Annotated in this window: 60 protein-coding genes (2 of these 60 running past the window's edge); 27 read left to right on the top strand and 33 right to left on the bottom strand. The window is 32.1% G+C overall.

Translation table 11 applies throughout. The features are described 5' to 3' along the window. Nucleotides 1-654: the 5' portion of a 23S rRNA (guanosine(2251)-2'-O)-methyltransferase RlmB gene (gene rlmB / locus HQN85_RS03280; RefSeq protein ID WP_173268915.1), read on the bottom strand. 114 nt of this gene lie to the left of the window's left edge; 654 of the gene's 768 nt are visible here — the first part of the coding sequence; the start codon lies at nt 652-654; its stop codon lies off the left edge, out of view. Between the two features lie 167 nt (nt 655-821). Here rlmB and dnaB point away from each other — a divergent pair, with 167 nt between their 5' ends. Beyond that, complete coding sequence (dnaB, locus tag HQN85_RS03275) at nt 822-2,387, top strand: replicative DNA helicase (protein WP_173268914.1); 1,566 nt, start codon at nt 822-824, stop codon at nt 2,385-2,387. On the opposite strand, the gene chrA is transcribed toward dnaB, so the two are convergent. Then, nucleotides 2,384-3,583: a chromate efflux transporter gene (gene chrA / locus HQN85_RS03270; protein ID WP_216847213.1), complete on the bottom strand. Its 1,200-nt coding sequence runs from the start codon at nt 3,581-3,583 to the stop codon at nt 2,384-2,386. The genes dnaB and chrA overlap by 4 nt on opposite strands. Nucleotides 3,584-3,595: 12 nt before the next feature. Beyond that, the gene (locus HQN85_RS03265; protein ID WP_173268913.1) at nt 3,596-3,931 is read right to left on the bottom strand and encodes a tetratricopeptide repeat protein; all 336 of its coding nucleotides are present in this window, start codon (nt 3,929-3,931) and stop codon (nt 3,596-3,598) included. A gap of 119 nt (nt 3,932-4,050) precedes the next feature. Between HQN85_RS03265 and HQN85_RS03260 the strand changes: the two genes are divergently transcribed. The 5 genes from HQN85_RS03260 to HQN85_RS03240 all read left to right on the top strand — a co-directional run bounded on the left by HQN85_RS03260 (nt 4,051) and on the right by HQN85_RS03240 (nt 9,087). After that, nucleotides 4,051-4,788 (top strand): electron transfer flavoprotein subunit beta/FixA family protein, encoded by a 738-nt coding sequence (locus HQN85_RS03260; protein ID WP_173268912.1) that lies wholly within the window; start codon nt 4,051-4,053, stop codon nt 4,786-4,788. Nucleotides 4,789-4,856: 68 nt separating this feature from the next. Beyond that, a complete protein-coding gene (locus tag HQN85_RS03255; RefSeq protein WP_173268911.1) occupies nt 4,857-5,825 on the top strand; it encodes an electron transfer flavoprotein subunit alpha/FixB family protein in 969 nt (322 codons plus the stop codon). Between the two features lie 54 nt (nt 5,826-5,879). Continuing rightward, nucleotides 5,880-6,494, top strand: coding sequence for a bifunctional nuclease family protein (locus tag HQN85_RS03250; RefSeq protein ID WP_173268910.1), 615 nt, complete (start codon nt 5,880-5,882; stop codon nt 6,492-6,494). 149 nt (nt 6,495-6,643) lie between these two features. Beyond that, on the top strand, nt 6,644-7,975 hold the full coding sequence (locus HQN85_RS03245; RefSeq protein ID WP_173268909.1) for a nucleoside permease: 1,332 nt from the start codon (nt 6,644-6,646) through the stop codon (nt 7,973-7,975). A gap of 17 nt (nt 7,976-7,992) precedes the next feature. Next, nucleotides 7,993-9,087, top strand: a complete 1,095-nt coding sequence (locus HQN85_RS03240; protein ID WP_173268908.1) for a DUF3667 domain-containing protein — start codon at nt 7,993-7,995, stop codon at nt 9,085-9,087. Between the two features lie 67 nt (nt 9,088-9,154). Here the strand turns inward: HQN85_RS03240 and HQN85_RS03235 are convergent, their stop codons facing one another. From HQN85_RS03235 to HQN85_RS03190, 10 genes are all read right to left on the bottom strand, one after another. Beyond that, a complete protein-coding gene (locus HQN85_RS03235; RefSeq protein ID WP_173268907.1) occupies nt 9,155-10,441 on the bottom strand; it encodes a citrate synthase in 1,287 nt (428 codons plus the stop codon). Between the two features lie 128 nt (nt 10,442-10,569). Beyond that, nucleotides 10,570-11,106, bottom strand: a complete 537-nt coding sequence (locus tag HQN85_RS03230; protein WP_246249598.1) for a DUF3347 domain-containing protein — start codon at nt 11,104-11,106, stop codon at nt 10,570-10,572. Between the two features lie 155 nt (nt 11,107-11,261). Next, nucleotides 11,262-11,798 (bottom strand): outer membrane beta-barrel protein, encoded by a 537-nt coding sequence (locus HQN85_RS03225; RefSeq protein WP_173268906.1) that lies wholly within the window; start codon nt 11,796-11,798, stop codon nt 11,262-11,264. Between the two features lie 157 nt (nt 11,799-11,955). Further along, complete coding sequence (locus tag HQN85_RS03220) at nt 11,956-12,462, bottom strand: outer membrane beta-barrel protein (RefSeq protein ID WP_173268905.1); 507 nt, start codon at nt 12,460-12,462, stop codon at nt 11,956-11,958. Between the two features lie 366 nt (nt 12,463-12,828). Continuing rightward, on the bottom strand, nt 12,829-13,956 hold the full coding sequence (locus tag HQN85_RS03215; RefSeq protein WP_173268904.1) for a DNA adenine methylase: 1,128 nt from the start codon (nt 13,954-13,956) through the stop codon (nt 12,829-12,831). Between the two features lie 65 nt (nt 13,957-14,021). Next, nucleotides 14,022-14,954: a tRNA (adenosine(37)-N6)-dimethylallyltransferase MiaA gene (gene miaA, locus HQN85_RS03210; protein WP_173268903.1), complete on the bottom strand. Its 933-nt coding sequence runs from the start codon at nt 14,952-14,954 to the stop codon at nt 14,022-14,024. A gap of 2 nt (nt 14,955-14,956) precedes the next feature. Further along, nucleotides 14,957-15,799, bottom strand: a complete 843-nt coding sequence (locus HQN85_RS03205; RefSeq protein WP_173268902.1) for a hypothetical protein — start codon at nt 15,797-15,799, stop codon at nt 14,957-14,959. Beyond that, nucleotides 15,790-16,167 carry a DUF1801 domain-containing protein gene (locus HQN85_RS03200; RefSeq protein WP_173268901.1) on the bottom strand — a complete coding sequence of 126 codons (378 nt, stop codon included), beginning with the start codon at nt 16,165-16,167 and terminating at the stop codon, nt 15,790-15,792. Before HQN85_RS03200 ends, HQN85_RS03205 begins: the two co-directional genes overlap by 10 nt. A 61-nt stretch (nt 16,168-16,228) precedes the next feature. After that, nucleotides 16,229-17,314, bottom strand: coding sequence for an MBL fold metallo-hydrolase (locus HQN85_RS03195; protein WP_173268900.1), 1,086 nt, complete (start codon nt 17,312-17,314; stop codon nt 16,229-16,231). Nucleotides 17,315-17,692: 378 nt separating this feature from the next. Continuing rightward, entirely contained in the window at nt 17,693-18,160 is a 468-nt protein-coding gene (locus HQN85_RS03190; RefSeq protein WP_173268899.1) for a YMGG-like glycine zipper-containing protein, read from the bottom strand. A gap of 355 nt (nt 18,161-18,515) precedes the next feature. On the opposite strand from HQN85_RS03190, the gene HQN85_RS03185 reads away from it, so the two are divergent. Continuing rightward, on the top strand, nt 18,516-18,701 hold the full coding sequence (locus HQN85_RS03185; RefSeq protein ID WP_173268898.1) for a hypothetical protein: 186 nt from the start codon (nt 18,516-18,518) through the stop codon (nt 18,699-18,701). Between the two features lie 116 nt (nt 18,702-18,817). Continuing rightward, nucleotides 18,818-20,203, top strand: a complete 1,386-nt coding sequence (locus HQN85_RS03180; protein ID WP_173268897.1) for an MBL fold metallo-hydrolase RNA specificity domain-containing protein — start codon at nt 18,818-18,820, stop codon at nt 20,201-20,203. A gap of 1 nt (nt 20,204) precedes the next feature. Here the strand turns inward: HQN85_RS03180 and HQN85_RS03175 are convergent, their stop codons facing one another. The 5 genes from HQN85_RS03175 to HQN85_RS03155 form a co-directional block, all read right to left on the bottom strand. Continuing rightward, nucleotides 20,205-20,543 (bottom strand): hypothetical protein, encoded by a 339-nt coding sequence (locus tag HQN85_RS03175; protein ID WP_173268896.1) that lies wholly within the window; start codon nt 20,541-20,543, stop codon nt 20,205-20,207. A 71-nt stretch (nt 20,544-20,614) separates the two neighbouring features. Continuing rightward, a complete protein-coding gene (locus HQN85_RS03170) occupies nt 20,615-20,998 on the bottom strand; it encodes a DUF3037 domain-containing protein (protein WP_173268895.1) in 384 nt (127 codons plus the stop codon). Then, nucleotides 20,976-21,779 carry a HipA family kinase gene (locus tag HQN85_RS03165; protein ID WP_173268894.1) on the bottom strand — a complete coding sequence of 268 codons (804 nt, stop codon included), beginning with the start codon at nt 21,777-21,779 and terminating at the stop codon, nt 20,976-20,978. Before HQN85_RS03165 ends, HQN85_RS03170 begins: the two co-directional genes overlap by 23 nt. A gap of 99 nt (nt 21,780-21,878) precedes the next feature. After that, a complete protein-coding gene (locus tag HQN85_RS03160) occupies nt 21,879-22,562 on the bottom strand; it encodes a DUF4397 domain-containing protein (protein WP_173268893.1) in 684 nt (227 codons plus the stop codon). A gap of 77 nt (nt 22,563-22,639) precedes the next feature. Next, nucleotides 22,640-23,806 (bottom strand): aldose epimerase family protein, encoded by a 1,167-nt coding sequence (locus HQN85_RS03155; protein WP_173268892.1) that lies wholly within the window; start codon nt 23,804-23,806, stop codon nt 22,640-22,642. A 360-nt stretch (nt 23,807-24,166) separates the two neighbouring features. On the opposite strand from HQN85_RS03155, the gene HQN85_RS03150 reads away from it, so the two are divergent. Genes HQN85_RS03150 through HQN85_RS03120 form a run of 7 tightly spaced genes read left to right on the top strand, consistent with a single transcriptional unit; the run spans nt 24,167 to nt 34,671 of the window. Beyond that, nucleotides 24,167-24,973, top strand: a complete 807-nt coding sequence (locus HQN85_RS03150; RefSeq protein WP_173268891.1) for a PorV/PorQ family protein — start codon at nt 24,167-24,169, stop codon at nt 24,971-24,973. Between the two features lie 16 nt (nt 24,974-24,989). Next, nucleotides 24,990-26,999 (top strand): helix-hairpin-helix domain-containing protein, encoded by a 2,010-nt coding sequence (locus HQN85_RS03145; RefSeq protein ID WP_246249596.1) that lies wholly within the window; start codon nt 24,990-24,992, stop codon nt 26,997-26,999. Beyond that, nucleotides 26,996-29,092, top strand: a complete 2,097-nt coding sequence (locus tag HQN85_RS03140; RefSeq protein WP_216847212.1) for a ComEC/Rec2 family competence protein — start codon at nt 26,996-26,998, stop codon at nt 29,090-29,092. The genes HQN85_RS03145 and HQN85_RS03140 overlap by 4 nt, the downstream gene beginning before the upstream one ends. 1 nt (nt 29,093) lies before the next feature. After that, a complete protein-coding gene (locus HQN85_RS03135; RefSeq protein WP_173268888.1) occupies nt 29,094-29,873 on the top strand; it encodes an enoyl-CoA hydratase/isomerase family protein in 780 nt (259 codons plus the stop codon). A gap of 18 nt (nt 29,874-29,891) precedes the next feature. Beyond that, nucleotides 29,892-30,572 carry a hypothetical protein gene (locus tag HQN85_RS03130; RefSeq protein ID WP_173268887.1) on the top strand — a complete coding sequence of 227 codons (681 nt, stop codon included), beginning with the start codon at nt 29,892-29,894 and terminating at the stop codon, nt 30,570-30,572. Between the two features lie 60 nt (nt 30,573-30,632). Beyond that, complete coding sequence (locus HQN85_RS03125) at nt 30,633-32,498, top strand: LTA synthase family protein (RefSeq protein WP_173268886.1); 1,866 nt, start codon at nt 30,633-30,635, stop codon at nt 32,496-32,498. Between the two features lies 1 nt (nt 32,499). Further along, a complete protein-coding gene (locus tag HQN85_RS03120) occupies nt 32,500-34,671 on the top strand; it encodes a S9 family peptidase (protein ID WP_173268885.1) in 2,172 nt (723 codons plus the stop codon). Between the two features lie 298 nt (nt 34,672-34,969). Here HQN85_RS03120 and HQN85_RS03115 read toward each other — a convergent pair whose 3' ends face one another. Both HQN85_RS03115 and HQN85_RS03110 read right to left on the bottom strand, forming a co-directional pair. Then, nucleotides 34,970-35,668 carry a DUF3307 domain-containing protein gene (locus HQN85_RS03115; protein WP_173268884.1) on the bottom strand — a complete coding sequence of 233 codons (699 nt, stop codon included), beginning with the start codon at nt 35,666-35,668 and terminating at the stop codon, nt 34,970-34,972. Further along, complete coding sequence (locus HQN85_RS03110) at nt 35,668-36,279, bottom strand: SatD family protein (protein ID WP_173268883.1); 612 nt, start codon at nt 36,277-36,279, stop codon at nt 35,668-35,670. The genes HQN85_RS03115 and HQN85_RS03110 overlap by 1 nt, the downstream gene beginning before the upstream one ends. Nucleotides 36,280-36,408: 129 nt before the next feature. On the opposite strand from HQN85_RS03110, the gene HQN85_RS03105 reads away from it, so the two are divergent. Genes HQN85_RS03105 through pdeM form a run of 4 tightly spaced genes read left to right on the top strand, consistent with a single transcriptional unit; the run spans nt 36,409 to nt 42,201 of the window. Beyond that, the gene (locus HQN85_RS03105; RefSeq protein ID WP_173268882.1) at nt 36,409-37,443 is read left to right on the top strand and encodes a ligase-associated DNA damage response exonuclease; all 1,035 of its coding nucleotides are present in this window, start codon (nt 36,409-36,411) and stop codon (nt 37,441-37,443) included. Continuing rightward, nucleotides 37,440-39,032, top strand: a complete 1,593-nt coding sequence (locus HQN85_RS03100) for an ATP-dependent DNA ligase (RefSeq protein ID WP_173268881.1) — start codon at nt 37,440-37,442, stop codon at nt 39,030-39,032. Before HQN85_RS03105 ends, HQN85_RS03100 begins: the two co-directional genes overlap by 4 nt. Next, nucleotides 39,029-41,506, top strand: coding sequence for a ligase-associated DNA damage response DEXH box helicase (locus HQN85_RS03095; RefSeq protein ID WP_173268880.1), 2,478 nt, complete (start codon nt 39,029-39,031; stop codon nt 41,504-41,506). The genes HQN85_RS03100 and HQN85_RS03095 overlap by 4 nt, the downstream gene beginning before the upstream one ends. Nucleotides 41,507-41,562: 56 nt before the next feature. Further along, on the top strand, nt 41,563-42,201 hold the full coding sequence (gene pdeM / locus HQN85_RS03090; RefSeq protein WP_173268879.1) for a ligase-associated DNA damage response endonuclease PdeM: 639 nt from the start codon (nt 41,563-41,565) through the stop codon (nt 42,199-42,201). Here pdeM and trxA read toward each other — a convergent pair. Genes trxA through HQN85_RS03060 form a run of 6 tightly spaced genes read right to left on the bottom strand, consistent with a single transcriptional unit; the run spans nt 42,198 to nt 46,671 of the window. Next, the gene (gene trxA, locus HQN85_RS03085) at nt 42,198-42,494 is read right to left on the bottom strand and encodes a thioredoxin (protein ID WP_173268878.1); all 297 of its coding nucleotides are present in this window, start codon (nt 42,492-42,494) and stop codon (nt 42,198-42,200) included. The two genes, pdeM and trxA, sit on opposite strands and share 4 nt — an antisense overlap. A 53-nt stretch (nt 42,495-42,547) precedes the next feature. Further along, a complete protein-coding gene (locus tag HQN85_RS03080) occupies nt 42,548-43,168 on the bottom strand; it encodes a hypothetical protein (protein WP_173268877.1) in 621 nt (206 codons plus the stop codon). 1 nt (nt 43,169) lies between these two features. Further along, entirely contained in the window at nt 43,170-44,438 is a 1,269-nt protein-coding gene (gene bioA / locus HQN85_RS03075) for an adenosylmethionine--8-amino-7-oxononanoate transaminase (protein ID WP_173268876.1), read from the bottom strand. Continuing rightward, a complete protein-coding gene (locus HQN85_RS03070; protein WP_173268875.1) occupies nt 44,435-45,313 on the bottom strand; it encodes a CPBP family intramembrane glutamic endopeptidase in 879 nt (292 codons plus the stop codon). Before HQN85_RS03070 ends, bioA begins: the two co-directional genes overlap by 4 nt. Then, nucleotides 45,314-45,751: an NUDIX domain-containing protein gene (locus HQN85_RS03065; RefSeq protein WP_173268874.1), complete on the bottom strand. Its 438-nt coding sequence runs from the start codon at nt 45,749-45,751 to the stop codon at nt 45,314-45,316. Continuing rightward, entirely contained in the window at nt 45,748-46,671 is a 924-nt protein-coding gene (locus HQN85_RS03060) for a cation diffusion facilitator family transporter (RefSeq protein ID WP_246249636.1), read from the bottom strand. Before HQN85_RS03060 ends, HQN85_RS03065 begins: the two co-directional genes overlap by 4 nt. Before the next feature lie 169 nt (nt 46,672-46,840). Between HQN85_RS03060 and HQN85_RS03055 the strand changes: the two genes are divergently transcribed. After that, entirely contained in the window at nt 46,841-48,037 is a 1,197-nt protein-coding gene (locus HQN85_RS03055) for a pyridoxal phosphate-dependent aminotransferase (RefSeq protein ID WP_173268872.1), read from the top strand. A 70-nt stretch (nt 48,038-48,107) separates the two neighbouring features. Here the strand turns inward: HQN85_RS03055 and HQN85_RS03050 are convergent, their stop codons facing one another. Then, nucleotides 48,108-49,355 carry an ABC transporter permease gene (locus tag HQN85_RS03050; RefSeq protein ID WP_173268871.1) on the bottom strand — a complete coding sequence of 416 codons (1,248 nt, stop codon included), beginning with the start codon at nt 49,353-49,355 and terminating at the stop codon, nt 48,108-48,110. A gap of 160 nt (nt 49,356-49,515) precedes the next feature. On the opposite strand from HQN85_RS03050, the gene queA reads away from it, so the two are divergent. Both queA and HQN85_RS03040 read left to right on the top strand, forming a co-directional pair. Continuing rightward, nucleotides 49,516-50,565 (top strand): tRNA preQ1(34) S-adenosylmethionine ribosyltransferase-isomerase QueA, encoded by a 1,050-nt coding sequence (queA, locus tag HQN85_RS03045; RefSeq protein ID WP_173268870.1) that lies wholly within the window; start codon nt 49,516-49,518, stop codon nt 50,563-50,565. A gap of 70 nt (nt 50,566-50,635) precedes the next feature. Next, nucleotides 50,636-51,304 (top strand): 2-C-methyl-D-erythritol 4-phosphate cytidylyltransferase, encoded by a 669-nt coding sequence (locus HQN85_RS03040; protein ID WP_173268869.1) that lies wholly within the window; start codon nt 50,636-50,638, stop codon nt 51,302-51,304. A 52-nt stretch (nt 51,305-51,356) separates the two neighbouring features. Here HQN85_RS03040 and HQN85_RS03035 read toward each other — a convergent pair whose 3' ends face one another. The 6 genes from HQN85_RS03035 to HQN85_RS03010 all read right to left on the bottom strand — a co-directional run bounded on the left by HQN85_RS03035 (nt 51,357) and on the right by HQN85_RS03010 (nt 54,293). Then, a complete protein-coding gene (locus tag HQN85_RS03035; protein WP_173268868.1) occupies nt 51,357-51,509 on the bottom strand; it encodes a lmo0937 family membrane protein in 153 nt (50 codons plus the stop codon). Nucleotides 51,510-51,636: 127 nt separating this feature from the next. Next, nucleotides 51,637-51,858, bottom strand: a complete 222-nt coding sequence (locus HQN85_RS03030; RefSeq protein WP_008240955.1) for a DUF2795 domain-containing protein — start codon at nt 51,856-51,858, stop codon at nt 51,637-51,639. Between the two features lie 85 nt (nt 51,859-51,943). Next, on the bottom strand, nt 51,944-52,492 hold the full coding sequence (locus tag HQN85_RS03025) for a cob(I)yrinic acid a,c-diamide adenosyltransferase (protein WP_173268867.1): 549 nt from the start codon (nt 52,490-52,492) through the stop codon (nt 51,944-51,946). Nucleotides 52,493-52,545: 53 nt separating this feature from the next. Next, nucleotides 52,546-53,304: an ABC transporter ATP-binding protein gene (locus HQN85_RS03020; RefSeq protein ID WP_173268866.1), complete on the bottom strand. Its 759-nt coding sequence runs from the start codon at nt 53,302-53,304 to the stop codon at nt 52,546-52,548. A gap of 66 nt (nt 53,305-53,370) precedes the next feature. Continuing rightward, complete coding sequence (gene gatC / locus HQN85_RS03015) at nt 53,371-53,730, bottom strand: Asp-tRNA(Asn)/Glu-tRNA(Gln) amidotransferase subunit GatC (RefSeq protein WP_173268865.1); 360 nt, start codon at nt 53,728-53,730, stop codon at nt 53,371-53,373. Further along, nucleotides 53,727-54,293, bottom strand: coding sequence for a lysophospholipid acyltransferase family protein (locus HQN85_RS03010; RefSeq protein WP_317170020.1), 567 nt, complete (start codon nt 54,291-54,293; stop codon nt 53,727-53,729). The genes gatC and HQN85_RS03010 overlap by 4 nt, the downstream gene beginning before the upstream one ends. A 224-nt stretch (nt 54,294-54,517) precedes the next feature. Between HQN85_RS03010 and trpS the strand changes: the two genes are divergently transcribed. From trpS to HQN85_RS02985, 5 genes are all read left to right on the top strand, one after another. Continuing rightward, nucleotides 54,518-55,519 carry a tryptophan--tRNA ligase gene (trpS, locus tag HQN85_RS03005; protein WP_173268863.1) on the top strand — a complete coding sequence of 334 codons (1,002 nt, stop codon included), beginning with the start codon at nt 54,518-54,520 and terminating at the stop codon, nt 55,517-55,519. Nucleotides 55,520-55,604: 85 nt separating this feature from the next. After that, nucleotides 55,605-56,219 (top strand): deoxynucleoside kinase, encoded by a 615-nt coding sequence (locus HQN85_RS03000; protein ID WP_173268862.1) that lies wholly within the window; start codon nt 55,605-55,607, stop codon nt 56,217-56,219. Nucleotides 56,220-56,228: 9 nt separating this feature from the next. Further along, on the top strand, nt 56,229-56,426 hold the full coding sequence (locus tag HQN85_RS02995) for a DUF5808 domain-containing protein (protein WP_173268861.1): 198 nt from the start codon (nt 56,229-56,231) through the stop codon (nt 56,424-56,426). Between the two features lie 5 nt (nt 56,427-56,431). Next, nucleotides 56,432-57,157: a 3-deoxy-manno-octulosonate cytidylyltransferase gene (gene kdsB / locus HQN85_RS02990; RefSeq protein ID WP_173268860.1), complete on the top strand. Its 726-nt coding sequence runs from the start codon at nt 56,432-56,434 to the stop codon at nt 57,155-57,157. 35 nt (nt 57,158-57,192) lie between these two features. Further along, nucleotides 57,193-57,671 carry the 5' portion of a hypothetical protein gene (locus HQN85_RS02985; RefSeq protein ID WP_173268859.1) on the top strand. The gene runs 52 nt beyond the window's last position, so only the first 479 of its 531 coding nucleotides appear in the window; it begins with the start codon at nt 57,193-57,195; the stop codon falls past the right edge of the window.

The raw sequence follows: 57,671 nt of genomic DNA, 5'->3' as shown, positions 1-57,671 counted from the left end.
TAATAAATCGTTCGATATGCCTTCGTCTTCAGAACCCATCACAATTGCAGTTGGCATCGTATAATCAGGCGCATAAATTAAATCGTTGGTTTTTTCGGTGCAAGCCACAATTTGCAAGCCACTATCTTGTAAAAACAAGCAAATTTTACGCAAATTATCGTGTCTACAAATAGGAATACTAAATAAAGCTCCAGCAGATGTTTTTATGGCATCTGCATTAATTTGAGCAGCATTTTTTAAGGGAACAACTATTGCATGAACACCAACACATGCTGCAGTACGAGCAATTGCACCCATATTACGAACATCTGTTACGCTATCTAATATTAAAATTAATGGCGTTTCTCCTTTTTCAAAAACTGAAGGAATGATATCTTCAATATTTTGGTAGGTTATTGGAGAAATTACAGCAATTACACCTTGATGGTTTTTTTGCGACATTCTATTTAATTTCTCTACAGGAACAGAACTTAGAGGGATTAAAGTACCGTGAAGCAAAGTTTTTAGTTCTGTAAATAAATCTCCAGTTAAACCACGTTGCAAATAAATTGTTTCAATATCCCTACCCGCTTTAATCGCTTCAATTACCGCTCTTATACCAAAAACAAATTCGTTATTTTCTTTTACACGTTGTGGTCTTCTAAAATTATCCATAATTAAAATCTGCTACAAAAGTAATTATTCTTATTCTGCTTATTAACATTTAATTGTTTAGAAATAAATAAAAGATGTTAAAACAATTAAAAAATGCAACAACTTAATTCACAGCGTGTTTAAAAAGATTTAGAAATTCAATCTTTCTTTTGTATATTTTTGTTGATATGATTACCGATAACGAACCACAAGGGCAAGGAAAATTTTCAACTTCAGCAAGAAAAAGTAGATTAGCTACTTCTATGAATACAATGGGCAAAATACCGCCTCAAGCAATAGATTTAGAAGAAGCTGTTTTAGGTGCTTTGATGTTAGAAAAGGATGCTTTATCTACCGTTATCGATATTTTAAAACCTGAAGTTTTTTATCAAGAGGCACACAAAAAAATATTTGAGGCAATTCAACAACTGTTTCAAAAATCTAAGCCTGTAGATATTTTAACAGTTACTTCAGAAATGCGCCAGCAAGGTACATTAGAAATAGTTGGCGGTGCATATTACATCACTAATTTAACTAATCGTGTAGCTTCTGCAGCAAATATTGAGTACCATGCTCGTATTATTTCTCAGAAATATATTCAACGTGAGCTGATTAGAATTTCTACCGAGATTATTACTAATGCTTACGAAGATACTACTGATATTTTCGATCTGTTAGATCACGCTGAAAAGAATTTATTTGATATCGCCCAAAATAATTTGCGTAGAGATACACAAAAAATGGACGAGATCATTAAGCAATCTTTAGCTACGCTTGAAGAATTACGTACTAAAACAGACGGCTTAACTGGTGTTCCATCAGGTTTTACAGATTTAGATAGAATTACAGGTGGTTGGCAAAAATCTGATTTGGTAATTATTGCAGCAAGACCAGCAATGGGTAAAACTGCTTTTGTACTTAGTTGTGCTCGTAATGCAGCAGTAGATTTTAAAAAACCAGTGGTGGTTTTCTCCTTAGAGATGTCATCGGTTCAGCTAGTTAATCGTCTGATATCTGGCGAAACAGAAATTGAGCAGGAGAAAATTAGAAAAGGAAATTTAGCAGAATGGGAATGGCAACAATTACACAGTAAAATTGGAACATTAACCGAAGCACCTCTTCTTATTGATGATACTCCAGCTTTAAATATATTTGAATTCAGAGCTAAATGTCGTCGTTTAAAATCGCAATACGATATACAAATGGTTATTGTCGATTACTTGCAGTTAATGCATGGTAAAGGCGAAGGTCAAGGAGGCGGTGGTAACCGTGAGCAAGAAATTGGTAGTATTTCAAGAGCGTTAAAATCTGTTGCAAAAGAATTAGAAGTACCAGTTTTAGCCCTATCTCAATTAAGTAGGGCTGTAGAAAACAGACCAGGTCAAAATGGTAAGCGGCCTTTGCTATCAGATTTACGTGAATCTGGTTCAATTGAGCAAGATGCCGATATGGTGTTGTTCTTATATCGTCCTGAATATTATGGGATAACAGAAGATGAAAATGGTCGCTCTCAAGCTGGTATTGGTGAAGTAATTATTGCAAAACACCGTAATGGGGAAACTGGAATTGTTCCGCTTCGCTTTATTGGAAAATACGTGAAATTTGCTGACTTGGAAGAAAGCTTTATGCCACAAAATAGCTTCTCTTCTGAAAGTCAAATCATGCCGTCTCAAAATTTCGAAAAATCTTCTGGAAATGTAATTATCAGACCATCTAAAATGGATGATTTCTCTGATGAAGATGCACCTTTTTAAATCAAAAAGCCTAAAAGTATTCCTACCAAAATAATAAACGGCGGACTAATTTTTGTGAAATTCAAGATTAAAAAGGTTGATATTAAGATAGATATAGGCAATAAATCAAATCCTATTGGTTTTATAAGTAATAAAAAAGCTGCAATAATAAAACCTACACTTACTGCATTTATTCCTGCTAAAGAATATTTAATTCGCGTAATTTTTTTCAAATCATCCCAAAAAGGAACAATAAATAATACTAAAATTAATCCTGGTAAATTAATCCCTAAAACAGCTAAAGCACTGCCCAAAATTTGTCCTGAGATGCCATATCCACCTTGTTTCATACTTAACGCACCAAGGTAACTTGTAAAAGAAAATGTTGGCCCTGGCAAGACTTGTTGCACTGCAAAACCTGAAATAAAATCGGATTGCAACAAATAATGCTTCATTTCTACAAACTCTGTAAACATTAATGGCACTAAAACTTGTCCTCCTCCGAATACAAAAATGCCGTTGCGATAAAAATTTTCGAATAATCTAATGGGTAAACTGAAAGGAGATGTCCTATTAATAATTGCGCCTAACATTGCCATAAAAAGCAGTACACCAATAAAATAAGATAATTTTCTAGGATTGATGTTTGCAAATAATCTCACTCTTATTTGAGCTTCATCTGTTGGTGTTCCAATTGCTGATGAAACCATCCCTCCTATTAAAATTGCAAGCGGGAATACATACGCATTTCTTAAAACTAACGTAGCTATCACAGCTCCAAAAGCTAAAAATATAGCTACCTCATTTACTAAGACTTTTCTACCCAAATTATACGCTCCATAAGCAACTATACCTAATGCGATTGGATGTATAAATTTCAAAATCTCAACAAACTGTTGTTTTTGATCTAGCATAGCATAGCTGATAGCTGCTAATGTCATGATCGCTGCTGATGGTATAATCCAAATTAAGAAGGTAAAAATTGCCAGTTTTAACCCACCAACTTTATAGCCAATGCCAACTAATGTTTGTGTTGAAGCTGGTCCAGGTAATACCTGTGCTAAAGCATTTAATTCCAATAATTCTTCTTCGGAAATGAAGTGAGTATTTTTAACGAAATACCTTAGCAAAAGAGAAATATGTGCTTGTGCACCTCCAAAAGCGGTAAATGTAAAAAAGATTACATTTCTAATAAATAAGAGCTGTCTTTTTGCCAAGGGATTTTTTAATTAGTCATCTTCATAATCTAAACCTGCTGCAGAATTGTAAGCACCTTGTAATTCCGAAAGCGCATGCATATCTCGCTTTGTTCTAGCAGCTGCAATTCCTTTTTGATAAATATCAATTGCTTTATCTTTTTGATTATGTTTTTCGTACAATTTACCTAAATGATAATAAGTTCCTATATAAGTCGGATGTTGATCAACAAGTTTTAAATAATACGCAAATGCATTTTCTGTGTCATTTAATGAGTTGTATTCTGTAGCTAAAGCATATAAAATAAAGGGATCATTAGGTTCGTTCTCCAAAAATTCTAATAACTTGCTTAATCGTGTGTTTTGCATTTTAAATCCCTGCTTTTTTAATTAGATTTGCACAAAGACAATTTAAAGAAACTATGGTTAGTTAATAACTTAAATATTAGCAATTATAGGTTCATTACCTTTAAAAACAAATGTAACGTATGAAAATATTAGTTTGTATCAGTAATGTGCCCGACACAACTACAAAAATAACTTTTACTAACGATAATACACAATTCAATACTGCAGGTGTGCAATTTATTGTAAACCCATATGATGAGATCGCTTTATCTAGGGCTATAGAGTTATGTGAAGGAGGAAAAGGAACTGTTACGGTTATTAATGTAGGCGAAAGCGCTACTGAACCAACCATTAGAAAAGCATTGGCTATTGGCGCTGATGATGCAGTTAGAGTAAATGCCGCACCAAGAGATGCTTATTTTACAGCTTTTCAGATTGCAGAATATGCAAAAGCAAACGATTTTAATATGATTTTATGTGGAAGAGAATCAATTGATTACAATGGTTCTCAGGTTGCTGCAATGATTGGTGAGTTTTTAGATATTCCATCTATTTCTATTATTAAAAAATTAGATTTTGATGGTACAACAGCAACTGTTGAAAGAGAAATTGAAGGTGGTAAAGAAGTTGTTTCTGTAACTGGTAAATTTGTAGCTAGTTGCGCAGAAGGTACAGCAGAAGCAAAAATTCCTAACATGAGAGGCATTATGTCTGCTAGAACAAAACCTTTAACAGTAGTAGAAGCTGTGGCTATTGAAGAATTAGGTAAGGTAACAAAATTTGAAACTCCTGCTCCACGTGGCGCTGTTAAATTAGTACCAGCAGAAAATGCAGAAGAATTAATCACTTTATTACATACCGAAGCAAAAGTTATCTAGTCTTCAGATAAAAGTTTATCAAATAATTAAAATTGAAATCTTCCCATAAGGGATTAGAAATAAAATATATGTCAGTATTAGTATATGTAGAACAAGCCGATGGAAAATTTAAGAAATCTGTTTTTGAAGCAGTTTCTTATGCAAAAGCCATCGCCGATAATCAAAATACAAACCTAACCGCGATTTCTATCGGTAATGTTTCCGAAACTGAATTGAAAGAATTAGGTAAATATGGCGCATCTAAAGTATTAAATGTTGCAGCTGATCAATTAAAAAACTTTGTAAATCAAGCTTATGCTTCTGTAATTGCTGAGGCAGCAAAAAAAGAAGATGCAAACTTAGTTGTATTATCAAACTCTTTCTCTGGAAAAGGATTAGCACCACGTATTGCAGTAAAACTTAAAGCGGGTTTAGTAGATGGAGCTGTAGAATTACCAAATTTTGATGGTGGATTTGCTGTTAAAAAAACTGCTTTCTCTGGTAAAGCTTTTGCTATTACTACTTTAACCTCTGATAACAAAGTAATCGCTTTAAACCCGAATGCTTTTGGCGTAAAAGAAAACTCTGCTGAAGCAACAATTGAGAATTTTACTCCAGAAATTAAATCAACAGATTTAACCGCAATTGTTAAGGAAATTGTAAGAGCAACAAATAAAATCTCTTTACCAGATGCCGAATTAGTAGTTTCTGCCGGTAGAGGTTTAAAAGGACCAGAAAACTGGGGAATGATTGAAGAATTAGCTGATCTTTTAGGTGCAGCTACTGCATGTTCAAAACCAGTTTCTGATGCAGATTGGAGACCACATTCAGAACACGTTGGTCAAACAGGAATTGCAATTAGCCCTAACTTATATATAGCTATTGGTATTTCTGGTGCCATTCAGCATTTGGCTGGCGTAAGTTCTTCAAAAGTAATCGTAGTTATAAATAAAGATCCTGAGGCTCCTTTCTTTAAAGTTGCAGATTATGGTATTGTTGGCGATGCCTTTGAAATTGTTCCAAAAATTATTGCCGCTTTAAAAGCACATAAAGGATAGTTTTACAAAACACTATTATGCCTATAAGGTTTAACCTTATAGGCTTATCAAACTATGAAAAAAGTAAAACTTGATATAGTAGGTTTATCTTATAGCCAAACTCAATCTGGAGCTTATGCGCTTGTTTTAGGCGAAGTAAATGGCCGCAGACGCTTACCAATTATTATTGGAGCATTTGAAGCTCAAGCTATTGCGATAGAAATTGAAAAGATGACCCCTACTCGTCCTTTAACGCATGACCTTTTTAAAACATTTGCGCAAACCTACAATATTGAAATTATAGAAATCATTATTTACAACTTAGTTGATGGCGTCTTCTTTGCCAAACTAATTTGTACCGATGGTAAAACTACACAAGAAATTGATGCTCGCACTTCTGATGCCATTGCTTTAGCTGTTAGATTTAATGCAACAATTTATACCTACGAATTTATTTTATCTTCTGCCGGAATTGTAATTGAAGGAAATGATTTCCTATTCTTAGAAAACATTGATTCCATTGCAAAAGAACATAGTTCTGAAGATATGCAAACCTCCATCCCAGTTTCTGGGTATCAATCTTTATCTGATGAAGAGTTACAGCAAAAGTTAGAAGAAGCATTGGCTGAAGAAGCATATGAAAAAGCAGCTCGTATTAGAGATGAACTCAATAAAAGAAATTCTACCTAAACAATTTTAAAATTTTTTAATACACAGACTTTTATATTGTAAATCAATTATTAACAATGTATTTGTCCACAATTTTATTATCCATATCGATATTGTTTTAAAATAATTATAACTTACAACTACTTTTAAACTAAACAAATAAACATTTTATGAATATTAAGTTACGCTTAACTATAGTTAGTTTTATGCAGTTTTTTGTGTGGGGCGCTTGGTTAACTACTTTAGGAAGTTATGGTTTTGGAATAAAACATTGGTCTGGAGCAGAATTCGGAGCTGTTTTTACCACTTTAGGAATTGCTTCTATTTTTATGCCAGCCCTTATGGGTGTAATAGCTGATAAATGGATTAGTTTGCAGAAATTATATGGGATGCTACATATATCTTACGGTGTAGTTTTATTTTTTCTAGCAAAAACAAATGATCCAACAAGTTTTTTCTGGGTTTTGTTGGTAGGAATGTGCTTTTACATGCCCACTTTATCTCTTTCTAATTCATTGTCATATACTATTTTAAAAAATAACAAATATGATGTAATTAAGGTTTTCCCACCAATTCGTGTATGGGGAACTGTAGGTTTTATTGTAGCGATGTGGTTTACCAATCTCTTTAGCGATGAATTATCCCCTTGGGCATTTGGAAAGCATTTGGGAGAAACTATTGCAGGTTTTACAGGAAATATTTTGAATGCAAATCAGTTTTATTTTGCTTCAATTGGAGCAATTTGTTTAGGAATATATTCTTTTTTCTTACCAGATTGCCCTCCACAGAAAACAGTTGAAGCCGGTTCTTCTCTTGGTAAACGTTTAGGATTAGATGCATTTAAACTGTTTGCTAATAGAAATATTGCATTGTTTTTTATCTTTTCAATGATGCTTGGTGCAGCATTACAGCTTACTAATATGTATGGTGATACATTTTTGAAAGATTTTCAGAATGTTGCGGGTCAAGCTGATTCAATAGTGGTTAAATATTCAACAATTATAATTTCAATTTCTCAAATCTCTGAAACCTTATTTATTTTAGCAATACCTTTCTTTTTGAAAAGATTTGGTATTAAGAACGTAATGCTGATTAGCATGTTTGCTTGGGTTTTAAGATTTGGTCTATTCTCTATCGGTGCACCTGCAGGAATTGGCTTAGCAAGCATTGTATTATCTAATATCATTTACGGAATGGCCTTCGACTTTTTTAACATATCGGGATCTTTATATATTGAAACCTCTACCGATTCTAAAATCAGGTCTTCAGCGCAAGGTTTATTCATGATGATGACCAATGGTTTTGGTGCAATGTTAGGCAGCTCTTTAAGCGGATACTTAATAGGTAAATATTTTACTTTTTCTAATGGATTTAAGAACTGGGGAGATATTTGGTTAACGTTCTCTATCTATGCGTTAATTATAGCAGTTCTTTTTATGTTATTCTTTAAACATAAACATACAAAAGCAGAAGAAAAAGCAATCGAAGCAATTAGTCACTAACTTCCTTTTTAGGCAAAATGTCATCAGTCAAACATAGAAAAGAAAAAGATTGCCTTAATTGTGGGCGAATAGTAGAAGAAAATTTTTGTACCCATTGTGGACAAGAAAATATAGTTACCAAAGAAGATGCCTTTCATATGGTAACTCATGCGGTTGCTGATTATTTTCATTTTGAGCACAAATTTTTTGGCACAATTGGCCCGTTATTATTAAAACCAGGTAAACTAACTAAAGAGTATGTTGCAGGTAAAAGAATGTCTTCAATTCATCCTATCCGCTTATACATTTTTATAAGTATTGTTTTTTTCTTGGTTATTCTTAGTGGTAATAAAGCTGAAAAAGAGGTAGAAAAAGAACACAAAACAAGTAAAGTTCTTTCTCAAAAACAACAAGATAGCTTGCAAGCCGAGAAAATTAAAGGTATAGAAGAAGCAATGAAGTATGTACCATTGAAAAGTACAGTAAGAGATAGCATTATAAAAGCAGCAAAAGAAGACATTAAAAAAGATAGTAGTAATACTGATACAGATATTAATTTATTTAGTGGAAAGAAAAAGAAGAAGAATTGGGGAGGAAATTGGAAAATAAAAGATACTACCGTTGCCGATTACGAAAAACATCAATCAGCTTTACCAAAAGAGAAAAGAGATGGCTTTATTAAGCATTACATTAGCAAAAGAAGTATTGAGCTCAATAAATACCCGAATCCAGGCGAAAAATTTAAAGAAGATTTACTGCATAACATCCCAAAAATGATGTTCTTGTTGTTACCCTTGTTTGCACTTATTCTCAAATTGGTTTATATCAATAAGAACAAGTATTATTACGAACATCTCATATATTCATTCCATTTGCATTCAGCCATATTTTTAAGTGTACTAGTATCCCTACTTTTAAAATGGTTATTTGGTTTTGTTTATGATATTAGTGGATGGCTGGGTTCTTTCTGTACGATTTACATTATATGGTATATCTATCGCTCACTTAGAACATTTTATGGCAGTACAAGATGGATTACAGTACTTAAAATGTTTTTCTTAAGTTTTGCCTATACTTTTGTATTTACAATTTGTTTCTTAATCATTATTGCATTTAGCTTTGTAATGATTTAAAAGTTTGAGCAATAAAAAAAGCCGATACTAAAATAGCATCGGCTTTTTTTATTGAAATATATTTTTTTTATCTTTTATCAATTTCTACAAAGTCCATGTTTACATCTCCTACATATACTTGACGAGGACGACCTATTGGTTCATTGTTCTCATGCATTTCTTTCCATTGTGCAATCCATCCTGGTAGGCGACCCAATGCAAATAAAACGGTAAACATATCGGTCGGAAAACCTAACGCTCTATAGATAATACCTGAATAGAAATCTACATTTGGATATAATTTACGATCGATAAAGTAAGGATCGCTTAGCGCTGCTTCTTCTAGTTTTTTAGCAATTTCTAATACTGGATCATTAATACCTAATTTTTCTAAAATATCATCGCAAGCCTTTTTAATAATTTTAGCTCTTGGGTCAAAGTTTTTATACACACGGTGACCAAATCCCATCATACGGAATGGGTCGTTTTTATCTTTTGCTTTGTTAATCCATTTTTCAGTATCGCCACCATCTTCTTTAATTAGCTCTAACATTTCAATTACAGCTTGGTTGGCACCACCATGAAGTGGTCCCCACAGTGCAGAAATACCAGCAGAAACTGAAGCATATAAATTACAATCTGATGAACCAACCATTCTTACGGTAGATGCTGAACAGTTTTGTTCATGATCTGCATGTAGAATTAACAAAGTATTCATTGCACTTACTACAACTGGGTCTATTTCTATCTCTTCCGTACGTTGCCCAAAAATCATATTCATGAAATTGGTCACATAATCATATTTGTTTTTTGGATAGATAAGTGGATGTCCTAGAGACTTTTTATAAATGAATGATACAATTGTTGGAAATTTAGCTAACAATTTGATCATTGTTAAATTCATTTCTTCTTTTGAAGAATTTGCATTTAATGATTCTGGGTAAAAAGTAGACAATGAACAAACCAATGAAGCTAATTGTGCCATTGGATGAGATTTAGAAGGATACCCATCTAAAAATTTCTTCATATCCTCATGAATTAGCGTATGTCTACTAATTTCATTTTGGAATTTCGCTAACTCCTCTTCTTTTGGCAATACACCATATATTAATAAATAAGCAACTTCTAAAAAAGTTGATTTTTCTGCCAATTGTTCAATTGGATAGCCGCGATACTTTAAAATACCTAGTTCTCCATCTAAAAAAGTTATAGCACTTTTTGTAGATCCTGTGTTTTTATAACCTAAATCTAGTGTAATATGACCTGTAAGATCTCTTAATTTTGAAATATCGATGGCTTTCTCACCTTCTGTTCCTGTAATAACTGGAAACTCATACGTTTTACCGCCTATCTTAATTTCTGCAATATCTGACATATATTTTATAGTTTATATAATAACAAAAATAGTTAATCTGTTTTTAAAATCTGACTTTTTAACCTAACAATGCTGTTAAATTGATGTTAATTTTTGGCAAAAAACACATCAATCTTTATAGAAAAAAATTATTTCGCTTTAATTTCCTCAATAACAGCTCCACATTCCATCATCTCACTTCCATAATATGGATTTTGAATTTTTTTCTCTGAAGCTAACCAATCACCACCATCTCCTTTATTAGCCATTGGACAATGTTGAATAAATATAGTCCCTGAATTTAGTTCTGCATGTTTAAATAATGCAATTACATCAGAACTTAATGCTGTAAATTCTTTACGTTGTGTTACAATATCTTTAGCAGCTTCAATTTTATGTGCTGTAACTGCTGTGTTTTCGCAACCACTATAGGTAACAAGTTCTGCTGCTAACGCTTTTGAAGCATTTTGTGCATCTGTAGTTTTAGAAGCAACTAATGCATTTTTTAATAAAATATAACTACTGTAAATGCTTTGTAGTTTTGCATCTTTAAAGCTAATCGTTGTTGTTGCAGCCACTTCAGTTTTATGTTCAGTACTATCTTTAGTTTCTTTAGATTTATTCGCAGTATTACAGGCCATTACAATCGATAATGCTATAACTCCAAAATATTGTTTTGTTTTCATTTGTGCTTAGTTCTTTTATCTGCTAATTTTTAATAATTAACCAGATAATTTGATAGATTTTGTTTTTTGCTCAAAATAGCATTTATAATTTTAAAATAACAAAAAAAGCCCTCGAAAATTCGAAGGCTTTTAATAAAATTAGATTTTAATTATAATTAAAAATTATATCCTAAACGTAGAGCAAATTGGCCATTTACAGGTTGGTAAGTTGTAGAAGTTCCATCTTGTTGGTAACCTTGATATTTTACACCCAAATCGAAACCGCTGTTCCATTCATAACCAAGACCTCCACCAAAAATAAATGAAGTTTTAGAACCATCTTGTATACCAAAACCTGCTCCAACCTCAGCCATTAAGTACATTCTTTCAATTGGAAATACTTTAACACCGCCTATAGCGGGAATGAAATCATAATCAGCAAGTGCAGGAATATTATCTTTTGCAAATAACCTAGTATAACCACCAGAAGCTGTTAGCGACACACTTTTTGATAAATCATATTGCAATCTAACATCAGCTCCTAAACCATAACTAAATGGAGAATTCTCTGTTGTAACGCCTCCACTTACACCTACGCCAATTTTAAAAGCCATTCCATTAGACATATTCATTGTTTGCGCTTTGGCATTAACACTTAGTAAAGTTGTACATACGACTGTAGCCATCGTAAAAAGTTTGGTAATTGTTTTCATAGTCTTTGATACTTAAGTTAAGAGTTGATTTTATTTGTAATTATTTACGTATCAAATCTGATCTTGGATTTCAAAAACTTTATTATTTTAGAATCTAACTCATAAAAAAAGCCCTTGATAAATTACCAAGGGCTTTACAAATAAAATTATATTTTAATTATAATTTAAAACCGTAAGCTAAACGTAAGCCAACATAACCAGTATTACCACCGTTTGCTGTAATTCCTTCATATTTAGCTGCTAAGTCTAAACCATTACTCCATGCATAACCAATTGCAGGAGAATATACGAAGTTTGTTCCACTTACATCTCCAACACCGAATGCTGCACCAGCTTCAGCTAAACCATATGCTCCAGCTCCTGTATTGCTAAAAAAGATTTTAAGACCAGCTTTAACTGGGATATAGCTATAGCTAATATCACCATAAGCTTCTTTGTATTGAATGCTAGTATAACCTGCTGTAACTGGTACTGATAACTGTTTATCAATATCAAATTGATAACGCAAATCTCCACCGATGGCTAGGCTTTGACCAGTACTTGTTCCTGCACCAACATTTAATCCAATTCCAAATTTAGGTGCTGATTGTGCATTTGCATTAACTGAGAAAAATAAAGCTACTGCAGCTACTGCAGAAGCTAAGAGTTTTGTAGAGTTTTTCATTTTAAAAATACTTTAGTAAGTTTAATTTGTGATTAGGCTTTATTGCCTAATTACTCTAATTTAAACAAATTGTATGCCATACACCAAAGAAGAAAAACTATTATTTAATAACATATTAACATTTTGATAAAATGATATGCTTAAAAATCATATAGTTAACTAAAAAATACAAAGAGTTTATTTTGCCACATTTTAAGTTTATTTAGGCTAAAATGATAATTAACAACTACCCTTTGTGTTCAGCATACACTACATCGAACTGTTCCACTTTATATATAAAATGTCTATTACTTTTATAACGAGCTTAATATTATTAATTGATGATAAGTGGAATTAGCATCTTTAATAGTAGTTTAAAACTGTCAATTAATAATTGGTAATGATCAAATGTTTTACTTCTCTATTATTTCTACCACGTACGTTGTAGGTATAGCTCTTATCAAAAGTTAGAATTTTAACTTTAGGATGAGTATAAATTCTTCTGATAAATTCTGTTTCCTTAATCACGACCATCCATTTTGCTGGACTTAGAATTAAAAATGTCGCTAAGCGTTGCTGATCATTTTGAGTAAAGGCACTTTGATCATATTCTGAAAATTCACTATCATATGGTGGATCTAAAAAAATAAAATCTGTAGATTTTAATTCTAACTGATTTAAAAATGCTTCGAAATCAAGATTAAATATTGAAGTATTCTTAAATAACGCGGTAACATCTGAATTAAATATATTTTCTGCCTTTTGGCGGAAGTTTTTTCTATTATAAGCAATACCTCCATATGGGATGTTAAATTCGCCTTTAGAATTAAATCTAAACATAGATCCATAACAAAACTCTCTTATAAAATACCAATTGGCTGCTGCTTTTGCAGGTTTAAGTTTTAAAGTTTGATTGTATTGTTTATTTAAAAGCGCTCTAAAAAAAAGATATGCCCCACTCCTAACTCCTGTTTCAAAATGAGATTGAAGCTCTTCGTCATTAAAATTCCGTCCTTCTTTTTCACAAATTCTTTTTATACGTCTTGCTTTATCGGCTATGCTGGCTAATATTGTTTTCTTAAATAAATCACTGTCAACAACAAAATCTTGATTATTAAGCACAAAATCTTTTTTTAATGCATCTGTTAGTCGTTCAGCTAAAAAACCCTCTAATTGAGCAGCTGGTGCAGTACCCTCTATATAAAAAGCAAAAAGCACACAACATCTTTCCCACATTTTATTAGTAAGATCGCCTAGCTCATCCCAAGCCCTTACATAATTAAAAAGCTCTGTTTTAAATTCCTTATGGCCAATTTGTTTATAAAAATTAATCAGGTCAGCACTTTTATCATTTATAAATGATTCTACTTTAGGCTGCAATGCAAAAAAAACACCTCCGCCACCAAAAAAAGGTTCAATATATCTATCAAACTCGGGAATATAATCGGCAAACAAAGCAAATTCAATATACTTTCCACCTGTCCATTTAATAATTGGCCGTAATTTATTGTTCATCCGCGTTAATATCCTTATTGACTTTGAGTTCTTAAAACTCTATTTATTTATGGACGAATATGCAATTATTTTAAATCAATTTTTTGTTCTATATAACCAATTGCGCTTTTTTTTAACTGAACTAAATTTTCATCAGCATTTAACCATTTTATTTTAACACCATCTTTCTCCATTTTTCTAAAAAACGTCATTTGTCGCTTAGCAAATTGGCAAATTGCTATCCCTAATCTTTCTTTAAGTGTAATAAAATCAATTTCATCAGCTAAATAAGATGCAATGAATTTATATTCTAATCCATAAAAAATTAACATTTCTTTACTAATTCCACTTTTCAATAAGGCTTCAACTTCTTCTATTAATCCAAAATTTAATCTTTTATTTAACCGGTCAATAATTCTTTCACGTCTTGTCTCAACCTCACTTTGTAAACCAATAATTACTGGGTTAATTGTGGGTCTAGCAATTTCAACTAATTCATTATGTGTAAGGTAGTCGGCAATTTCAATTGCCCTTATTAAGCGTTTTGCAGACGAATAATCTGCATGTAATCTTAATGTTTCCGAATAAGAATTTAATCTATCTTGTAATTGTTCCTTAGTAAAATCTTGAATTTCATTTCTTAAATTCTGATTTACAGGAATGGTTGTTAATTCGTGGTTTTGTAAAATGCTGTGTATATACATTCCAGTTCCTCCACAAAGAATTGGCAATTTTTTTCTTTGTGATATATCATTAAACGCTGCATAAAAATCTTCTTTAAAAGCATTTACATGATATTTAGTTCCTGCATTTTGTATGTTTATTAAATGATATGGAATATTTTTTCCATTTATTCGATACTCATTCAAATCTTTTCCAGTACCAATATCCATATCTTTGAATACCTGGCGACTATCTGCACTGATGATTTCTCCATTTAATTCATGGGCTAATGTCACAGCTAATTTAGTTTTACCTGATGCCGTTGGGCCTAAAATAATCAGCAAGTCTTCAGACATTTTTAGAGTAGTAAGTGATATTTTAAATTCCCTGTATTAAAAAGTTTAACAAAACCATTTAATGCTAAAAAATCGTCCAAATTTAAATCATTTTGTTCTTTGAAAGCTAATAAAATAGTTTTTGGTAAGCGATGAGGAAAATATCGAATTAAGGTTTCACGGTTTACATATAAAAATGCCGGCCCAGTAATTTCACTTAAAGTAAAACCTAATTTGTTGTAACCCTTGCCTAGTGACCAATCTTTATCAGCGTAGGTCATTAAGTCGTTTAACTCAATTTGTTTTGTGAAATGCTTTATTAGTTTACTCAATCCACCTACAATTGTTAAACCCCCTTTAGATGCAAAACGCACTAATTCAGCAGATTGATAGTTTTCACCTTTACTTTTCATTGGCCTTCCCTCACTAAAACTAGCTAAACCAATTATTTCATTATCAGCTAATAACCCAAAGCTGTATTTAGCTTTTACATAACCTTGTACATGATTTTCAGTTAAAAAATTTAGGGTTTGCTTCTGATTTACTTCTTCAATTTTAGCTTTACGCCCATGAAAACTTTTATTAAAACCTAAAAACGAGTGAATTCGGTTTAATACTTGGGCTCTTTTGGCTATCCAAATATCCTCCCAAAGCTGAATTAATTGTACATTTTCTTTTTGATAATGGTTCTGCAAAGTGATTAGCTCTTCAGGATTAAAACTATTGCCAAGTGGAACTAAGTGAATAAATATATTTTTACTGCACTCAACAATAAAATATGGATCTACCTGAGCAATTTGTGTTTGGTGATTAAAATTTTGTACGGTTAAGAAAAAATCTTCTTGCCAAAAAGAATTTAAACCCACCCTTTTTGCTTATAAATTGTAAATCCTTTAGCCAGCATATCGGTTATTTGTTCTAGCAAAATATCATCCAGCTCTTTGATATGAAAACACGACTTCCCTTCTAATAATTCTAATAAATTTGCATTGGAAATTCCCTTTATCTCTTCCTCAGCATATTCAGACATAAAATAAAAGGCGACATAATCTTCAAGGATTTCGACACCTGCAAAATAAACTTCAGCTCTGTTTTTCCCATCTATCTCTACGTTTTTTTCACTCCAAAGTTCATAAGCCGTATCACTATTTGTATGAGCTGTAAATCCGTTGGCGGCATATGGTTGTAAGGATGCTCTGATGGTCTGAAAAATTTCTACAAAATCGGTTTTCATGGTTTCTGCTTTATCTTTTAAGAACAACACTAATTTAATACCAATTGTTCATTTAAACAATTTATAAATTTATCCACCATTGTGATGTAGTTTGATTTCCCTCCAAGGAAAATGTCTCTCCTATTTTGGGTGTTAAAACTGGAACATGTAGTTCTGCAGCTTTTTTTGTTAATCTCTTTATAGGCTCATCCCAGTCGTGTAAGGCTAATTTAAATTTACCCCAATGCACCGGGAGCAAGTTTTTAGCTTTTAAATCAATACTGGCTTGCGCAACTTCTTCAGGAAACATATGAATTAATGGCCACATTTTATTGTACTGTCCACATTCTAAAATTGCTAAATCAAATGGTCCGTATTTTTCTCCAATACTTTTAAAATGTTCATCGTAACCAGAATCTCCACCTAGATAAATATTATTATTTTTTGTTTTAAGGATGAATGAAGACCAAACAGTTTGATTTCTTTTAAATCTTCTTCCAGAAAAGTGTCTAGCAGGAGCTGCAGTGAAACTGAGATTTGCCAAGGGAGATATTTCCTCTCCCCATGCCAATTCAGTAATTTTTTCTGCAGAAATACCCCAACGTTCTAAATGTGCCCCTACACCTAAAGAAGTCACAAATTGAGTTGTTTTATCGTTCAGTTTTAAAATGGAATTATAATCCAAATGATCGTAATGATCGTGAGTAATGAGAATGATATCTAAAGCCGGTAAATCTTCAAGCTCAAGAAAATCTGTACCTCCAAAATTTTTCGTTCCTATAAATTGAAATGGCGACGTTCTTTTACTAAAAACAGGATCCACCAATATATTTAACCCATCAACTTGAATTAAATAAGAAGAATGCCCAAACCATGTGAGTTTTAGTTTTTCTGAACGATCAAAGTTTGGGATTTCGTACGGTATAGGATGTTTTGGGATGCTGTTTACATTTCCTTTTATCATTTCTCTTATAACCATCAAATAAGATACATTTTCTGGAAGAGCAGGTGTTGGAGATTGATTTTCAATTGCTCCATTTTTGTAATTAGCCAAATTACTAATCTTTTTCAGGCGCTCTCCTTTAGGTAATCGACCAAAAACTGGCAAGTTTAAAATATAAACTGCAAAAAAAACAATAAATAGAAGTGCAATGATAAAAATGTACATTTTATTGATATTATAAATTATACAATGATATGTACAATTTTAATACTGTCCAATTAACTAAGTTAAATCGCAAAACACTATTAATTAATTCTTATCAACTGAATATTACCTTTAATAAAAGCATGATTAATGAAACGATCTTGGTTCGGGGTTTGGTCGGAGTTTCGTCGGGGTTTGGTCGGACTTGTGACAATCGTATCCGAACTAACTGCGACTAATCTCCGAATTATAACTGAGCCAATAGTTAAAATCAGTAATAGATAAATTTATTGCTTGTTCATCTTCTTCTATACAGAATGTCGAGTTAAAAGGCAAAAAAAAGGTCCAAACAGTTATAACTGTTTGGACCTTTTTAAAATAACTCTTTATATTTATATATTAATTTTTAGGTTGTACTCTACCGCTTTTTCTATCTTGAGCCCTACCAATTGCATAACCAGCACCAGCGCCAGCTAAACCACCAATAATCGCACCTCTACCATCTTTTTTATCAATTAAAATACCACCTAATGCACCCACTCCAGCACCAATTGCTGTGCCTTTTGCAGCATCACTCCAGCCTTTTTTCTTTGCTGCTGTAGTTGTACCAGCTGATGTTGTTGTAGATGAACCACTTGATGAATAGGTAGATGAAGAACTACGTCTTGCTGCAGCTAATTCTGCTTGATGTTTCTCTTCTATTAACTGTTGTTGTTTTACAACTTCAGCACGTTTAAAGCTATCTAATTTTAAGCTGTCTCTAACAGCTACCATTGCTTGTTGTTTTGCCAATGCTTCTTCTTTGGCTTTGTTGCTACATGAAGCTAATACTGTAGCTAATGCAACTATTGCGAATATCTTTTTCATGTTCAATTTAATTTAGTGTTAATTATGTTTCTTATAATGTAAAAATGATGCCAAGATTTAATTTCTGAAGAAATAATTTCTAAAAACTCCATTTACATAGTATCATAACAACTTACTCGCGTTTTAGTTTTTCGTTAAAAATGCCTATATTTGCAATAACGGAATATCAATATACTTTTCTCGATACAATACCTACTGAGCCATTAAGGTTCAGCATTCCAATCTTTAGCAGACTAACCGTTGTCATGCAGGATAAAATATACGTAGCGATCTAGTCCATTTTAACAAAACGCGTTAAAAAGATCAATAAAAGGTAAATTCAGAGAATAGTCGGTTTTAAATTAATACAATATATATGGCAAAGTCTCAGGCTACTTTCATGAAAAAACAATTAGAAAAAAATAGACAAAAGAAAAAAGAAGACAAGTTAGAACGCAAGTTAGAACGTCAACAAAACTCAACAGGTGGCGATTTAGATAGTATGATGGCTTATGTAAATGAGTTTGGAGAAATCGTTTCTACTCCTCCTGAAAAGAAATAAACATCGACACAACTCTCGCTAAAACTGCGGGAGTTTCTAAACAATTTCTCCAAAAGATATTATTCTTTGGGTTAAAAAATGATATCTTGCCTTCTAGCTAAAAGAAGTACGATTACATGAAATTAACTATTTGGGGAGCTGCACAACAGGTAACTGGCAGCATGCATTTATTGCAAACAGAAAATTACTCCATACTTATAGATTGTGGCCTAGATTACGAAAAAGGCACTTATCAAGAAGAAAATCAATATTTTCCATTTGATCCAGCAATGATTGATGTGGTAATATTAACTCACGCCCATATTGATCATTCTGGTAATTTACCTACGCTTTTATGTATGGGATTTGAAGGACAAATTCTATGTACATCGCCTACAGCAGATTTAGCCGAATTGCTTTTATTGGATTCGGTAAATATATTTCTTGGGAAACAAAAAAGAAAATTAAGAAGTAAACGTGGATTTTCTGGACCTCAACCATTATACCTGCAAAAGCATGTAATGGAAACTGTAAGCCGCTTTGTTACAATTGGTTTTAATAAACCTTTTAAAATTAATGGTGCTATTGAATTAACTTTCATTCCGGTTGGACATTTATTGGGTGCAGCCGCTATTATTTTAAATATTGTAGAAAATGGAATAACAAAGAAAATAGGCTTTACTGGTGATATAGGCAGGAAAAATTATCCAGTATTAATAGATCCACAGCCTTTACCACAAGTTGATTATTTAGTATGCGAATCTACTTATGGTGGTAGATTGCATACAACGGATAGCACTTTACAAGAAAAATTGATAGAAACCATTAATGAAACCTGTATTAAAAGTCCAGGTAGATTAATTATTCCAGCTTTTAGTATTGGAAGAACACAATCTTTAGTATTTACATTAAATCAAATTTTCAGTAAAGGCTTGCTCCCACCTGTTCAAATATTTGTAGATAGTCCGTTGGCAAATTATGCTACTGAAGTTTATCGAAAACACCATGAATTGGTAAATGAAGAGGCTAAGGACTTTTATAAAACCAAAGGTGATGAATTTGAGTTTGAGAATTTAATCTATGTCCATGATCGTAAAGAAAGCTTATCTGTAAGTAATTATTTAGAACCTTGTATCATTATTTCTTCTGCTGGAATGTTAGAAGGTGGCAGAATACAAGATCATCTTTATTATAATATTCAAAATTATTATTGCACCATTTTATTTATAGGATATTGTGCAAAAGGAACATTAGGAGATAGATTATTGAGAGGTGATCCTATTATTCGTTTACGAAATCGCGACCTGATGGTTTATGCAGCCATCAAAAAAACTGACCTATTAAGTGGACACGGAGACCACAATGATTTAGTTGAAACCGTAAAACAACAAAATCAACATACCTTAAAAAAGGTTTTTTTGGTTCATGGAGAAATTAAAAGCATGTCGGCTTTAGCTAATTCACTAACTGAAGAAGGCTATAGTGTTTCGATACCAGAAAAAGGAGAAGAAATAATTCTTTAAGTTATGTTGCTAAATAAACATAAAATTTACTGTTTCGAATTGGCTGACCTTTAATAGATAAACTTTCTCCTTTATAATCTCGAGTTGGTTTAATAATAAAAGGTTCATCAGATTTAGCAAATTCATCAAAAGCAATTTTTAAGCGATCAATATAAGTGTCAGCATTTACTTTCCATTTTTTATCCATATACCAGAAATAAGCAAAAACATTTCTAGTATTACCTTTTAATTTCCCATCTAACCTGATTTGAGCAATATTTGCTTTTTTTAATGGTTCAACAGCTTTTTTATAAAATGTTTTAAAGTCTTTAAATTCAGGAATAGTTCTAACCTCAGTCATTTTTTTCAATTTTAGCGCAAATTACGTCTTTTAAAACGCAACAAGAAATTAACCATAGTTTGATAATTTAATTAAAGCACTAATTGTTGGTGTAGCCTTTGCAAAGTTTCTTCTGCATTCACGCAAAAACCAGGGTGTACTTTAGATGCTTGTACTACAGTACTTCGTGTAGCTGTAAGCCAGCGAAAACGTGACGCAATATCTAATTGTCCTATTGGACCAGCTTCCGCACCACCTATGCATATTTTTTCAATAGCTGTTAAATTAGAAAGAATAATAGACGTTTCTATTTTACACGCAAAGGCAGATAAACGAGTTTCATCTATCTCAAATATACATTTCAAAAATTTCTGATCAGCACAATATAAGATTACCCCTACGTTGAGGAATTCTTCACGTTCTACCCTTGGCACAACACGAATTACTGCATACTCAAATAAGTGTTTCTCTCGCATGTTGAGCTTCTTTAACAAAAATATCTGAATGAGCAATTCTAGTATTTAAAAATAGAGCATACGCATCTCTTTGAGCTTGACTGCTCTGAAATATATCTTCATTTAACCATTCATCCGGTATTAAATTCAATATATTATTTATAATTTCTGGTGTTAAAATGGAGATAAAGCTTTTGTTAACTTCTTCTAATTGGCTGGCTTGCAATAACAATACATGATCTTTTACCAATACAAAAGATCTTTTTGCTTGCTCCTCCCAATTTTGCCACGAATGATGAAAATACAAGGATGCACCATGGTCAATTAGCCATAATTCTTTATGCCAAACCAACATATTCGTGTTACGAGCAGTACGATCCATATTTGTTAGCAAACAATCTAACCATACGATTTGCGATGCCAATAGAGAATCAATTTTGGCCACTGTTGGATCATAGGTAATAGCACCTGATAAATAATGTAATGCTAAATTTAAACCTACGCTGGCCTTCAATAAATCTTGTATTTCTTCATCAGGTTCTGTTCTGCCAAAAGCTTCATCCAATTTCGCAAATACTAATTCAGGAACTTTTAATCCCAATTTACGAGCAATTTCTCCGCCTATAATTTCAGCTATTAGTGCTTTATAACCTTGTCCGGCACCACGAAATTTTAACACATATAAAAATCCATCATCAGCTTCTGCAATTGCTGGCATAGAACCGCCCTCACGTAAAGGCGTAACATACCTTGTAACATTTACTGTTCTAATATATAAAGATGGATTATCTGTTTTGATCATTAAGTGGGCTTATTTATCAAAAATAGGAAAATTTACTATTGTTAAGGCATAAAAAAAGCATTGCTGTTCACAATGCTTTTTAAAATTTTTATAGCTTTTTTAATTCTGTACAATCACATGATAGCTTGCAGTTGTTGTATTTGTAGCATCAAACCAAATGGTATAAATTTTTCCCGATTGGAAAGTTGTGCCAGGAATAACGGTTGTATTCGCTGAACTTAAAATATTAACATTCAATGCTGTATTAGCATCAATGGTACTGTAAGGTGATGAATAACCAAAGGTTAAGCCTGCAGTTAATGAAGCTCCACCAGCTGCTACAACATTAATAGAATTAGCCAAGGCCGAACCTACATTCACAAATCTAACTTTAGATTTTCCTGAAGCTGGTGCAGTATTATCATCTTCAAATCCATTTAATTGTGCTGTACCACTAGCATTTGTGTAATAAAAAACAGTATAAGATGCGTTTGCTTTAATGCCTACACTAGCACTAACATTTGCAGTAGTTGAGCCTGAATTTCTAAATGAAACTGAACTTGCCCCAGACTGAGCAGTTAAATAACCACTACTTTCTCCATAAGCTACTGCAGATGTTGTTAATTTAGTATCTCTTTGATAAAAATCTTGAGAACTTGAACCTTGTACAGAGTTTACCACTCTTAAATTGGCGGTTCCTTCCACAATTACATCATCATTATTTTTTTTACATGATGACATTAAGGCTATCATACAAATTACAGTTAATATGATTGCAGATGTTTTGTTAAAAATCGTTTTCATTGGGATTAAATTTTAGTTAGTTATAAAATAAAAATATCAAATACCACGCCAATGCACTCAAAAAATAGATATTACTCCTAATTTGAGAATTTATAAATAGAACTAGTCTTGTATATTTCTTCAGGTTTTAGTGTTGTTGTCGGAAAATTTAACTGATTTGGTGAGTCTGGAAAGTGCTGAGTTTCTAAACAAAATGCAGTCCTAAAATCGTCTTTAGCACCATTTTTAAATGTGTTATTACTTTGCATAAAATTACCGCTGTAAAATTGCAAGCCCGGTTCTACTGTATAAATATCCATTACAATTCCAGACTTATCTCCCTTTACAGTTGCTGCGTGAAACATATTTAAAGCTTTTGTTTTATTTAAAATGTAATTATGATCATAACCTTTCCCATAACTTAACTGCTCATTTTTATCATTTATTCTCGCACCAATAGTAGTTGGCTTAGTAAAATCAAATGGTGTACCTATAACTTTTTCTATTTTTCCTGTCGGAATTAAGCCAGAATCAACTGGTAAATAATTTTCTGCATAAATCTGTAAGCTATGATTTAAAATAGTACCGCTTCCCTCACCATTTAAGTTAAAAAAAGCATGGTTTGTTAAATTTACAACTGTTGTTTTATCAGTAGAAGCTTGATAATCCATTTTTAATTCATCATTATCTGTTAAAGTATACGTTACTTTAACTTTCAAATTACCTGGAAAACCTTCTTCCATATCTTTCGATAAATAGGTAAATTCTATAATTTGATTATTGGGTTGTTTTACATCCCAAACCACATATTGAAAACCTTTTTTACCACCATGTAAAGTATTTAGACCATTATTAGCATAAAGCGAATAAGCTTTACCATCTAAATTGAATTTACCTTTAGCAATGCGATTTCCGTATCGACCAATAGTTGCTCCAAAGTAAGGTTCTGTAGATTTTTGATAAGCATTTACACTATTAAAACCCACAACGACATCAATTAATTGACCTTTAGCATTCGGAATAAGTAGACTAATTAATCTTGCACCATAATTGGTAAACTTAGCTTCGGCATTATTTGAGTTTTTCAAAATATATAAAGCAGTCTGTTTACCGTCTATTACATTTTTAAAGGAATCTGCAACGAGCGTTACATTTTTCGAACTATCATTGGCCAAACCGTCATCCGGCGAGTTTTTCTTTTGAGAATTGCAAGCGGTTAATGATGCTATAATTAAAATTAAAGGTAATGTAGATTTAAAATTCATACGAAATATTTAAGTTACGATCTTTTTAATAAATGTAAATAGGAAGTTTATCATTACAAAATGTAAATAATTACTAATTAAAATTAATCGATTTCTTAATGACAAAAAATAGCACAGAACATTTATTAAAATTATTTAAGGTAATCCAAACTAATATTTAAAATTCATTTTATAATTGAAATGAAAAATTTTTAATTTAAAATTTAAATAAAAATCTAATAGAAAAATTTATTGCTTACAAGTAAATTTATTTTCTTAACAAGAAATTAAATATTGAAAAATTAATTATATCATAATTTAATTTTAAAATAATTATTTATATTTTAATTATATTTTGTTTACATTGGTTTACCTAAACCTATGAATAAACAATTTATACCTTTTTTAATGCTTTCAATTAGCATTAATTTTTGCTTTGCCCAAAACAATTTTGGCCCAAAATTAACAGCAATGGGCAATAACTATGTGGCAGTTAAAGATATATGGAGCTTAAATGGCAATGTATCAGGCATAGCCGATGTAGGATCTCCTACTCTTGCCATAAATTACACGAAGTATTCAATTGATAATGAACTAAGTAATCAAGCCATAGCATTCGTTTTACCTTTAAAAAATAATTATTTAGGTGCAAGTTTTAATCGTTATGGAATTACCGCATATAATGAAATTAAAGCGGGTTTAGTATTAGCCAAAAGATTTGGAAATAAATTATCAATTGCCCTAAAAGGAAACTACCATCAAATAAAAATAAGCAATTACGGCTCAACAACTGGTTTTTCAATTGATGTGGGAGGAATGTATGAATTGACTAAGCAAATTACTTTAGGACTTAGTTTAAGTAATCCATCATTTCAAAAATACAGCAGTAAAGAAATAGAAACAAAAATTGCAAGTAGTATGCAAATTGGCGGATCTTATAAAGCATCTGATAAAATTTTAATCGCAACTACAATAAGCAAGGAATTTAATACATCTATCAATGTTGGTTTGGGTATAGATTATAAATTATTAAGCCTTATTAGTTTAAGAGGAGGTTTAACTACAAAACCATTTAAACATTATGCAGGGTTCGGATTAAATTTCAAAAAATTTGTAATGGATATGGCTGTAGAAAGCGATATACATTTAGGTTATACTCCTCAAATTGCTTTAGCTTATGCGTTTTAAGATTTTACTCCTGCTAATGCTGATTAGTTACGTTTCAAAGGCGCAAACTAATGAAGATACTTTTATTAAAGACCTGATTGAAAGTTTAGCCGAAAATTTGCCTGATGATTATGATCTTTCTGAATTGGAAGATAGATTGGTTTTTTTAAAAAAGCATCCCATCAATTTAAATCATACAAATCCAGAAGAATTAAAAGGCCTGATATTTTTATCCCCATTACAAATCAGCAATCTTTTTTCTCACTTAAAAGCTAATGGCAAATTGGTAGACATTTTAGAATTACAAAGTATCCCAGATTTTGATGTTAAAACTATAGAAAGACTTTTGCCCTTCGTAACATTAAAACAATCAGATTTAGAAGACAGAATTACCTATAGAAATCTAAGAAATTTAGGTGATAATGATTTAGTAATGCGTTTTGGAAGAGTGCTAGAAAAACCAAAAGGTTTTACTGATTTACCTGGTAGCCATTACATAGGTTCTCAGGAAAGACTTTTAATTCGATATAAATATAATTTCTCCAATCGCATTTCTGCTTCACTAATTTTCGAGAAAGATGCTGGAGAGCAATTCTTAAGAGGAACTAAACAATTCCTATTAGATTATCAATCTGCTCATATTGCTTTATTTAACAATGGAATATTTAAAAAAATAATCATAGGTGATTATAACATGCAATTTGGTCAAGGATTAACATTGTGGTCGGGTTTCGCTTTTGGAAAAGCACCAGATGTAACAAGTGTGGCTAAAAAAGATGTAGGTTTAAAACCTTACACTTCCTCAAATGAATACTCCTTTTTTAGAGGAATTGCCACAACAATTACTGTCGCTAAACATATAGATTTCACTCCTTTTTTATCCTATCGAAAACTAGATGCAAGTTTAAACGTAAATAGTGTTGGAGATGAGGTACTTTCAAACACCAATGAAACCGGTTTGCACAGAACAACTACTGAAATTAAAAATAAAAATAGTTTAGATCAGCAGTTGTTTGGGGGTGTTATTCAATACCAAAAAAATAATTTAACCGTCGGTGCAGTCGCTTATCATTCTATATATAATAAAGAGTTTATAACAGGAAATGAAGTTTATCGATATTATAATTTTACAGGTAAAACATTAACTAATGTAGGTTTACATTATAATTACACCTATAAAAATATTTATTTTTTTGGCGAAGCAGGTAAAAGTTTAAGTGGGGGTTTAGCATATGTTAATGGTGCTTTGGTAAGCCTTTCTTCAAAAGTGTCTGCAGTAATTTTGCACAGGAATTACGACTCTAATTATCATAATTTCTTTAATCAGGCAACTGCCGAAGCTAGTGAAGCAATAAATGAAAAAGGATTTTACGCTGGGTTAAACATCACGCCTGTAAAAGCTTGGACAATTGCAGTTTATGCTGATTATTTTAAATTTCCATGGTTAAAATTTAGAGTTGATGCTCCTTCAGATGGTTATGAAGTATTAGGTCAGATCACCTTTACACCTACGAAAACATTTAAAGCAGTTTTAAGATATAAATCGGAATTAAAGCAACAAAATACAGATTTAGAAGTTCCAATTAACTATTTAGATGATGTAAAAAAGGAATCTTATCGTGGCGATGTAAACTGGCGTTTTAATAAATCATTTAGCTTTCAAAACCGATTAGAGGTTTCTCAATTTAAAAAAGGAAGTGCTAAACCCGAATTTGGTTATCTGATTTATCAAGATATAAATTATTCACCATTATTTTCGAAAATTTCGGGAAACCTGAGATTAGCATATTTTAATACTCCAACTTTTAACAGTAGAATTTATGCTTATGAAGACGATGTATTGTACAACTTTACATTTGGAATGTATAATGGAAAAGGATTTAGAACGTATGTAAATCTTAAGTATAAGCTTATAAAACGCGTAGATATTTGGGCAAAATATGCGATGTTTCATTATAACAAAGTTGAAACAGTTGGAACAGGATTAGATGAAATTATTGGCAATAAAAAAACAGATATAAAACTTCAATTACGTTATCAATTTTGACATTTAAATCTGAAATTGTTTTTGTAAGAATTTTACTTCCTTTTATAATCGGAATCTGTTGCGCTTATAATTTTCAGAACGATTTGCTAATTACTTTATCATTAACATTATGCGTTATACTGCTAGTTTATTTAATCGCAGTTAATAATTTTTACAAAAAACTAAAAGCTTATAATTTTAAGGGGGTAACTGGCATAATTTTCTATTTTTTTTGCTTTGTACTTGGCGGACTAGTTTGTTTATTAAACACACAATCATTAAAAGAAGAATACCACGCCAATCGTTCATTTGACTATTTAAAAGTCTGGGTAAATGATGAACCACAGCAGACTAATGATATCGTTCGGTTTGAAGTTGTCGTAACTACAGGATATAAATTTAATAGACCTGAAACCTTAAGTGGAAAACTATTAATTGCGCTGAAAGTTGATAGTTTAAATCCTGTTAAATTAAAATATGGTGATGAATTGATAGTTTCTTCAAAGAATTTACCTGTAGAACCATCATACAATCCATCTGAATTTGATTTCAAAGCATGGTTGGCTACTAAAAACATATATCATCAGACATTTATAAATCAAAATCATTTAGTAAAACTAAACAGTAATAAAAGTAATCCAATTATAAAATATGCTATTGAAGTAAGAAAAAGACAGGTTGAGATTTATAGAAAATTGATCCATAATGATGAAGCATTTGCTGTTGCATCTACTTTAGTTTTAGGTTATAGAGCAGATTTAAGTAAGGAAACATTGGCTGCTTACAGTAAAACAGGAACAATACATGCCCTATCTGTTTCAGGCATGCATGTCGGTATTATTTACATATTTTTAAATTGGGCTTTATTCTTCTTGGATAAGAAAAGGCTATTGAAAATTTTTAAACTCCTACTTATCTCGTTTTTAATTTGGTATTATTCACTCTTAACAGGATTTTCACCATCTGTTCTCCGTTCAGCAATTATGCTAACTGTTTATATATTGGCTAAAGCATTCAATAAAAACAGTAATAGTTATAATATATTAGCATTTACTGCTTTTTGTTTATTATTATATAATCCCTTCTTAATATGGGATGTTGGTTTTCAACTCTCATTTTTAGCAGTTTTTGGATTAATTTATTTACAACCCAAAATTTATAAATGGTTTTATATTAAAAATAAATGGTTAGATAAACTATGGGCAACTGTTGCATTAAGTTTAGCGGCTCAGATTGCTACTTTTCCATTGAGCATTTATTATTTTCATCAGTTTCCGTTGTATTTCATTTTCAGTAATCTATTTATTCTACTTCCATTAACTGCAATGATGTATTTAGGAATTGGGATTTTAATGCTCCGACTCTATTTTTTAGCGCCAATTTTTGAATGGATAATTAATTTTACTAATAGTGGTCTAAAATGGATTGCCAATCTACCATTTTCTGGCATTACATCTATATGGTTAAATCAATGGCAGTTAATTTTGCTAAGCTTTACGTTGATTATTTTCACCATAGCATTAGTAAATTACAAGAAAAAGCTACTTATAGTTTCTTTACTATGTATTTTGGTTTTTCAGTCATTTGCAGCCTATTATAAAATATCGGCATCCAAACAACAAAAGATTTTGTTTTTTAGTCTTCGTAAAAACTATGCTGCAGCTTTTATAGAGGGAAACGAAGCAGTTCTTTTAACTGATTTAGATGGAAGCAATAAAAATTATGATTTTTTTGTTAAACCTGCGTTAGATCAAATGCAAATTACAAACATCCACTTTGTGAAATGGGAACAGGATACTGCATTAAAATCCTTCATAAAAAAAGAACATCAACTAGTATTTCATCAATATCATATTCTATTATTGGATGATGATTTTAACTATAAAAAAATTGATCAATTACCTAAGTTTGAAAGTGTTTGGTTACATCAAAATCCACGAAAAAACGTATTAGATTTACGCAATGAAGTGCTATTTTCAACTTTGCTAGTAGATGCAACTAATAAAGATTATATGATTAAACGTTATGAACAAGATGCAAATAAATTTCAGTTACAATCACATATTTTAAAGAAAAATAATTCATATTTGATAGACCTTAAGGTATTCAAATAGCATGGTTGAAGAACTTGTTTTATATAATGTTAAAGATAGAATTGCAACTATTACACTTAATCGTGTTGATAAACGCAATGCTTTAAATCCAGAATTGGTAACTCTATTAACTGATCATTTGCTAAAAGCAGCTGAGGATGATGACGTTAAAGTGATTATTTTAAAAGCGAATGGAGATACGTTTAGTGCAGGTGCAGATCTTGCTTATTTACAACAATTACAGCAAAATTCTTATGAAGAAAATTTAGCAGATTCTAATCGCTTAAAAAATCTCTTTACAACAATTTGCTATTTACCAAAAATTGTAATTGCTCAAGTAGAAGGTCATGCAATTGCTGGCGGATGTGGTTTAGCAACTGTTTGCGATATTATTTTTGCAGTTCCTGAGGCAAATTTCGGTTATACAGAAGTTAAGTTAGGTTTTGTTCCAGCATTAGTTTCTTGCTTTTTAATGCGCAAGACAAGCGAAACTATAGCAAAAAAGATTCTACTGACTGGTAATTTATTTTCCGCGGAAGAGGCACTAAAATATAACTTAATAACTTTTGTAACAAAAAAAGAAGATATTGCTCAAAGTGTAAATAATTTTGCAGTAGATTTGTGTAACAATACCTCTGCGAACGCGTTAATGGTAACCAAGCAACTCATTAATCAAACTACTAATTTAGGATTAGAAAAGAGTTTGGAAATGGCTGTACAAATTAATGCAAGAGTGAGGGAAAGCGATGATTTTAAAAAAGGCGTATCATCCTTTCTAAATAAAGAAAAAACTAAATGGTAAATTAAATCTGAAAATAATATGTTTAAATCTATGAAAACTGGTGTTTTAGCCGCTATCTTAATTAGCTCTGCTATTTACGCTCATGCACAAAAAAAAATAACTGAAGGTTCTGTAACTTATACTATGGATTATGCTTTAACTGCAGAACAAGAACCTATGGCTGCTCAACTACCATCAGAAACAAAAGTAAAATTTAATGGTCCTATTTCTAAAATTGAAATCGAACAAGGACCTGCAACTATTTCTGTATTTAGAGATTTAGCTTCAAATACTGGACTTCTTTTAATCGATGTTCCTGTTGCACAATGGCAGTATGCGGTTAAACAAACTAAAGAAGATTATGACAAGGCAAATGCAGCTTCCCCAAAAATGAGCGATTTTAAAGCTACTGGTGAGAAAAAAATGATTGGCAGTTATAATGCAGAAAAATATACTTACAAAGATGATAAAGGTGGTACTTATGAACTTTGGGCTACTAATGATGTAGAATTACCTACAGGTTTTTCAGGTCAGGAGTTTAAAGATGTAAAAGGTACATTGCTTAAATTTACTCGTTTTCAACAAGGCGTTAAAGCTACCTTAACAGTTAAAGGTATTAATGAAGAAAAAGTTGGCCCACTTACATTAGAAGTTCCAAAAGGTTACGAAGTTAAAACAATGGAAGAAATCATGGCGTTGCAACGTGGTGGTGGCGAATAATCGCTAATAATCCTTTTCGTAAATCAGGTTTTTATTCGTGGCTTTTATTAAATTGCGCCAATGTTTAAAAACCTGATTTTTTTTGCTCGTTTTTTTCTGTTTTGGTTATTGTTTTTTGCAATAGACAGATTAGTTTTTCTTTGTATTTTCCATAAAAAACTAAGAGAAATACCTTTTGAAGAAAGAATATCAACTTTCTATTATGCTTTAAGATTAGATTTTTCAATGGCTGCTTATATTGCAGTAATTCCATTGTTAATTTTTATTTTTTGGTATTTTTCTAAAAGAACATTAGTCAATTTTAAATGGCTATCTATTTACAATAAAATTTTAGTTACTATTTTCGGTTTCTTCTCAATTGTTAATTTCAACACCTATCGCGAATGGGGTATTAAGATAAATCACAGCGCTTTAGCTCCAATTATAGAAACGCCAAAAGAAGCAATGGCTTCAAGCGGTTCTTCCCCTTTCTTATTTTCCATGTTTATTTGGGTAATATTAATTGGATCTGGTTTTTATCTTAATTTTATTTTAATTAAGAAACAAATAATTTTTGTTAAAACTCCAATATGGTTAAAATCTATTGTAGTTGTTTTACTACTCGGATTTAATTTTTTATTAATCAGAGGTGGTATTGATGTGGCTCCGAATAATCAGAGTATGGCATATTTTTCGAAATATGAAATTTTAAACCATGCTTCATTAAATACAGAATGGAACTTAATCTCAAGTATACTAGCATCTACAAAAACGAATAAAAACCCCTACTTATATTTTGATAATGCAACTGCAGATAAACAAGTTTCTGCATTATATAAGGTTGAAAAAGACACCACTATTTCCATCTTAAAAACTCAAAAACCTAATATTATCTTATTTATTTTGGAAAGTTTTACAGCAGATTTAACAAAAAAATTAGGCAATGAAGATGGCATTACCCCTAATTTTGACAGTTTAATAAATAAAGGAGTTTTATTCACTAATATTTACTCAGCTGGAAATCGTACGGATAAAGGTTTAATTGGAACATTGAGTGGCTTTCCAACTTTAGGCACAGGAAGTATAGTTAAATGGCCTGAAAAAATGCAAAAAATACCTGCAATTAGCCAGAAGCTTTACCAAAACAATTACCAACTTTCATTCTATTACGGAGGAGAATCTGAATTTGATAATTATAAAGCATTTCTCTTAAGTCATAATTATCAAAAATTGATTGATAAAAATAGTTTCGATAAAAAAGACATGAACTCTAAATGGGGTGCTTATGATGGACTTGTTTTTAACAGGCAATTACAAGAGATAAGTCAGGAAAAGCAACCTTTCTTTTCTACCATTTTATCGTTAACTAATCATGAACCTTTCGAATTACCTACAAAACCAAAGTTCGGAAATAAAGAAATTATTCAAAAGTTTAAAAGCACAGCTTATTATACGGATTCATGTATAAATGACTATTTATCAAAAGCAAGAAAGCAAAATTGGTATAAAAACACGTTATTTATTTTTGTTGCCGATCACGGGCATTTGTATCCAAAAAACAAGTTTGAGATTTTTCAACCTCAACGGTATCACATTCCATTACTGTTTTATGGAGATGTAATTAAAGATAAATATCAAGGAAAAGAATTTGATAAAATTGGAAGTCAACAAGATGTTGCTGCTACACTTTTAGCTCAATTAAATATTCCACACAAGGATTTTTCGTGGAGTAAAAATCTACTTAATCCTTATAGTAAACATTTTGCTTTTTTTAGTTGGGATAACGGTTTAGGTTTTATTAATGATAACCATTGTGTTACATTTGATAACATTGGAAAAAATATTTTGTACAATAGCCATCCAAAAGATAGTATTCAAACAAACATAAACCTTAAATTAGGTAAATCCTATTTACAATCTGTATATCAACAATTTATAAAACTATAGTATGAAACTAACAAAACTATTTATTGCTATTGCAATTATAGCCTTCATTGGCAATGGCAATGTAAAAGCACAAAGAGGCGGTATTAACTGGACCAAAGATGGGAACAGTTATTATCAAAACGCAGGTGGAGAAATCGTCACCATTACTTTACCAAAAAGTGAGCGCAAAACAATAATTGGGAGAGCTTTACTTACTCCAGCAAATGCTTCAAGTCCTTTAAATGTAAGGAGTTTTCAATTAACGGAGGATGGAACAAAAGCACTTATTTATACCAATACTAAAAGAGTTTGGCGTCAAGATAGTCGTGGTGACTATTGGGTAGCAGATATTGCAAATAATACTTTAAAACAAATTGGAAAAGGTAAACCTGCTTCTTCATTAATGTTTGCCAAATTTTCTCCAGATGCAACTAAGGTGGCTTACGTGAGCGAACACAACATTTATGTAGAAGACTTAACTACCGGAGTAATTAAAGCTTTGACTACAGATGGAACCTCTCGAATGATTAACGGTACGTTTGATTGGGTTTATGAAGAAGAATTTAATTGTTTAGATGGTTTTAGATGGGCTCCTGATAGTAAATCCATTGCTTATTGGCAAATTGATGCTACCAAAATCAAAAACTTTTTAATGATTAACAATACAGACTCAATTTATCCCTTTACAGTTCCGGTAGAATACCCTAAAGTTGGTCAAGATCCATCTTCATGCAAAATAGGTATAGTTGATATCGCAACTGCAAAAACAAATTGGTTAGCAGTTCCTGGTGATAATATCCAGCATTACATTCCTCGCATGGATTGGATTCCTAATACAAATGAAGTTATTTTACAACAATTAAATCGTGAGCAAAATGAGAGCAAATTGTTTATTGCAAATGCTACAAATGGCTCAGTAAGTGAAATATATAAAGAAAATAATAAAGCTTGGATAGATCCACAAGATGATTTTGTTTGGTTAAATGGCAATAAAGAGTTTGTGTATCAAACCGAAAAAGATGGCTATACCCACTTATATCGCGTTAGCAGAGATGGTAAGAAAGAAACATTAATTACAAAAGGTAACTATGATGTAATTAGCGTTAACTTAATTAACGAGAAAAATAACACAGTTTATTTCATGGCTTCGCCAACAAATGCTACTCAAAAATATCTTTACAAAACTAAATTAGATGGAAAAGGAAAACTAGAAATGGTAACCCCTTCTATTTTACCTGGCACACACAGTTATTCAATTTCGCCAAATGGCTTATTTGCTCGTCATAGCTACAATAGCTCGGTTGTCTCTCCAGTAACAGAGTGGATGAATTTTGCGACTAACAATCCATTAACCATGGAGGGAAGTATAACAAACCAACTAGCTAAACAAACGCCACCTAAGAATAAAGTAGAGTTCTTTAAAGTAACTACAGAAGATGGAGTAGAAATGGATGGTTGGATGAAAAAACCAGATAATTTCGATGCAACTAAAAAATACCCAGTTGTTTTTTATGTTTATGGCGAACCTGCTTCACAAACTGCTGCAGATGTTTGGGGCGCTGGTAGAAATGGCTTATATGTAGGTGATATGGCTAAAGATGGTTATATCTACATTTCGATGGATAATCGTGGTGCTCCAGTTCCAAAAGGTGCAGCATGGAGAAAAGCGATTTACAAAAATATCGGTGTAATCAATATTCGCGATCAAGCAATGGCTACTAAGAAATTATTAGCGACTTATTCATTTATGGATAAAGATCGTGTTGCTGTTCACGGCTGGAGCGGTGGTGGTTCTTCTACCTTAAACTTGTTATTCCAATATCCAGACATTTACAAGACTGGTATTGCTGTAGCTGCTGTTGCCAACCAATTAACTTACGATAATATTTACCAAGAACGTTATATGGGTACTCCTTTCCCTACTACAGAAGCTTACGTAAAAGGCTCTCCTATTACATATGCTAAAAACTTGGTTGGAAATTTGTTATACATCCATGGCACAGGAGATGATAATGTTCATTATCAAAATGCAGAAATGTTAATTAACGAATTAATTAAAAACAAGAAAGTATTCCAAATGATGAGCTATCCAAATCGTACACACGGTATTTTTGAAGGTGCTGGAACAAGTGAACATTTAGCGTTAACTTATACTAAATTCTTAAAAGAGTATTGCCCACCAGGAGCAAGATAATTCAATTATAAAAACAAAAAGCCTCAAGTTAATATTTGAGGCTTTTTTATTGAAAAGCAATTTCAGTAATTCTATCAACATTCGTCCTGCACTTTGTTTCAAGTCCTCGTTTCGTTCCTCAACTGTGGGCTTTCCACTTCGTTCAGATTTAATTTACACAGGTTTTTATAACTATTTACGGTTCCTTGCACAAGCCTAAGTTAAATAGCCCAGATTGAAGCGAATACGTTGCGCAGCGAGTAAAGCAAAAAGCTGGATTACTATTAATTATGGTGATGCAATTGCGTTTCAAAAAAAATTATATATTTATAACAGCCATTGCTACAATTAATGCAATACCAAAACTCAATAAAGTGCCAATTAGCACGTATTCGGTAAGCTTAATGTCATGGGCTTCCTTTAAATCACCAAATCTAAAAATAGATTTAGCCGCTAGTAAAAAACCAACAGCTTCAAAATGATTGGTGCAAACAAAAAGATAAATAAGTAAGCGTTCCAAAATGCCAATAAACTTTCCTGCATCTTGTAATGAGGTAGACGCTTTGCTTGGAATCCATTTGGCAATAATTACTCTAATAAATATGGCTGCTGGCGAGGTTAAAAACAAAGCACCTAATAAGAATAGCCATAACTGATCTGATTGTAAATAGAATGCTATATTAATACTTGAATGATAAATATATTGCCAACAAATAAGGATTACTGCTATGTGTAAAAACTGATCTACAAAGAACCAAATTCTTTTGGTTTGTGCTTTCTGGAAAATAAGCTTAGTGACATCAATTATACCATGCATAAAACCTATAATTAATGCTACTTTCCAAATTGTTAAAGAGCAAAACATCAAAAAAATTAAAGCAATATGAAGTGCAATATGGAGGTATAATTTTCCCGATTTTAATCTTCTTTTCTCTTTATCTATTACCCATGAATTTGGTTGCAGGAAAAAATCTCCTAAAATATGAGCCATCAACAATTTAAGTAAAGCAAGTGCCATTATTTTTTAATTAATTTAACTACCTCGTTTCTATATTTATTTTCCAACTCTATAATTTCGGCATAATGCCCTCTTTTTAAGGCTTCACTAACTGACGATTGGCTTCTACCAGATATTTTAGCAATTTTATCTTGTTTAAGGTTTTTATTTTCGATGGCATATTTTATCATTTCCGCACTAATAGGCCCCCAATTATCCATTGCAATTAATGCAAATTTAATAAGCAAATTAAAGTTAGCATCAAAAGCTTTACAAGGGGTTTTCAATGCCATATTTACCTTGTTTACTTTTAAGGTATCAAAAGCAAAGCCAGAATTTACAAAAGCCTCGCCATTGGCTTCTGTCACCTTTGTTGAATTCGTACTTTTTTTACCAATACCAATTCCTATCCTGACATCTGCTTTTTTTAAGGTTTTAATACACGCCTTAATATATATCGCATTTATTAATGCATCTTTTGCATTTAATTCTATCTGAAAACTATCTCCCCTAAATATTTCCCAATTAATATTTTTACCAAATAAACCTTCTAAAGCACTTTTAAGGGTACTTATCCATTCTTCTGGCAATGCTCTAGAATTAATTATATCTCCAGTTATTACAGCTATCATAAATCTAATATCGGGTAAATACACGATAATTCAAAATATCGGCTAATTACCCGATAATCTAATTTATCGGCTAAATACCCGATAATAATTAGTAAAACTTATGTCAATAGCCATTTGTTGTATAACTTAATGAGCTTAATTGAATTTACAAATCGAGGTATTTACTGCAAACAAGGCAATTTTTACATTGACCCTTGGCATCCTGTAGATTTTGCAGTAACCACACATGGACATGCAGATCATGTAAAGTGGGGTAATAAAAATTATTTATGCCACGAATTAACTAAACCAATTTTAAAGCAACGATATGGACTAGAAAACAATGTTCAAACCTTACCATATCACAAAGAAATAAACATTAACGGCATAAAACTAAGTCTTTTTCCAGCGGGCCACGTAATCGGCTCATCGCAAATAAGATTAGAATATAAGGGAGAAATTTGTGTGGTTTCTGGAGACTATAAAGTAGAATACGATGGAATTAGCACTGCTTTTGAACCTGTAAAATGCCATACTTTTGTTTCCGAAAGTACATTTGGTTTACCAATTTATACTTGGGAACAACAAGAGTTAATATTTGGGCAAATTAAAAATTGGGTAAAAGACAATAACCATAAAGGCAAAACTAGCATTTTAGTGGCTTATAGTTTAGGCAAAGCACAAAGGCTAATCAAAAATTTAGCTGGTGAATATCCAATATATGTACATAATTCTATTGCAAATTTAAATGAAGGTTTTGCAGAAGTTGGTATAGAACTACCAGAAACCATAAGAATTACTTCTGAAATTAAAAAAGACGAGTTACAAAAAGGAATTGTAATTATTCCACCAGCATTAGCTGATGGCAGATGGGTAAAAAGCTTGCAGCAACCCGCAATTGGTGTTTGTTCTGGTTGGATGGCCGTAAGAGCTGGTAGAAGATGGAGAAGTGCTGATGCAGGATTTGCCTTAAGCGATCATGCAGATTGGCCAGGTTTATTATCTGCTATTAAAGCAACAGAAGCAGAAAAAGTTTTTGTCACACATGGTTCTACAGCAGTTTTTTCTAAATACTTAAATGAAATCGGTATTAATTCTGAAGAAGTATTAACCAAATATGGCGCAGAAGATGATGAAATTATTGGAGAGGCAAATGAAAACCCACTTAAAGAAGAAAGTAAATGAAGCGATTTTCACAACTGATCCAAGAATTAGAACTCAGCAACAAAACCAATGATAAAATTGCCGCATTGGTTTCTTATTTTACAGAAGCTGATGATAAAGATAAGCCCCATGTAATTGCTATGTTTACTGGAAAAAGACCAAAAAGACCAGTAAATACAGCATTAATTAAACAATGGGCAATTGAATTAAGTGGAATACCAGAATGGTTATTTTCTGAAAGTTACAGTAGTGTTGGCGATTTAAGTGAAACCATCGCTTTGGTTCTTCCGCCAGCAAAAAATACAATAGAAAAGCCACTAAATCAATGGATTACTGAGCTTGCCCAACTAAATGGAGAAACAGATGAGGTTAAAAAAGCGTATATTCTAAATGCATGGGATAGTTTAAACACGCAAGAACGTTTCATATTTAACAAATTAATATCAGGAAATTTTAGAATTGGTGTTTCTAACAAAATGCTGGTTAATGCTATTGCCAAACAGAATGAAGAAGATAGCAGTAAAATTATGCACAGCATTATGGGCAAGTGGTTACCTAATGAAATTACTTACAAGGAATTAATCGCTGGAGCTCATGTAAATACCGATAATAGTTGGCCCTACCCTTTCTGTTTAGCATATGCTTTAGAAACTGAGCCAGAAAACCTAGGGGAAACTAATGCTTGGCAAGCCGAATGGAAATGGGATGGTATACGTGGCCAAATTGTAAAACGAAATGGAGAATTATTCATTTGGTCGCGTGGAGAAGAATTGGTTACAGATCAATTTCCGGAATTACATTTTCTAAAGGAAGAGCTACCAGATGGATCTGTCTTAGATGGAGAAATACTTTCTGTTAAGGATGGGAATGTACAATCATTTAGCATTTTACAACAAAGATTAAATCGTAAAACGATAAATAAATCCCAATTGAATGATGCGCCAATTGGCTTCTTTACTTATGATATTTTAGAGTTTGATGCAAAAGATATTAGGCAAGAACCATTATTAAAAAGAAGATTGATTTTAGTTGATGTGATTAAAAAACTCCAGACTAAAAACATTGTGTTGTTATCTCCAGTAATAGAATTTGATAGTTGGGAAAAATTGGCTGAGCTTAGAAAAACTTCTAGAGAAATTAATAGCGAAGGCATTATGCTGAAAAAATTAGATTCTGTGTTTCATACAGGTCGCAAACGTGGCGATTGGTGGAAATGGAAAATAAATCCTTACACTATTGATACGGTTATGATTTATGCCCAAAAAGGAAGCGGACGTAGAGCTAATTTTTATACTGATTACACCTTTGCAGTGAGAGATGGGGAACAATTAATTACTATAGCAAAAGCATACTCTGGTTTAACTGATAAAGAAATTAAAGAAGTAAATTCATTTGTAAATAAAAATGCAATAGAAAAATTCGGACCCGTTAGAACAGTAAAACCAGAATTAGTTTTTGAGATTGCTTTTGAAGGAATAGCTGAAAGTAAAAGACATAAAGCAGGATTAGCTTTACGTTTTCCTCGTATCGCAAGATGGCGAAAAGATAAAAAAGCAGATGAAATTAATACCTTGGATGACCTAAGACAGCTATTATATTCTACATTATGAGCATAGCTAAAACAAAAGGTTATCAGCAAGTTCTCGAATGGCTTAAAAAAGACGGCAAAAAACCATTCAAGTTTCAAGAAGAAGCTTGGAGTTTTTATGCTAAAGGCTATAGTGGATTAGTAAACGCTCCAACAGGTTTCGGAAAAACGTTTTCTCTTTTTTTAGCTGTAGTAATTGAAGGAATAAACTTAGCAGAGGTAAAAGATAAGAAAAGAGCTAAAGATCGTTTACAACTCATTTGGATAACACCATTAAGATCACTTGCAAAAGATATTGCAAGAGCAATGCGAGAAGTTTTAGCAGAATTAGAACTCGATTGGCATGTAGGCGTTAGAAATGGTGATACCACTCAGGCGGAGAAATTACAGCAAAAGAAATCGATGCCAGAAATTTTACTAATTACTCCCGAAAGCTTGCATCTTTTATTGGCGCAAAAAAATTCATCAACATTGTTTGAAAGTTTAAAATGTATTGTAGCAGATGAGTGGCACGAATTGTTAGGTAGTAAACGTGGGGTTTTGGTAGAATTAGCTATCTCAAGAATTAAAGGATTACAAAAAAATGCAAAAACACAACATTTAAGAGTTTGGGGCATTTCAGCAACAATTGGCAATATAGAAGAGGCTTTAGATGTTATTGAGCCAGATGTAAATGCTAAGCGGACAATTATCAAAGCAAAACTGAATAAAAAAATTGTTATCAAATCTATTTTACCAGATGATATTGAAACGCTACCCTGGGCAGGGCATTTAGGATTAAAACTGGCGTACAAATTACTTCCAATCATAGAAAAAAGTAAAACCACTTTAATTTTCATCAATACCCGTGGTCAGTCTGAAATGTGGTATCAACATTTACTGAATATTGAACCAGAATTGGCAGGAAGAATTGCTATTCATCATGGTTCCATAGATTTTGAGCTGCGAAACTGGATTGAAGACGCTTTACATACTGGCTTATTGAAAGCTGTTATTGCCACTTCCTCTCTAGATTTAGGTGTAGATTTTAAACCTGTTGATACCGTAGTTCAAGTCGGTTCACCCAAAGGTGTTGCAAGGTTTTTGCAAAGAGCTGGCCGTTCGGGGCACTCTCCAGGAGAAACCTCTAAAATCTATTTCTTACCAACCCATGCATTAGAATTAGTGGAAGCTGCTGCGATTAAAGAAGCGGCAAAAGAAAATAATATAGAAAGTAGAGAGCCTGTAATTATGGTTTTTGATACGCTCATTCAATATTTGGTTACGCTTGCCATTGGTGATGGATTTGATGATAAAACCGTTTACGAAGAAGTAAAAAACACTCATGCTTTTAAAATGTTATTGCCAGAAGAATGGAATTGGGTGATGCAATTTATCACCTCTGGTGGAGATAGTTTAACTGCTTATCAAGAATTTAAAAAAGTTGCAAAAGATGAAGAAGATGGCCTTTGGAAAGTAAAAAGCAGACAAATCGCTATGCGTCACCGGTTACACATAGGAACTATTGTAAGTGATGCTATGCTGAAAGTAAAATTTCTATCTGGCGGATATATTGGGATGATAGAAGAATATTTCGTTTCTAAACTCAAAGCTGGAGATAGTTTTACCCTAGCAGGACGGATTTTAGATTTTGTTCACATTAAAGATATGACTGTTATCGTTCGAAAAAGCAAACAGAAGAAAGCCATGTCGCCAAGTTGGTTAGGAGGCAGGTTGCCCTTATCTTCTAATTTGGGATCGGTTTTAAGGAAAAAATATAACGAGGTATTAGATAAAACACATCAAGAAGAAGAATTAGATGTGGTTTATCCATTATTTTTGGTGCAACAAGAACGTTCTCATGTACCAAGAAATGATGAATTATTGATCGAGATGATTAACAATAAAGAAGGATTTCATCTTTTTGCTTATCCTTTTGAAGGTAGATTAGTGCATGAGATTTTAGCCGCTTTAGTAGCTTATCGATTAAGTAAACTAGTACCCATTACTTTTTCATTGGCGATGAATGATTATGGTTTTGAACTATTAAGTGATATCGAAATTCCAATGGATGATGCTATTGCATATGAAGTTTTTTCACCGGAAAATTTAACAGAAGATATTTCTCTAAGCATTAATTCCACAGAAATGGCTCGTCGAAAATTCCGTGATATTGCTTGTATTTCAGGCTTGGTTTTCCAAGGATATCCTGGAAAATATGTAGCGAATAAACATTTACAATCATCTGCTGGACTATTTTTCAATGTCTTTAACGATTTCGACAAACACAATTTATTATTACGACAGGCTTACGATGAGGTTTTTTATCAACAGTTAGAAGAACCAAGATTAGCTGCTGCTTTACATCGCATTCAACAAAGCACAATTGTAATTACATATCCAAAAAGATTTACACCACTTTCTTTCCCAATAAAAGTGGATAGCTTACGTGCTAATATGAGTTCTGAACAATTGGAAAATAGAATTGAAAGAATGAAAGTGGAGGTTTTTAAATAAATTGTCATTGAAGAGAACAAAATCTATTTCATAACTTTGTGTTTCCATAAGGAGAGATGACGATAACGATTAGAAACGAAGAGCTTATTTTAGCTAAAGAGAGAGCCATTTATTTACCAAAAGAGCAGCTGTTAGCTATAAGCGATTTACATTTGGGTAAAGCCGCCCACTTTCGCAAAGCTGGATTACAGGTACCTTCTACCCTTGCTCAAAACGATTTAAATAGATTAAGTGATCTTTTAAATGAGTATCAACCTAAAACTTTACTTATAAATGGGGATATGTTTCACCATGAGGTGAATACAGATATTGATGATTTTGAACATTGGAAAGAACAATATCCAACATTGAAATTTGTTTTGGTTAAAGGAAACCATGATAAATTGGATCAGAAACAGTATCAAAAATTAGGAATTGAAATTCAAGACCCTAGCTATTGTACAGAAAATTTCTGTTTTATTCACGATGCTGTAAAATGTACAGAAGAAAACCTTTATCCTATTAGTGGACATATTCACCCTGGAATTTCTGTTTATGGCAAGGCTAAACAAAGCTTAAAATTTCCCTGCTTTTACTTTGGAAACGATTATGCTGTAATGCCTGCTTTTAGTGCATTTACAGGTTTAAGCTTGGTTAAACCAAAAGCAACTGAACAAGTGTATGCAATTACACCAACAAAAGTGATAAAGGTTTAACTATTGCTTTCAATCAAATTTTTAAGCTGACCAGCTTGAACAACACCACTTTGTCTCCAAATTTGCTTGCCATTTTTAAACAAAATTAACGTTGGCACACCCTGAACATTATATGCCGAAGCTGCACTTCTATTTTTATCTACATCAACTTTTATAATCGAAGCTTTATCTCCTATTTCGCTTTTAACTTGATCTAAAATCGGCGCCATCATTTTACATGGTCCACACCATTCTGCGAAAAAGTCCACTAATACTGGTTTTTCGCCATTTATTAATTCTGAAAATTTAGACATGATCGTATAGTTTGTTTAAGAACAATTACAAGAAGAGGAAGTTTGATTTAATACTAATTAGAAATCAAATTAACTTCTTTTGCTAAACCAATCATCCAATCTTCAAACATTTGCTGCTCAATTTTAATGATTTCATTTGCGTGTGTTTCCCAATCAGGTGAAAATTCTCTTAACTGATTTAGCATTTCCTCTAAATGGCCTTCCTCTTCCAAAATAATGGATTTTACCGTAACACGACTCTCTTTTGAACTCAATATGTCTTGATAAATCGGATAAAGTTCATCTGCTCTTACTTCAATCGCATAAGTTACAAAGAGATATGCCGCAAATTTTAAATCGTAACCAGAAAGATTGAAGTGGTTTTTTAAATACCTACAAACCAAAACATCCAAAGTATTTAAGTAATATTTGGTATGATTTGGCGCTAATAATTCTGCATTGCTATAAGTTTTGCAAGCATTTTCATCAAGTTTCGCTAATTGTTTTTTAAGATAATAGGCATGGCGATGTTCTTCTGCAGCATGTTTTAAAATTAATAACGTAACTTCTTCTTTGTGCTCTGAAGCAGATATCTTCTTTGCACCTGCATTCTCCATATAAGATAAGGTATTTAACCATTTGGAATGCAATGAGTTATCATTCACAATATTTTCTAAAATAGAAGTTAATTGCATATTATATTTCGTCTAAAGCTTGTTGAATTGAATTGTAAATGTACGCCAAATCATCGTTAGAAATAACATAAGGAGGTAAGATATAAATGATATTTCCAAGTGGGCGAAGGATAATTCCTTTATCTAAAAAGTAATTATAAAGTTGATTTCTTAACTCGCTGAGATAGGAAGTATCATTTCCTGTTTCCCATTCAAGGGCAATGATAGTTCCAGTTTGTCTTATCGTTCTAACCTTTGGATGATTTTCTATTTTCTTAAAAAACGCTGTATGTTGCGCTTCTACCCTTTTGATATTTGCTAAAGTTTCATCAGCCAATAAAATATCTAAACTTGCTAATGATGCTGCGCAAGCAACAGGATTTGCAGTAAATGAATGCCCATGATATAAAGTTTTCAATTTATTGTCACTTAAAAAGGCTTCAAAAATTTTCTCATTGCAACTTGTAACGCCCATAGGCATTGTCCCACCAGTTAAACCCTTACTTAAACAAAATATATCTGGATGATGAGTTAATTGCTCACACGCAAAATATGTACCCGTACGACCAAAACCTGTCATCACTTCATCTGCAATAGTCAAAACACCATTTTCTTTACAAACTTTTAAAAGTTCATCAAGATATTTAGCTTCGTACATCAACATTCCGCCAGCACCTAAAATTAATGGCTCGAATATAAAACAGCAAAGTTGTGAAGAGAGATTTGAGATGTGAGAATTGAGCTGTGAGATATTTTTCTCGTTAGGCAAATCGATAAACTCTACATCGAATAACAAATCATTAAAAGGATTAGTAAAAATGCTCCTTCCACTAACAGACATTGCTCCAAATGTATCACCATGATAAGCATCTTTAAACGCTAAAACTTTCTTTTTCTGCGTGTTGCCTTTATTATTCCAATATTGTAAACACATTTTTAAGGCAACTTCAACAGCTGTTGAACCATTATCGCTGTAAAAAATTTTATCTTGGTTACCTGGCAATAAGGGTAATAATCGTTCTGCTAAATGTACAGCGGGTTCATGAGTAAAGCCCGCAAAAATTACGTGTTCTAATTCTTTTAATTGGGCCGAAACCTTTTCTGCAATGTATGGATGTGCATGACCGTGAATTGTCACCCACCAAGAAGATACTGCATCCAAGTATTTATTGCCATCTTCATCAAAAATGTAAACGCCTTCACCCCTAACAATTGGAATTGGATTTTGTGCATCTTTCATCTGAGTATATGGATGCCAAATTACTTTTTTATCTCGTTCTATTAAGTTCATTCTAGTATGCTTTCTTCCTCAAAATCTTCTTCATAAACATTTTCTATTGGTTCTATTTTATAACGAATCAATAACCATATTATTAAAATTGATAACGCAATTGTGCAAAATATAGAACCCTCAATGCCAAAAACACCACCAGAAAGATAATTTTGACCAACAGGCTTGGCTAATAATAATCCGCTTGTATCTGTGCCACTAACTTTATAACCTAAAAGGATTCCTTGAGAAAAATTCCAACCAAAATGAATACCAACAGCCCAACTTATATTTCGTTTTTGCAAAGTATAAATGGAAAATAATGCGCCAGCTAAAGTAATATTTAACATTGCTACAGCATTAAATCCCGGATTTCCAAGGTGTATTAGACCGAACAATACACTATTTAAAATTATAGTTATATTAATCGGGTATCGCTCTGCAAATGCAAATAAAGGAAATGACCTGAACATCAATTCTTCAAACCATGCAACTATGATAAAATACAAAACATAACCCAAAAACAATACTGTGCTAATTTTGGAGGCTGAAAACACGACGTTACCATTTAACAAGAGTAAACCAGCGCAAAATGCAATTAATAGAAAACCAATTAAACTTCCTTTTAAAAAACCCGAAACAGATTTTTCTTGGGTTACAAATACTGTTCTAAAATCTATTGTTGGGAAAACTTTAAAAATCATTAAAAGTGCACCTAGCACTGCTAATACTGTTGATCCCTCTAAAAGTAACTCAGCTAAGAAGGAATTTTTATCAATGGAAATAAAATCAAATTGAGTAATTATTCCAAAAGGCAATAAGCACATGAAAATAAAAATCAAGAATAAGATGACTTTAAATATTGGAGTTAAATAGTATAAAATCTTTTCTTCCATCTATGTAATTGATTTCTTTAAAAGATTTATGACTGTTTTATCTGTTTTAAAAGTAACATCATCTTCATTTATACTATTAATGCTCACCCACCTAAAAGATTGAGTTGCACCTTCATCAAAATCGAAAATATTTGTTTTAAATGGTATTTTCAAAGGATGTAATTCTTTTACCAAATAATATATGCTAATTACCTGACTATCATTAAATGAAGATTTTTCATAAAAATCAGTGGTATAAAAATGGCCAGTTACTTCAATTTCAGCATTGCATTCTTCTATAAACTCCCGTTTAAGTGCATCAATTAAGCCTTCACCTAACTCCAATCCTCCACCAGGAAATTTGGTAAATTTTTGACCAAACTCCTGTTCATCGCTTAGTAAAACTTCATTTTTAGCATTAATTAGCAATCCATAAACCCTTACATTAAAATAACTCATTGACTAAAATGCTTTTGATTTTTGGTTACATTCTCCATATCCCATTCAATTTCTCCTTTAAATGCTTCTTGTCTCACTCCACAATTATGCATTTTACAATAATTACAACATGCTGGTAAACAAGGATCTGCGTGAATAAATAGTTCAGTATCATGTTTACCAGACAAATTAATCAGTTTATCTATGTTGGAGATTTCTTGGTGAACAGTATTTAAATCGAAATAATAAGGTAAGGTAACATGGCAATCTATATGTAAATCAGCGCCATACTGTTGAGCTCGTAAATTATGGACGTCAATCCAGCTATCTTCTCTATTCTTTTGTAAAATTAATACAATGTCTTTTACAAGTTCAATGTTGCTTTCATCCATTAATCCACCAACGGATTTTCTGGTTAGTTTATAGCCATTAAAAATAATATACAAACCCAATACAATAGAAATTGTACCATCTAACCAATAAATTTGAGTTAACTGAATTAAAATAATCCCAATAACTAATCCACCACTGCTAATAGAATCAGTGAGCAAATGCTTTCCATCGGCTTCTAAAGTAATAGAGTTGTTCTTTTTCCCGGTATTAATTAAATAAAAACCCACTATTAAATTTATTAAACCAGTAGCACCAATAATAATGGCACCATCATATAATTGCCCAATCTCATTTGGATAAATTAAATCATAACCCGATTTAAAGACAATAATAATTCCAGCTATACCTATTAAAACACCTTCTACAAATGCAGAAAAAAACTCAACCTTACCATGTCCATAAGGATGATTTTCATCTTTAGGTAAAGTACTTAGATAAATACTATAAAAGGCAAAAGCACTTGCAATTACATTTACAATACTTTCTGCTGCATCTGTTAAAATTGCATTAGAGTTTGTTAAAAAATACGCCACAAATTTAGCTAGCATTAAAGTAATACTAACACAAAGTGAAATAAGGATGGCTTTCTTTTTAGGTTGCAAGTTGAAGATTTTAGAAGTCAAAAATACAGTTAAACCATGAAATTTTAAGAAAAAGTATCTTTTTTTAGTTCCTAATTGCAATCGATTTTTATATTTGCGCATTCACAAAAACATTATGACTTTTTTATCTCAAAGAATCAACAACTTATCTGAGTCTGCAACGCTTAAAATGACAAAACTTGGTCGCGAATTAGCGGCAAAAGGTGTTAATATAATTAGCTTAAGTATTGGCGAACCAGACTTTAATACGCCAGACCATGTAAAAGATGCTGCTAAAAAAGCGTTGGATGAGAATTACACACGTTACTCTCCAGTTCCAGGTTATCCAGAATTACGTCAAGCTATTGCAAATAAATTAAAAACAGAGAATAATTTAGATTATGATATTTCTCAGATTGTGGTTTCTACAGGAGCAAAACAATCTCTATCAAATGTGATCTTAACTTTAATTAATCCAGGGGAAGAAGTAATTATTCCTACTCCTTATTGGGTTTCTTATTCTGAGATGGTGATACTGGCAGAAGGAAAATCGGTTTTTATTGATACTGATATTGAAAGTGATTTCAAAATTACGCCAGAGCAATTGGAAGCTGCAATTACACCAAAAACTAAGCTTTTCATGTTTTCATCACCTTGTAATCCAACAGGTTCTGTTTATAGCAAAGCTGAGTTAGCAGCATTAGTTAAAGTTTTTGAAAAGCATCCAAACATTTTTATCTTATCAGATGAAATCTATGAGCACATTAATTTTGTGGATCAACATGAATCAATTGCACAATTTGAAAGCATTAAAGAACGTGTAATTATTGTAAATGGTTTTTCTAAAGCTTTTGCAATGACTGGTTGGAGATTAGGTTACATCGCTGCCAGCAAAGAAGTTGCGGCTGCTAATGATAAAATGCAAGGACAAACGACTTCTGGAACTTGCTCTATCGCTCAACGTGCGGGTATTGCTGCTTATGAGCAGGGATTAGAAACGGTTTTAGAAATGAAAAAAGCTTTTGCAAGACGCAGGCAGTTAGTTTATGAATTATTAAATGACATACCAGGCGTAAAAACAAATTTACCAGATGGAGCTTTTTATTTCTTCCCAGAAATTAGCTCATTCTTTGGTAAAAAAGATGCTGATGGCAATGTAATTAAAGATTCTGCGGACTTAGCTTTATATCTATTGAATGTTGGTCACGTAGCAACTGTAGGTGGTGATTCATTCGGTAATAACAATTACATCCGTTTATCTTATGCCGCATCTGATGAAAGTTTAGTTGAAGCATTAAGAAGGATTAAAGAAGCGTTAGCATTGCTAAAATAAAAATTAATAGCTTATGCATAAAAAAAGGAGTTCCAAGTTGGAGCTCCTTTTTTTGTAAATATATTTCTCTTTAAGATCGAATTGCTTCTACAGGATCTAATCGAGAAGCCGAAAATGCTGGCCAAAAACCTGCAATTAAACCAATTCCAACAGACCATCCGATACCTTTTGCTACATTTTTTAAGTATAAAATAACTTCAACATCAAAAACATGCGTAAATAGAAGTGTAAGTAAATACACCATTCCTAATCCTAAAAGTCCTCCCATTAAACACAATGCTACAGCCTCAAACACAAATTGTAATAAAATAAAGTAGTTTTTAGCGCCCAAAGATTTTTGAATACCAATGATATTAGTACGCTCTTTTACAGAAACGAACATAATATTTGCAATTCCGAAGCCACCTACCAAAACAGAAAATCCACCAATGATCAAACCTGCAATATCTACAACACCAAACATAATATCTAATTGATTAGAAAGCATAGTAGTTTTATTTAAAGAAAAATCATCTTCTTGACCAGGCTTTAAACGACGAATAGACCGCATTTGACCTTTTAATTCTGCTTCAACTTCTTCTAAAGCTATATTTTCTTTTCCACGTACAGTAACTTGAGGATTATATCTTTCATTATTAATATCGAATATACCTTTTGCCAAATTTAATGGTATGAGGACATTTTTGTCTTGCGACATGCCCATCATATCTTCACCTTCTTTTTTAAATACCCCAACAACGGTAACCCTCCGCCCCATTACTTTAATTTGTTTACCTACAGGCTCTTCACCATCAAATAAACCTTCAGCTATTTCAGCCCCTATAATACAAACTGGAGACCCAGACTTACCTTCATTTTCAGTAAAATATCTTCCATCTTGAAATTCTAAATCCCAAGTTTTATCATATTCTTGAGAAGCGGCATTTAAACTTGCTCCTTCAACAGAATTACTACGGTATTTTAACGTACGGCTATTTGCTGAAACTTCATAAGAAACACCTTGAGCCATATCCATGCGATCTTTAAGCGCTACGTAATCTCTCAAGGATGGTTCTGGACGATTTACATATTTCCACCAAGGAAAATTACCACTGAAAATCCATGGCCATTTTTGCACAAATAAAGTATTAGAACCTAACTTATCTACACTACTTTGAATTTTATTACGCATGGTGTCAACACCCGTTGAAACTGCAATAATGATAAAAATACCAATTGTTATCCCTAATAAAGATAGCGCAGTTCTCAGTTTATTCTGACGAAGTGCATCCCAAGCAAACCTGAAACTTTCGCCAATTAGTCTAAATATCATTATCATACTGTTTAGACCAAAAATACCTAAAAAGGTTACAGTTACTCAACTATAATATAAAAAATACATTAAAAATAATTTTGATTCTATCACTCATAATTATTATTTATAAAAAACCTAATTATAATTTGTAAATTTGCGCCCTAATTTACTACATCAAAAAAACATGAAGTTATCTCAATTTAAGTTTAATTTACCTGAATCGCTTTTAGCGAACAATCCTGCAGAACAAAGAGACGAAGCCCGTTTAATGGTTTTACACAAAGATAGTGGCAAGATTGAGCATAAGATTTTCAAAGATGTTTTAGGGTATTTTGATGATAAGGATGTTATGATCCTTAACAATACAAAAGTTTTTCCTGCTCGTTTATATGGAAATAAAGAAAAAACTGGCGCAACGATCGAAGTTTTTTTACTTCGCGAATTAAATAAGGAATTACGTTTATGGGACGTTCTAGTAGACCCAGCTCGTAAAATCCGTGTTGGAAATAAATTATATTTTGGTGATGATGATTTGTTAGTTGCCGAAGTTGTAGATAATACCACATCACGTGGTCGTACTATTCGTTTCTTATTTGATGGTACTGACGAAGAATTTAGAAGAAACGTTGAAATTTTAGGAGAAACACCCCTTCCAAAATACATTAAACGTAAAGCTACAGCGCAAGATAAAGAACGTTATCAAACAATTTACGCTAAAAACGAAGGTGCTGTTGCAGCTCCAACTGCTGGTTTACACTTTAGCAGAGAGCTAATGAAACGCTTAGAATTAAAAGGTGTTGAATTTGCAGAAGTAACATTGCATGTTGGTTTAGGAACTTTTAGACCTGTAGAGGTTGAAGATTTAACTAAACATAAAATGGATTCGGAGCAATTTATTATTGAGCAACCTGCGGTTGATACAGTGAATAAAGCATTAGACGAAAAAAGAAGAATTTGTGCAGTAGGTACAACATCAATGCGTGCTATAGAATCTGCAGTTTCATCCGGCAGAAAATTAAAACCTGCTAACGATTGGACTAGTAAATTTATCTTCCCTCCATATGATTTTAGTATTGCAAACTGTATGATCACTAATTTCCATACACCGGAGTCTACTTTATTAATGATGGTAAGTGCTTTTGGAGGTTATGAAAATGTAATGAATGCCTATCAAGTAGCGTTAAAAGAGAAGTATCGCTTTTACAGCTATGGCGATGCAATGCTAATCATATAGCTATTTGCACTTAGTATAAAGTATTTAATAAATTTATTTAAATACTTTATACTAATATTTACCTACTGAAATGAAATATTATGCAATAATTGTTGGTGGAGGTTCTGGTAAAAGAATGCAGAACACAATTGCTAAGCAGTTTTTATTGCTAAAAAACAAGCCAGTGCTCATGCATACCCTATCGGCTTTTTATAATTCCTCTTTCAAACCAGAAATAATTCTTGTTCTACATGCAGATCTTCATCAATACTGGGAAGAGCTTTGCTTAAAATATAATTTCGATATTCCTCATACCTTAATTAGAGGTGGCGAACAAAGGTTTCATTCTGTTAGGAACGGTTTAATCGCCATTAAAGGCGAAGGCATTGTAGCTGTACACGATGCAGTTAGACCTTTAGTTAGCTCAAAACTAATTGCTAAAGCCTACGAAATTGCTGAAGATGTTGGGAATGCAATAGCTTGTATTAAACCTAGTGATTCTGTTAGGAGAGTAAAAGAAAATAGTGAACAAAGCAAGATAATCAATAGAGATGAACTTGTTTTAATTCAAACGCCACAAACATTTGAAATCAGTCAACTAAGAAAGGGATACCAGCAACATTATAAGGCAAAGTTTACTGACGATGCAAGCGTAGTTGAAAAAGCTGGTTTTAAAATCAACTTGATTGAAGGTGAAAGAAATAATCTAAAAATTACTTATCCAGAAGATTTAGAACTAGCGAATTTCTTATTAAAATAAAAAGCTTTAACAAAGTTAATTGTTAAAGCTTTCTACATTAATAGAGGATTTATTAGGCAGCCCCTCTAATTACTCTTAAAATAACAGCAACAATTGCTATTACTAATAGAATGTGAATAATACCACCTGTATAGTAACCACCGATGAAGCTGATTGCCCAAATGATTACCAAAATTACTGCAATTACATAAAGTAGATTTCCCATGAGATTTAGTTTTTAGTTGATTTTTAAGTTTAATATCCTTTATTTGATTTAAAACATTAACAACTGATTACTCTAAATTGTTCTGAAAAATAAAAAAGTCTCAAATTTCTTTGAGACTTTTAATCGTTTAATATTCATCTTCATTAAAGAAGAAGTCATCTTTGGTAGGATAATCAGGCCAAATTTCCTCTATTGTTTCGTAAGGCTCACCATCATCTTCTAAGGCTTGTAAATTTTCAATCACCTCAACAGGTGCACCAGAACGAATACCGTAATCTATTAATTCGTCTTTTGTTGCAGGCCATGGAGCGTCTTCCAAGTGCGATGCGAGTTCTAATGTCCAATACATATTCTTAATATTAATTTATTCTTAATTCTGAAAGCGCAAAAGTATGTTAAAAAAAATGAGCAAAACAAATATTTTTTTCCACTATTTAAATTCGTGGTATCCAGATGTTTTCTGCAGTTTTAGTATCAGCACTCAGTTTACGTGCCAAAACAAATAAATAATCACTTAATCTATTCAAATAGATTGTAATATTGTTGTCAACAAAACTTTCTACTGATAATTGAACCGTTAATCTTTCTGCTCTACGGCACACGCAACGAGCTAAATGACAATAAGATACAACCGTATTCCCTCCTGGCAAAATAAAATGTTTTAATTCAGGTAAGACCTCATTCATTGTATCCATTTCATTTTCTAAAAGTGTGATATCACTTTCAAGTAAGTCAGGAATTTTCATTTTTGAGCGTTCAGGATCAGATGCTAACGAAGAACCAATTGTGAATAACCTATCTTGAATCTCTTTTAATATTTGCTGGTGATGACTATCAATATCCTGACACATTATTAAACCGATGTACGAATTTAATTCATCAACGGTACCATAACTTTCAATACGCACATGATATTTAGGCACTCGAGTACCACCAATTAATGAAGTTTGACCTTTATCGCCAGTTTTAGTGTAAATTTTCATTTGAGATATTCAATATTAGATATGAGTATTATCAAATCTAAATCTAGTGTCTATTAGACTATACTTTCAAAGTCATCCCCTTTTTCTTTTAAATGAGATAAACGAGGTGAAACTGTTTTAATATCTTCATTCAAGTAATCCTTCTCAATCAAACCATCACGCATACGTACAATTCTATGTGCATGCTGTGCAATATCTTCCTCGTGTGTTACCAAAATAATAGTATTTCCCTTACTATGAATTTCTTCTAGCAAGCCCATAATTTCAATTGAGGTTTTGGTATCTAAGTTACCTGTTGGCTCATCGGCCAGTATAATAGAAGGATTGTTAATTAATGCCCTAGCTACTGCTACACGTTGACGCTGTCCACCAGAAAGCTCATTAGGCTTGTGGGTTACACGATTTCCTAAACCTACATTTTCTAAAGCTTTTGTAGCACGCTCATCACGTTCCTTTTTACTCGCTCCTGCATAAATTAAAGGCAAAGCAACATTATCTAACGATGTAGAACGAGGCAATAAATTAAATGTTTGAAAAACAAATCCAATTTCTTTGTTACGAACTTCAGCTAACTCATTATCAGTCATGTGACTAACGTTGATGCCATTTAAAATATAATCACCTTTACTTGGTGTATCTAAACAGCCCAAAATATTCATCAATGTTGATTTACCAGAACCTGACGGCCCCATTAAAGCAACAAATTCTCCTTTTTTAATGGATAGCGTTACTGATTTTAACGCGTGAATAACTTCTGAACCGATAACGTATTTACGACCTATATCTTTTATGGTAATGAGTGTGTTCTGCATTGTTTTTTCTTTTTAGACCAGCTTTGCCTAGGCAATGTTACAGTTGGATTTAGTTTTCACTATATTTTATTGCTTTTTATTTGTTGTGAAGCTACCATGAGTTTTAGTGCTCCCTTTTTTTGAATGTAAACTCATGGTGGTTTCTATTATTTTTGGCACTAAGAAGAAACTTTCGTTGTGTTTAGCTGAATTTTTTAATCCATCAACCACGTTAATTTCTTGTTCTACAATATCTTCTCGCCAAACATTCACTTCTTCATTCATGTAAATCAACGGTTTTACACCAGTAGTATCTAACTCGTTAAGCTTTTCCATAAAAGTAAGTATCTTATTCATTTCTGCAGTCAATGTATCAACCTCGTTATCTTTTATGGCAATTCTGGCTAAATCGGCAACTTTATGAACGGTTTGTCTATCTATTTTCATTTATGTAATAGTTTACTGTTAATCTTTTTAAAAACTTCCTCTTTTAAAACATCTGCACTCTCTATTCCCATTATAGTAGTTAAAATTGGTTCATGCACATAAATATTTCCTATACCTGGTCTAGTCCCGTATTTCATACCATCATCCCACATCAATTTCCATATATTTATAATACTAACAGGTACAATTGGTATATTTTTTTCAATGGCTAATCTAAATGGACCATTTTTAAATTCTTGTAAAACTGGGGGATATGCATCATCAATTCTTCCTTCTGGAAAAATAATTAAACTCATCCCATTTTCTAAATTTTCACCGGCTTTTTTAAATGCTCTAAATGCAGAAATTTTACTTTCCCTAAATACAGGAATATCTATTGTTTTGAAAAATATACCTAACACAGGGTTTTTTGCTAATTCTTCTTTGCCCATAAAATGATATTGACCTTTAGCTAACAAGCAAAGAATAATGATATCTAAATTAGAAGTATGGTTGGCGCAATAAATATAAGTTTGATTTCTCTCTAATTTGTTTTCGAAATTGAAATTGAAAAAAATACCCACAACAGCTGTGCACAAAAATGAATGTAACGTTCTTATCTTATTTAAAAAAGAATAATACCTTGCATTTCTGGTTCCTAAATAATAAAGCGGCCAAAAAAGAATAAAGAAAAAAAGTATACTAAATAAAGAACAAGCGTAATGAATTTTTCGGAGTAGTTTAATCATCGAAATCAAAAATACAAATTACAACAATCTATTTATAGGTTTTTTCTTAATTTCGGGGCATGATCAAAGAAACGGTTGTAAGCGGAATACGTTCTACAGGAAAATTACATATTGGAAATTATTATGGTGCGGTAAAAAACTTTGTACAGATGCAACACGAGTACAATTGTTATTTTTTTATTGCCGATTTGCATTCATTAACTACCCACCCTACTCCAGCAGATTTACATGGAAATGTGAAACATGTTTTGGTAGAATATTTAGCTAGCGGGATAGATCCAGAAGAAACAACAATTTATATCCAATCGGATGTGCCAGAAATTGCAGAATTGTATTTGTATTTAAACATGAATGCTTATATGGGTGAATTGGAAAGAAGTACTTCTTTTAAAGATAAAGTTCGTGGAAACCCAGATAATGTAAATGCAGGTTTATTAACTTATCCTGTTTTAATGGCTGCAGATATTTTAATACATAGAGCTACAAAAGTTCCAGTTGGTAAAGATCAAGAGCAGCATTTAGAAATGGCTCGCACATTTGGTAATCGATTTAACAGATTATATAATCAAGATTATTTCCCTGAACCTTATGCTTTTAGTTATTCTAAAAACTTGGTAAAAGTTCCTGGTTTAGATGGAAAAGGAAAAATGGGAAAATCTGAGGGCGAAGGAAATGCCGTCTATTTATCTGACAGCCCAGAAATTATTCGTAAAAAAGTTTCAAGAGCAGTTACTGACAGTGGCCCAACTGCTGAATATCAAGAAAAACCAGAAGCTATTCAGAATTTATTCGATTTAATGAAAATTGTTTCTTCTGAAGATACTTTAGCTCATTTTGAGGATCAATACAATAAAATGGCTATTCGTTATGGGGATTTTAAAAAGCAATTAGCTGAAGATATGATTATTACAACTACGCCAATGCGTGACCGTATTAATGAAATTGCTGCAGACACATCTTATCTTCGTCAAGTAGCCAAACACGGCGCTTTAAAAGCGAGAGAAAGTGCACAAAAAACTCTCAGAGAAGTTAGAGAATTAATTGGGTTTAAAAGTTTTTAATTGATAGATTTGAAATGAGTGGTTTTTAGGTTTTATAAAATCTCAAACTCTTATCTTACATCTAAATCTCATATCTAAATAAAATATGCACATAGCAATAGTTGGAAATATTGGCGCAGGTAAGACTACTTTAACTAGTTTACTTGCCAAAAGTTACGGATGGGAAGCTTTATACGAAGCAGTGGATAATAATCCATATTTGGAAGATTTTTATAGCGATATGAAACGCTGGAGCTTCAACTTACAAATCTATTTTTTGAATAGCCGTTTTCAACAAATTGTAGAGATAGATAGTAATAAACGTAATGTAATTCAGGATCGTACGATATACGAAGATGCCCACATTTTTGCGGAAAATTTGCATGAAATGGGATTAATGACTTCGAGAGATCATGATAATTATAGGGCTATTTTTAGCAACATTACATCGTTTATTAAACCACCAGATTTATTGGTATACTTAAGAGCTTCTGTACCAACTTTAGTGAATAATATTCAACGGCGTGGTAGAGAGTATGAGGCTAGTATCCGTATTGATTATTTATCTAAATTAAATGAAAAATACGAAGCATGGATTAAAGGTTATGATTTGGGCAAATTGTTAATTTTAGATAAGGACAAACTTGATTTTACTAATAATCCAGAAGATTTAGGAACTGTTATTCAATCTATTGAAGCAGAAATTAACGGATTATTTTAAATCTATGATATGAAAGACTTTCAACATGACGACCCATTAAATTGGAAATTTGGAATATTTTATTTTAATAAAAACGATTCTAGATTTATAGTTCGAAAACAAGTTGAAAGTTTAGGTTGGACATTTAATTTTGCACATCCTATTTCTTATGTAGTATTAGCCTTAATGCTTTTAATTCCTATTTTATCTGTTATATTTTATAATTAATTAGTTTGAAATTTCTCGGAATTATTCCTGCTCGTTTTGCCTCTACCCGATTTCCGGGCAAGCCTTTGGTTGATATCGGCGGCAAAACTATGATACAACGAGTATATGAGCAAGCCTTAAAATCTGATTTAGATAAAGTAGTCGTAGCCACTGATGATGAGCGGATTGCGACAGAAATTAAAAGATTTGGAGGAGATTTTATTTTAACCAGTTCCAATCACCAAAGTGGAACAGACCGTTGTGCAGAAGTTGCACAGAAATTACCTGGCTTTGATGTAGTTATTAATATTCAGGGCGACGAACCTTTCATAAATCCAGCACAAATTTCTTTAGTAAGTTCTTGTTTTAAAGATGAAAATGTTGAATTAGCAACGCTGATTAAAGAAATTAATGAAGATAGTGAACTTTTCAGCACAAATATTCCAAAGGTTGTAATTAATTCCAATCAGCAGGCTATTTATTTTAGTCGCCATCCTATTCCCTTTATCCGCGGTGCAGAAAAAGAAAATTGGTTAAAAACTCACCAGTTTTATAAACATATCGGTATTTATGGTTATAAAACAACTGCCCTACTAGAAATCACTAAATTATCTCCATCATCATTAGAATTAGCAGAAAGTTTAGAGCAATTACGCTGGTTAGAAAACGGCTATAAAATCAAAACTAAAATTACTACTATAGAAACTATTGCGATTGACACTCCAGAAGATTTACAAAAAATAATTTTATAGTATATTTTTTTATCTTCGAAAGTAAATCAATCCCTATGAAAAGATTTTCTTACTCTATTTTATTTCTAGCCTTTGCGATAACTGGCTGCACTTCAAAAAATGAAAAAAAAGCACCAGTTAATATCGAAAAAACTGCATTACAAGCTTTTACTGACACCGTACAACTAGATACTTTTAAAATCGTCTTAAAGGGTGATGAATCTAAAAACATGAGCTTATTGTTTACGATTACAAGTTATAAAGGTGTGCAGATTTATAAAAAAGAGATTAAAGCCGAAGAGTTATTAAAAAGTTATTTAGCTAGCGCTGATTTAAAAAAGGAAGATGAGAAAATTAAATTTTTAAATGATGAAGTTAACTTCTTTTTCGAGGAAGAACATTTTTTAATACCAGCAATAACTGAACAAGAAAAACCTGATAATAATACACCAGACAAAGCTTTTTATGAAGAATTAAAAGGGAGTAAATTGAATGGTTTCGATTACCGTTTAGGGAAAGATACCAAAATATACAT

The organism is Pedobacter boryungensis, assembly GCF_013204825.1.
GTDB lineage: Bacteria > Bacteroidota > Bacteroidia > Sphingobacteriales > Sphingobacteriaceae > Pedobacter > Pedobacter boryungensis.
Note: the sequence above shows the minus strand (reverse complement) of the source record. Positions and strands in the feature narration are given on the sequence as shown.

Bases quoted from the DNA above. Each gene is read 5' to 3' on its own strand.
- HQN85_RS03135 (WP_173268888.1), top strand. From the start codon at position 29,094: ATGGTTGAAGAACTTGTTTTATATAATGTTAAAGATAGAATTGCAACT.
- HQN85_RS03215 (WP_173268904.1), bottom strand. From the start codon at position 13,956: ATGAACAATAAATTACGGCCAATTATTAAATGGACAGGTGGAAAGTAT.
- HQN85_RS03225 (WP_173268906.1), bottom strand. From the start codon at position 11,798: ATGAAAACAATTACCAAACTTTTTACGATGGCTACAGTCGTATGTACA.
- HQN85_RS03185 (WP_173268898.1), top strand. From the start codon at position 18,516: ATGGCAAAGTCTCAGGCTACTTTCATGAAAAAACAATTAGAAAAAAAT.
- HQN85_RS03165 (WP_173268894.1), bottom strand. From the start codon at position 21,779: ATGATCAAAACAGATAATCCATCTTTATATATTAGAACAGTAAATGTT.
- HQN85_RS03255 (WP_173268911.1), top strand. From the start codon at position 4,857: ATGTCAGTATTAGTATATGTAGAACAAGCCGATGGAAAATTTAAGAAA.
- dnaB (WP_173268914.1), top strand. From the start codon at position 822: ATGATTACCGATAACGAACCACAAGGGCAAGGAAAATTTTCAACTTCA.
- HQN85_RS03265 (WP_173268913.1), bottom strand. From the start codon at position 3,931: ATGCAAAACACACGATTAAGCAAGTTATTAGAATTTTTGGAGAACGAA.
- HQN85_RS03000 (WP_173268862.1), top strand. From the start codon at position 55,605: ATGCACATAGCAATAGTTGGAAATATTGGCGCAGGTAAGACTACTTTA.
- queA (WP_173268870.1), top strand. From the start codon at position 49,516: ATGAAGTTATCTCAATTTAAGTTTAATTTACCTGAATCGCTTTTAGCG.
- HQN85_RS03260 (WP_173268912.1), top strand. From the start codon at position 4,051: ATGAAAATATTAGTTTGTATCAGTAATGTGCCCGACACAACTACAAAA.
- HQN85_RS03235 (WP_173268907.1), bottom strand. From the start codon at position 10,441: ATGTCAGATATTGCAGAAATTAAGATAGGCGGTAAAACGTATGAGTTT.
- HQN85_RS03040 (WP_173268869.1), top strand. From the start codon at position 50,636: ATGAAATATTATGCAATAATTGTTGGTGGAGGTTCTGGTAAAAGAATG.
- trxA (WP_173268878.1), bottom strand. From the start codon at position 42,494: ATGTCTAAATTTTCAGAATTAATAAATGGCGAAAAACCAGTATTAGTG.
- HQN85_RS03145 (WP_246249596.1), top strand. From the start codon at position 24,990: ATGCTGATTAGTTACGTTTCAAAGGCGCAAACTAATGAAGATACTTTT.
- HQN85_RS03125 (WP_173268886.1), top strand. From the start codon at position 30,633: ATGTTTAAAAACCTGATTTTTTTTGCTCGTTTTTTTCTGTTTTGGTTA.
- trpS (WP_173268863.1), top strand. From the start codon at position 54,518: ATGATCAAAGAAACGGTTGTAAGCGGAATACGTTCTACAGGAAAATTA.
- HQN85_RS03180 (WP_173268897.1), top strand. From the start codon at position 18,818: ATGAAATTAACTATTTGGGGAGCTGCACAACAGGTAACTGGCAGCATG.
- bioA (WP_173268876.1), bottom strand. From the start codon at position 44,438: ATGAACTTAATAGAACGAGATAAAAAAGTAATTTGGCATCCATATACT.
- HQN85_RS03070 (WP_173268875.1), bottom strand. From the start codon at position 45,313: ATGGAAGAAAAGATTTTATACTATTTAACTCCAATATTTAAAGTCATC.
- HQN85_RS03190 (WP_173268899.1), bottom strand. From the start codon at position 18,160: ATGAAAAAGATATTCGCAATAGTTGCATTAGCTACAGTATTAGCTTCA.
- HQN85_RS03230 (WP_246249598.1), bottom strand. From the start codon at position 11,106: ATGAAAACAAAACAATATTTTGGAGTTATAGCATTATCGATTGTAATG.
- HQN85_RS03020 (WP_173268866.1), bottom strand. From the start codon at position 53,304: ATGCAGAACACACTCATTACCATAAAAGATATAGGTCGTAAATACGTT.
- HQN85_RS03050 (WP_173268871.1), bottom strand. From the start codon at position 49,355: ATGATAATGATATTTAGACTAATTGGCGAAAGTTTCAGGTTTGCTTGG.
- pdeM (WP_173268879.1), top strand. From the start codon at position 41,563: ATGACGATAACGATTAGAAACGAAGAGCTTATTTTAGCTAAAGAGAGA.
- HQN85_RS03065 (WP_173268874.1), bottom strand. From the start codon at position 45,751: ATGAGTTATTTTAATGTAAGGGTTTATGGATTGCTAATTAATGCTAAA.
- miaA (WP_173268903.1), bottom strand. From the start codon at position 14,954: ATGTCTGAAGACTTGCTGATTATTTTAGGCCCAACGGCATCAGGTAAA.
- HQN85_RS02995 (WP_173268861.1), top strand. From the start codon at position 56,229: ATGAAAGACTTTCAACATGACGACCCATTAAATTGGAAATTTGGAATA.
- HQN85_RS03100 (WP_173268881.1), top strand. From the start codon at position 37,440: ATGAAGCGATTTTCACAACTGATCCAAGAATTAGAACTCAGCAACAAA.
- HQN85_RS03080 (WP_173268877.1), bottom strand. From the start codon at position 43,168: ATGCAATTAACTTCTATTTTAGAAAATATTGTGAATGATAACTCATTG.
- HQN85_RS03030 (WP_008240955.1), bottom strand. From the start codon at position 51,858: ATGTATTGGACATTAGAACTCGCATCGCACTTGGAAGACGCTCCATGG.
- HQN85_RS03240 (WP_173268908.1), top strand. From the start codon at position 7,993: ATGTCATCAGTCAAACATAGAAAAGAAAAAGATTGCCTTAATTGTGGG.
- HQN85_RS03195 (WP_173268900.1), bottom strand. From the start codon at position 17,314: ATGTACATTTTTATCATTGCACTTCTATTTATTGTTTTTTTTGCAGTT.
- HQN85_RS03250 (WP_173268910.1), top strand. From the start codon at position 5,880: ATGAAAAAAGTAAAACTTGATATAGTAGGTTTATCTTATAGCCAAACT.
- HQN85_RS03095 (WP_173268880.1), top strand. From the start codon at position 39,029: ATGAGCATAGCTAAAACAAAAGGTTATCAGCAAGTTCTCGAATGGCTT.
- HQN85_RS03025 (WP_173268867.1), bottom strand. From the start codon at position 52,492: ATGAAAATTTACACTAAAACTGGCGATAAAGGTCAAACTTCATTAATT.
- gatC (WP_173268865.1), bottom strand. From the start codon at position 53,730: ATGAAAATAGATAGACAAACCGTTCATAAAGTTGCCGATTTAGCCAGA.
- HQN85_RS03245 (WP_173268909.1), top strand. From the start codon at position 6,644: ATGAATATTAAGTTACGCTTAACTATAGTTAGTTTTATGCAGTTTTTT.
- HQN85_RS03130 (WP_173268887.1), top strand. From the start codon at position 29,892: ATGTTTAAATCTATGAAAACTGGTGTTTTAGCCGCTATCTTAATTAGC.
- HQN85_RS03105 (WP_173268882.1), top strand. From the start codon at position 36,409: ATGAGCTTAATTGAATTTACAAATCGAGGTATTTACTGCAAACAAGGC.
- HQN85_RS03115 (WP_173268884.1), bottom strand. From the start codon at position 35,668: ATGGCACTTGCTTTACTTAAATTGTTGATGGCTCATATTTTAGGAGAT.
- HQN85_RS03160 (WP_173268893.1), bottom strand. From the start codon at position 22,562: ATGAAAACGATTTTTAACAAAACATCTGCAATCATATTAACTGTAATT.
- HQN85_RS03155 (WP_173268892.1), bottom strand. From the start codon at position 23,806: ATGAATTTTAAATCTACATTACCTTTAATTTTAATTATAGCATCATTA.
- HQN85_RS03035 (WP_173268868.1), bottom strand. From the start codon at position 51,509: ATGGGAAATCTACTTTATGTAATTGCAGTAATTTTGGTAATCATTTGG.
- HQN85_RS03220 (WP_173268905.1), bottom strand. From the start codon at position 12,462: ATGAAAAACTCTACAAAACTCTTAGCTTCTGCAGTAGCTGCAGTAGCT.
- HQN85_RS03170 (WP_173268895.1), bottom strand. From the start codon at position 20,998: ATGCGAGAGAAACACTTATTTGAGTATGCAGTAATTCGTGTTGTGCCA.
- HQN85_RS03110 (WP_173268883.1), bottom strand. From the start codon at position 36,279: ATGATAGCTGTAATAACTGGAGATATAATTAATTCTAGAGCATTGCCA.
- HQN85_RS03175 (WP_173268896.1), bottom strand. From the start codon at position 20,543: ATGACTGAGGTTAGAACTATTCCTGAATTTAAAGACTTTAAAACATTT.
- HQN85_RS03120 (WP_173268885.1), top strand. From the start codon at position 32,500: ATGAAACTAACAAAACTATTTATTGCTATTGCAATTATAGCCTTCATT.
- HQN85_RS03055 (WP_173268872.1), top strand. From the start codon at position 46,841: ATGACTTTTTTATCTCAAAGAATCAACAACTTATCTGAGTCTGCAACG.
- HQN85_RS03150 (WP_173268891.1), top strand. From the start codon at position 24,167: ATGAATAAACAATTTATACCTTTTTTAATGCTTTCAATTAGCATTAAT.
- HQN85_RS03060 (WP_246249636.1), bottom strand. From the start codon at position 46,671: ATGCTAGCTAAATTTGTGGCGTATTTTTTAACAAACTCTAATGCAATT.
- HQN85_RS03200 (WP_173268901.1), bottom strand. From the start codon at position 16,167: ATGAAAACCGATTTTGTAGAAATTTTTCAGACCATCAGAGCATCCTTA.